At 62.9% G+C, this 48808-nt stretch carries 35 protein-coding genes and 3 pseudogenes (1 of these 38 running past the window's edge); 16 read left to right on the forward strand and 22 right to left on the reverse strand.

Translation table 11 applies throughout. The features are described from left to right. A pseudogene (locus AK81_RS23220) lies at window positions 1-454 on the forward strand (zinc-binding dehydrogenase) (its annotated part extends 350 nt beyond the left edge of the window); the annotation flags it as partial. A gap of 176 nt (window positions 455-630) precedes the next feature. Here the strand turns inward: AK81_RS23220 and AK81_RS28710 are convergent. Continuing rightward, window positions 631-1575 (reverse strand): RHS repeat-associated core domain-containing protein, encoded by a 945-nt coding sequence (locus tag AK81_RS28710; protein ID WP_081042139.1) that lies wholly within the window; start codon window positions 1573-1575, stop codon window positions 631-633. A gap of 174 nt (window positions 1576-1749) precedes the next feature. Between AK81_RS28710 and AK81_RS23225 the strand changes: the two genes are divergently transcribed. Continuing rightward, window positions 1750-2325, forward strand: a complete 576-nt coding sequence (locus tag AK81_RS23225) for a DUF2780 domain-containing protein (RefSeq protein WP_043202895.1) — start codon at window positions 1750-1752, stop codon at window positions 2323-2325. An 11-nt stretch (window positions 2326-2336) separates the two neighbouring features. On the opposite strand, the gene AK81_RS23230 is transcribed toward AK81_RS23225, so the two are convergent. From AK81_RS23230 to AK81_RS23245, 5 genes and pseudogenes are all read right to left on the reverse strand, one after another. Then, entirely contained in the window at window positions 2337-3089 is a 753-nt protein-coding gene (locus tag AK81_RS23230) for an RHS repeat-associated core domain-containing protein (protein WP_343226813.1), read from the reverse strand. A 76-nt stretch (window positions 3090-3165) separates the two neighbouring features. Continuing rightward, window positions 3166-4515, reverse strand: coding sequence for an APC family permease (locus AK81_RS23235; protein WP_043202897.1), 1350 nt, complete (start codon window positions 4513-4515; stop codon window positions 3166-3168). Between the two features lie 189 nt (window positions 4516-4704). Next, window positions 4705-4827 (reverse strand): annotated as a pseudogene (locus AK81_RS30885) (IS481 family transposase); the annotation flags it as partial. 28 nt (window positions 4828-4855) lie between these two features. After that, complete coding sequence (locus AK81_RS23240; protein ID WP_430298495.1) at window positions 4856-6196, reverse strand: DDE-type integrase/transposase/recombinase; 1341 nt, start codon at window positions 6194-6196, stop codon at window positions 4856-4858. A gap of 145 nt (window positions 6197-6341) precedes the next feature. Next, entirely contained in the window at window positions 6342-7229 is an 888-nt protein-coding gene (locus AK81_RS23245; protein ID WP_043202900.1) for an acyltransferase, read from the reverse strand. Window positions 7230-7411: 182 nt separating this feature from the next. Here AK81_RS23245 and AK81_RS23250 point away from each other — a divergent pair, with 182 nt between their 5' ends. From AK81_RS23250 to creD, 4 genes are all read left to right on the forward strand, one after another. Beyond that, complete coding sequence (locus AK81_RS23250; protein ID WP_043202902.1) at window positions 7412-7912, forward strand: ATP-dependent zinc protease family protein; 501 nt, start codon at window positions 7412-7414, stop codon at window positions 7910-7912. 237 nt (window positions 7913-8149) lie between these two features. Further along, entirely contained in the window at window positions 8150-8830 is a 681-nt protein-coding gene (gene creB, locus AK81_RS23255) for a two-component system response regulator CreB (protein ID WP_043202904.1), read from the forward strand. Then, on the forward strand, window positions 8830-10266 hold the full coding sequence (creC, locus tag AK81_RS23260; protein WP_043202905.1) for a two-component system sensor histidine kinase CreC: 1437 nt from the start codon (window positions 8830-8832) through the stop codon (window positions 10264-10266). The genes creB and creC overlap by 1 nt, the downstream gene beginning before the upstream one ends. Window positions 10267-10431: 165 nt before the next feature. Next, a complete protein-coding gene (creD, locus tag AK81_RS23265) occupies window positions 10432-11760 on the forward strand; it encodes a cell envelope integrity protein CreD (protein WP_043202908.1) in 1329 nt (442 codons plus the stop codon). Window positions 11761-11910: 150 nt separating this feature from the next. Here creD and AK81_RS23270 read toward each other — a convergent pair whose 3' ends face one another. From AK81_RS23270 to aceE, 5 genes are all read right to left on the reverse strand, one after another. Next, the gene (locus tag AK81_RS23270) at window positions 11911-12534 is read right to left on the reverse strand and encodes a glutathione S-transferase (RefSeq protein ID WP_043202910.1); all 624 of its coding nucleotides are present in this window, start codon (window positions 12532-12534) and stop codon (window positions 11911-11913) included. Between the two features lie 3 nt (window positions 12535-12537). After that, window positions 12538-13206: a peptide-methionine (S)-S-oxide reductase MsrA gene (gene msrA / locus AK81_RS23275; protein ID WP_043202912.1), complete on the reverse strand. Its 669-nt coding sequence runs from the start codon at window positions 13204-13206 to the stop codon at window positions 12538-12540. A 203-nt stretch (window positions 13207-13409) separates the two neighbouring features. Beyond that, window positions 13410-16097, reverse strand: a complete 2688-nt coding sequence (locus AK81_RS23280) for a putative bifunctional diguanylate cyclase/phosphodiesterase (protein ID WP_043202914.1) — start codon at window positions 16095-16097, stop codon at window positions 13410-13412. A gap of 360 nt (window positions 16098-16457) precedes the next feature. Next, entirely contained in the window at window positions 16458-18092 is a 1635-nt protein-coding gene (gene aceF, locus AK81_RS23285; RefSeq protein WP_043202916.1) for a dihydrolipoyllysine-residue acetyltransferase, read from the reverse strand. A 13-nt stretch (window positions 18093-18105) separates the two neighbouring features. Next, window positions 18106-20751 (reverse strand): pyruvate dehydrogenase (acetyl-transferring), homodimeric type, encoded by a 2646-nt coding sequence (gene aceE / locus AK81_RS23290; RefSeq protein ID WP_043202917.1) that lies wholly within the window; start codon window positions 20749-20751, stop codon window positions 18106-18108. Between the two features lie 383 nt (window positions 20752-21134). Between aceE and glnE the strand changes: the two genes are divergently transcribed. The 8 genes from glnE (at window position 21135) to AK81_RS23330 (ending at window position 31255) form a co-directional block, all read left to right on the forward strand. Beyond that, window positions 21135-24068 carry a bifunctional [glutamate--ammonia ligase]-adenylyl-L-tyrosine phosphorylase/[glutamate--ammonia-ligase] adenylyltransferase gene (glnE, locus tag AK81_RS23295; RefSeq protein WP_043202919.1) on the forward strand — a complete coding sequence of 978 codons (2934 nt, stop codon included), beginning with the start codon at window positions 21135-21137 and terminating at the stop codon, window positions 24066-24068. Between the two features lie 226 nt (window positions 24069-24294). Continuing rightward, window positions 24295-25344, forward strand: a complete 1050-nt coding sequence (waaF, locus tag AK81_RS23300; protein ID WP_043202920.1) for a lipopolysaccharide heptosyltransferase II — start codon at window positions 24295-24297, stop codon at window positions 25342-25344. After that, complete coding sequence (gene waaC / locus AK81_RS23305; protein WP_043202922.1) at window positions 25345-26403, forward strand: lipopolysaccharide heptosyltransferase I; 1059 nt, start codon at window positions 25345-25347, stop codon at window positions 26401-26403. After that, a complete protein-coding gene (locus AK81_RS23310) occupies window positions 26403-27527 on the forward strand; it encodes a glycosyltransferase family 4 protein (protein ID WP_043202925.1) in 1125 nt (374 codons plus the stop codon). Before waaC ends, AK81_RS23310 begins: the two co-directional genes overlap by 1 nt. Then, entirely contained in the window at window positions 27524-28330 is an 807-nt protein-coding gene (rfaP, locus tag AK81_RS23315; RefSeq protein ID WP_043202927.1) for a lipopolysaccharide core heptose(I) kinase RfaP, read from the forward strand. Before AK81_RS23310 ends, rfaP begins: the two co-directional genes overlap by 4 nt. Beyond that, window positions 28330-29064, forward strand: a complete 735-nt coding sequence (locus AK81_RS23320; RefSeq protein WP_043202929.1) for a lipopolysaccharide kinase InaA family protein — start codon at window positions 28330-28332, stop codon at window positions 29062-29064. The genes rfaP and AK81_RS23320 overlap by 1 nt, the downstream gene beginning before the upstream one ends. After that, on the forward strand, window positions 29061-29813 hold the full coding sequence (locus AK81_RS23325) for a lipopolysaccharide kinase InaA family protein (protein WP_043202930.1): 753 nt from the start codon (window positions 29061-29063) through the stop codon (window positions 29811-29813). The genes AK81_RS23320 and AK81_RS23325 overlap by 4 nt, the downstream gene beginning before the upstream one ends. Beyond that, entirely contained in the window at window positions 29813-31255 is a 1443-nt protein-coding gene (locus tag AK81_RS23330) for a lipopolysaccharide kinase InaA family protein (RefSeq protein WP_043202931.1), read from the forward strand. Before AK81_RS23325 ends, AK81_RS23330 begins: the two co-directional genes overlap by 1 nt. 18 nt (window positions 31256-31273) lie before the next feature. Here the strand turns inward: AK81_RS23330 and AK81_RS23335 are convergent, their stop codons facing one another. From AK81_RS23335 to AK81_RS23370, 8 genes are all read right to left on the reverse strand, one after another. Continuing rightward, window positions 31274-34060 carry a dermonecrotic toxin domain-containing protein gene (locus AK81_RS23335; protein ID WP_043202932.1) on the reverse strand — a complete coding sequence of 929 codons (2787 nt, stop codon included), beginning with the start codon at window positions 34058-34060 and terminating at the stop codon, window positions 31274-31276. Window positions 34061-34127: 67 nt separating this feature from the next. Then, the gene (locus AK81_RS23340; protein ID WP_043202933.1) at window positions 34128-34313 is read right to left on the reverse strand and encodes a hypothetical protein; all 186 of its coding nucleotides are present in this window, start codon (window positions 34311-34313) and stop codon (window positions 34128-34130) included. After that, entirely contained in the window at window positions 34310-35422 is a 1113-nt protein-coding gene (locus AK81_RS23345; RefSeq protein ID WP_043202934.1) for a PepSY-associated TM helix domain-containing protein, read from the reverse strand. Before AK81_RS23345 ends, AK81_RS23340 begins: the two co-directional genes overlap by 4 nt. Window positions 35423-35564: 142 nt before the next feature. After that, window positions 35565-37997 carry a TonB-dependent siderophore receptor gene (locus tag AK81_RS23350; RefSeq protein WP_043202936.1) on the reverse strand — a complete coding sequence of 811 codons (2433 nt, stop codon included), beginning with the start codon at window positions 37995-37997 and terminating at the stop codon, window positions 35565-35567. A gap of 220 nt (window positions 37998-38217) precedes the next feature. Continuing rightward, window positions 38218-39174 (reverse strand): FecR domain-containing protein, encoded by a 957-nt coding sequence (locus AK81_RS23355; protein WP_043202938.1) that lies wholly within the window; start codon window positions 39172-39174, stop codon window positions 38218-38220. Next, complete coding sequence (locus tag AK81_RS23360) at window positions 39171-39689, reverse strand: RNA polymerase sigma factor (protein WP_043202939.1); 519 nt, start codon at window positions 39687-39689, stop codon at window positions 39171-39173. Before AK81_RS23360 ends, AK81_RS23355 begins: the two co-directional genes overlap by 4 nt. A gap of 233 nt (window positions 39690-39922) precedes the next feature. Continuing rightward, complete coding sequence (locus AK81_RS23365; RefSeq protein WP_043202942.1) at window positions 39923-40633, reverse strand: 3'-5' exonuclease; 711 nt, start codon at window positions 40631-40633, stop codon at window positions 39923-39925. Further along, a complete protein-coding gene (locus AK81_RS23370; protein WP_043202945.1) occupies window positions 40630-42567 on the reverse strand; it encodes a DUF294 nucleotidyltransferase-like domain-containing protein in 1938 nt (645 codons plus the stop codon). The genes AK81_RS23365 and AK81_RS23370 overlap by 4 nt, the downstream gene beginning before the upstream one ends. A 116-nt stretch (window positions 42568-42683) precedes the next feature. Here AK81_RS23370 and AK81_RS23375 point away from each other — a divergent pair. Further along, window positions 42684-43222, forward strand: a pseudogene (locus AK81_RS23375) (response regulator). A gap of 137 nt (window positions 43223-43359) precedes the next feature. Here AK81_RS23375 and AK81_RS23380 read toward each other — a convergent pair. Beyond that, the gene (locus AK81_RS23380) at window positions 43360-45537 is read right to left on the reverse strand and encodes a malate synthase G (protein WP_043202948.1); all 2178 of its coding nucleotides are present in this window, start codon (window positions 45535-45537) and stop codon (window positions 43360-43362) included. Window positions 45538-45986: 449 nt separating this feature from the next. Here AK81_RS23380 and AK81_RS23385 point away from each other — a divergent pair, with 449 nt between their 5' ends. After that, on the forward strand, window positions 45987-46505 hold the full coding sequence (locus AK81_RS23385) for a glycine cleavage system protein R (RefSeq protein WP_043202951.1): 519 nt from the start codon (window positions 45987-45989) through the stop codon (window positions 46503-46505). Between the two features lie 334 nt (window positions 46506-46839). On the opposite strand, the gene rarD is transcribed toward AK81_RS23385, so the two are convergent. Both rarD and AK81_RS23395 read right to left on the reverse strand, forming a co-directional pair. Next, window positions 46840-47727: an EamA family transporter RarD gene (gene rarD, locus AK81_RS23390; RefSeq protein WP_043202954.1), complete on the reverse strand. Its 888-nt coding sequence runs from the start codon at window positions 47725-47727 to the stop codon at window positions 46840-46842. A gap of 64 nt (window positions 47728-47791) precedes the next feature. Then, window positions 47792-48766 carry a serine/threonine protein kinase gene (locus tag AK81_RS23395; RefSeq protein ID WP_043202956.1) on the reverse strand — a complete coding sequence of 325 codons (975 nt, stop codon included), beginning with the start codon at window positions 48764-48766 and terminating at the stop codon, window positions 47792-47794. Window positions 48767-48808: the final 42 nt, after the last annotated feature.

Below are 48808 nucleotides of genomic sequence, written 5' to 3' on the forward strand. Positions count from 1 at the left end.
CATCCTCGGCGAGCCAGAAGTGGATTGCGCGGTGGATGCAGTTGGTTTCGAGGCCCGCGGCCATGGCCACGAAGGCGCCAAGCATGAAGCCCCGGCCACCGTGCTGAACTCGCTGATGCAGGTTACCCGCGTCGCCGGCAGTATCGGTATCCCGGGCCTGTATGTGACTGAAGATCCGGGCGCCTCCGATGCCGCCGCCAAGATCGGCGCGCTGAGCATCCGCTTCGGCCTGGGCTGGGCGAAGTCGCACAGCTTCCACACCGGCCAGACCCCGACCATGAAGTACAACCGCCAGCTGATGCAGGCGATCATGTGGGACCGCATCAACATTGCCGAAGTGGTTGGCGTGCAGGTGATCAACCTGGATCAGGCGCCGGAAGGGTATGGCGAGTTTGATGCGGGTGTGCCGAAGAAGTTTGTGATTGACCCGCACAAGATGTGGGGTGCGGCGTAATCAGCGCCTGTTAACCAGAGCCCCTCGAAACGAGGGGCTTTTTCGTAGTTGCCAGTACTGATCCCGCAGCCTGCACTGCTCCTGCCTTGAACCGAGTCAGCCTTGATAGTCGGAAAGAGTATGGGAGCGGGCTTGCGTGCCAAGAGACCGGCTCTGTTTAGCACTTCGTGTAGAATTCAGGTGCTCCGTATCATGGGGTTGGCAGTTCTGGGTTCATAGTTATGATCTTTCGGATTGTTCCAAATTGATTCTTTCTGTATCAGGGGTACCCTGATCGGAGTTCCGCTCGCGCCTATGTTTCTCGAGTCAATTCGGGGGGCTTGGGCTGAGACTTTTTCAAGATATCCGTGCGATTTACGGCCGGTCTCGTTGGCCATTCTTTGAATATTTGAAAGGCCGCCATTATTCGGGTTTGCGCCATAGCATAAGATAAAATGGGTGTCGTATCCTGCTGTGTCAAATCCGGATTTTTTTAAATTCTTGTTTAGTGAATATGTATCTATTGCTTCCCCCTGGTTGCCGTGTTGAACAAGTGTTATTGCTTTGGATTTTTTGTTTGTAGGGTGTTGGCTATAATATACAAACATTTCGTCAACTACTTTTGCATTCCCGGAGAATACTTTTAATTTCCTGTTCAGCCGTAGGCCGAAAATTTTGAGGTGGCCAGTTGGATCGGTATTATTGATTGGGTCGTTCCCTACGTAGGCGTAGCTGTTGACGCCTCCAGCTCCGAAGGGGCTGATGTTATCGGGAGAGAAGAATCTCATCAGCCTGGGGCTGTATGTTCGATAACCTAATCCTAATAAGTAGGATTCTGTTTTGGTGTCATATGGTTCGCCGTTGAATCCTAGAAAAGTTGACTGAGAGGGCAGGTTCCATGTTCTACCGTAGGGTGTGTAGTTGAAGAGTTCTGGTTTGCCAGCGCTTTCAGATCGAATCGTTGAATTTTGCCCGTCGGTCAACGCGAGCGTCACCGTGGTATCGTTTGAGACTTTTATTTCTGCAAGGCTGGTCTCTGGAGTGCGCAAAATCTTCCGGACATCCTGACCTACCTTTACGCTGTCGATCTGGTTTTTTTGATAGAAGCGCTGATTTATATTAGGCATCGTTATCTCGGCCATTTTCTAGCATTGTCTGCGGGTGTTTCTGAGTCTCCAGCTAATTTGGTGTTGTGACAACTAGCAGAAATGACAGGTGAGGGCTAAACAAAGCTCGATACCCGTCAGGAACAAACCTCCAAACTACGTGTCAAATCCTCGTTTCCCTGGCCATCCCGGCCCACGAGGTCCCTCCCGATGAAAGCATTCACCCTGGCAACCCTGATGACCCTGGCCGCAAGCCCGGTGTTTGCCTTCAACCTCAGCGACGCCGCCAATGCCGTGTCAGCCATGCAGGCCCAGAAACAGCAAGGCCAGGTGCAGGCACCCGAGGCACAGGCCAACCTGCTCAACACCCTGGGCAGCGAATTGAAGATCACCCCCGAACAGGCCGTTGGCGGCGCAGGAGCAATGCTGGGCTTGGCACGCAACAACCTGAGCAGCGATGACTATGGGCAACTGACCAAGGCGGTACCGGGGCTGGACCTGCTGGCTGGGGCCAATGCGCTGGGTGGCTTGAGTGGGTTGGGTGATTTGCTGGGCAAGAACAGCGAAAGCCAGTCGGCCTTGAGCAATGCGCTGGGCAACAACGTGGAAAACCGCAGCGACCTGGACAGTGCGTTCAAGGCGTTGGGGATGGATACCGGGATGATCGGGCAGTTTGCGCCGTTGATCCTGCAATACCTGGGGCAGCAGGGGATTGCCGGGCCGTTGTTGCAGAATCTGGGTAGTTTGTGGACAACGCCAGCAGCGGTGACCGCACCGTCGGTATGAGTTTGTGTGACCTACCAGCGAATTTCTTGCAGACGATGCTGGATGCGTTCTTTTTCAATCATTACTGCTTGGAGGCTTTGGTTCATTGAAGTAAGGCGGCGCCGATAAGCAGGGAAGAGGTTGATTTCTCTGTAGTTAAGTCGAGTGGCAGGGTTCCAGAGGTGATCGAGGTCGCTATTGAGTAATTCATTAAAAGTGTTCAGGCGATTCAGTTGGTTGAGAAGTGTTTTTCGTTCCTGGAAATGCTTGTAGTGAGCCGAGTAGTTTCTTTCAACGATGGTACTTTCTGCGAAGCTGACGCTCTTTGCCTTTTGATGGACTCTGACCACAGGGGGCTCGGGCTGGGCCGAGTATTTTCTTTCAAAGATGGTGGCTTCTTCAGAGCTGAAGCTCTTCGCCTTTTGGTAGACGTCGACCACAGCGGGCTCGGCCAAGGCCGTTGGAGTGCGCTTCCGCTTTTTGATGGCTGCCTGCAATTGCGCAACCGTCGGGGAGTGCCCTGAGCCGTCTTGATAATTTACGGGATCATTCTTGCAATAGGCATAGGCATTCAGCCCGCCCTCCAGAAATGGGCTGAGATTGTCGGGTCTTTGAAAGCGCATCAAGACCTGGCTATAGCTGCGGTAGCCCTGGCCCAAGGCATATGTGTGGGTGAGCGGGTCACACCGCTCACCATTAAAGCCAAGCATGGCCTGGCTGCCTTTGTGTTCATGTTGCCCATAAGGGCTATAGGCACGCGGAGCGTTCACAGTGTCTGAGCTCACAAGACGGGTATGCCTTAAGTCTTGAGGTTCGCGAGGGTACGTGCAACTAGCAGAATTGTCAGTACTCGTCGCCGTTTCAGGCAGCTTCGGTGAAGTCCACCAGTCTCATCGGACGGCGGAAACCGGCAGTCAGTGTTGCCAGATAGGCCAACCCCAGCGCAAACCAGCACAACCCGATCACCAGCGTTAGCGCCGACAGGCTGGTCCACAGCCACAGTGTCAGCCCCAACCCCACCAGCGGCACCACGCCATAGCTCAACAGCCCCTTGGCGTTACGCTGGCTGGCATCGTCCATCAGGTGCGTCTTCACCACCGCCAGGTTCACCGCCGAGAACGCCACCAGCGCGCCGAAGCTGATCAGCGAGGCGAGGGTGGAGAGGTCGATCACCAGCGCCAGCAGCGAGAACGCCGACACCAGCAAAATGGCGAACACCGGTGTGCCAAAGCGCGGCGACAGGTAACCGAAGCTACGGCGTGGCAGCACGTTGTCACGGCCCATGGTGAACAGGATGCGCGACACCGCCGCCTGCGAGGCCAGCGCCGAACCCAGGCTGCCCGCAACATACGCGGCGGTGAAGAAGTTGGTGAGGAACTGCCCGCCAGCCTTGAACATCACTTCGTTGGCTGCTGCGTCGGCATTGGCGAAGCTGCTGCCCGGCAGCACCAGTTGGCTGACGTAGGCCAGCAGGGTGAACAGCAAACCGGCAAACAGGGTGGTGAGGATGATCGCCCGTGGCACGTCGCGGCGTGCGTCGCGGCATTCTTCGGCCAGGGTCGATACGGCGTCGAAGCCCAGGAACGACAGGCACAGTACCGCAGCACCCGCCATCAGGTGGCCAAAGCCAGGTTTGCTGCCGTCACCGATTAACGGCGACAGCAGGTCGAGCGGCTGGCCAGCCAATGTCTGGCAGGACAGCGCGACAAACACGCCGATGAACACGATCTGCGCGCCCACGATCAGGTTGCTGGTCTTGGCCACCGAGTTGATGCCGACCACGTTCAGCACTGTCACCACGGCGATGCACGCAAGCACGAACGCCCAGGCGGGCACTGCGGGGAAGGCAATGTTGAGAAACAGGCCGATCAGCAGGTAGTTGATCATCGGCAGGAACAGGTAGTCGAGCAGCAGCGACCAGCCGGCGAGGAAGCCGATGTTGGGGCCGAAGGCCATGTTGGTGTAGGAATACGCCGAGCCCGCTACAGGGAAGCGTTTGACCATGAAGCTGTAGGACGCAGCGGTGAACAGCATGGCCACCAGGGTGACCAGGTAGGCGCCGGCGGTGCGGCCACCGGTGAGTTCGGTGACGATGCCGTAGGTGGTGAAGATGGTCAGCGGGACCATGTACACCAGGCCAAAAAACACCAGGGCGGGAAGGCCGAGGACACGGCGGAGCTGGGCGGGGGCGGAGCTAGGTTGGTTGGCCATTGATCGATCCAGGCTTTTTTGTAGTTGTGCTTTGGTCGATTTTTATCCACTTAGGTAGGGTGTGACAAAGAAGTATTACTTATGCTGATTATTAGCCAGATTTCTAATCGGATATCTGCACTGTCTGTTCCGGCCTCTTCGCGGTGTACGACCGGAGACATCGTTTACATCGTAAACCGGGGACATGGTTTACACATTTGAGGCTTGGACGCGGTTTGCACCCCGTTCAAGCCTCCCCAGGAGATGGTCACACAGGAACACATCCCAAACATCATCTTCTACTTCTTTCAGGCCGATTTGTTCGCCAGACAANGTTTACATCGTAAACCGGGGACATGGTTTACACATTTGAGGCTTGGACGCGGTTTGCACCCCGTTCAAGCCTCCCCAGGAGATGGTCACACAGGAACACATCCCAAACATCATCTTCTACTTCTTTCAGGCCGATTTGTTCGCCAGACAATGCCTCGCTGATGAACAGCAGCTTGTTTTTCCATTTGATCGAACCATTTTGCCTAACACTGCGTACAGCCATTCCGGTGGGGTACTCCACAATTGGTAGGCACCCTGGGTAAGACCGATTGGATGGCACATACAGCTCGAATGGGCGTTTCATGCCCAACGCTTCGTGCGGCCGGACATAGTTGAACTCCTGCCGGAAGTGCTCAAGCAGCAGTTGCTGATCAATCAGGTTGTCACCCAGCGGCAGCTCTAGCTTCATGCTGCGGTGCATCCGCTCGTGACGGCCATTCTGATCTGGGCGCGCGGGTGCGGTTCGTTCGGGAAAAATTCCAAGACGGATCAGCCAAACAGCGATTGTGGACATCCTTGCCAAGCCCGTCGACGCAAACGGGCTGCCATTGTCAGAGCGGATGACCTCTGGCATTCCATACTCCTGAAAAAGCCACTCAAGCGTCTGCATGACAGGTTTCGTCATGATGTTCTTGTGGGCTTTGCAGGCCAAGATGAGGCGCGAAGCATGGTCAGTAACTGTTAGCGGGTAGCACCACTGACCGTTGAGCATCTTGAACTGACCTTTGTAATCGATGCACCAGGTCTGGTTCGGCTCGTTGGCCTCTCGCATTTTGGTGGGGCTTTTGCCGTAGCGCCGTTTTAGCCCGCGCTTGTGCACCATACCCATCCGGTCCAACCATTGCCCCGCCGTGCTTGGTGACGGCCAATCAATTGATGGATCTTCAAGGCGCAGCAGCTCAATGAGCTTCTTGGGGCCCCATTTATCGTGCGCCTCTTTCATCGCAAAAATGCGGGCCAACAGCTCGTCACTGGTCTTGTTAGGGCTGTTGCTAGGACGTCGCGATGCGTCGGACAACGCTTCAGCGCCGCCTGCCGTATATCGCGATATCCACTTGTCGACCGTCGGGCGGCTGATGTTGTACCGATGAGCAAGCTGACTCTTGGTGTAATCACCGGAAAGCCATTCGCCGATCAATCTGACTCGTTGATCCATGGGGGACTCTTGATTCCAGGGCATGATCAGATACCTCCTGATCATGCGTATTAGCCTGTAAACCATGTCCCCGGTTTNATGAGCAAGCTGACTCTTGGTGTAATCACCGGAAAGCCATTCGCCGATCAATCTGACTCGTTGATCCATGGGGGACTCTTGATTCCAGGGCATGATCAGATACCTCCTGATCATGCGTATTAGCCTGTAAACCATGTCCCCGGTTTGGAATGTAAACGATGTCTCCGGTTTGTACCGCGGGCAAGCCCGCTCCCACAGGGACCGCACCGCACTCGAAGGTTGTGCAGTCCCTGTGGGAGCGGGCTTGCCCGCGAATAGGCCCGGTCAGACAATAAACATATCAGCCCATTTCGGCCCTAAGCAGCTCGATCCGCTGGTCCTTCTCTACCCACAGCTGGTTCACCCAGGCCTGTACGGTCTGGCGGAAAACCGGGTCATTCTCGTAATCCCCCGCCCACAACGCCGGGTCCAGCTCTCGCACCTGAATGTCGATAATCACCCGGCTAATGCTGCCATTGAGCAGCGCCCAAAACCCCGGTGCCTGGTTGCCGGGGTACACGATGGTCACGTCCAGCAAGGCATCCAGCTGCTCGCCCAATGCCGCCAGCACGAACGCCACGCCGCCCGCCTTGGGCTTGAGCAGGTAGCGATACGGCGACTGCTGTTCCTGGCGCTTGGCTTCGGTAAAGCGGGTGCCCTCCAGGTAGTTCACCACGGTCACCGGCTGGCGCTTGAACAGCTCGCAGGCCGCCTTGGTGATTTCCAGGTCCTTGCCCTTTAACTCCGGGTGTTTCTCCAGAAACGCCTTGCTGTAGCGCTTCATGAACGGGTAATCCAGCCCCCACCAGGCCAGGCCCAGCAGCGGTACCCAGATCAATTCCTTCTTGAGGAAGAACTTGAAGAACGGCGTACGTCGGTTGAGGCTTTCGATCAACGCCGGGATATCGACCCAGGTCTGGTGGTTGCTCACGGCCAGGTAGGAGGTGTCCTTGCGCAGGTTCTCTACGCCGCGGATGTCCCACTTTGTGGGAATGCACAGGGCGAAGATGGCCTTGTCGATTTCCGACCAGGTTTCAGCCACCCACATCACCGCCCACGAGGCATAGTCGCGACCACGGCCCGGCAACACCAGCTTCAGCAGGGCGAAGACCAGCAGTGGGCAGATCAACACCACAGTGTTGAGCAGCAGCAGGAGGGTGGTGAAGATGCCGGTCAGCAGGCGACGCATAAAGAAACTCGTGTTGTGGGAAATAAACAGTGGGCAATGATAAGCAGGGCCGCTGCCTACGCCAAATGTCCAATGGCCGCTGGTGGGGACAAATGTTTCACAACATGTTGGTTACGCTTGTGACAGCGAACCTATCCTGCCCGTGCAGTCTAAGCACTGACCCCTCTCAAGGAAGCCTGCCTGTGAAACCTCTGCTTGCCCTGTTGTCGCTGTTGGCACTGCCGGTAATGGCCGCCGAGCCCACGATCTACGGCCGTTACGAGAACATCGCCCTGCCCGAGCTTGGCGAAACCCTGAAAGCCAAGATGGACACCGGTGCCTTTACCGCGTCGCTGTCGGCCAAGGACATCGAGCTGTTCAACCGCGATGGCGAGGAGTGGGTACGCTTCCGCCTGGCGACCAAGGACTCGGACGGCAAGGTGTACGAGCACAAGGTCTCGCGCATCAGCAAGATCAAGGGCCGTGCCGATGAAGAGGAAGAGGGCGATGCGCCGGAAATCTCCAAGCGCCCGGTGGTGGACCTGGAGTTGTGCCTGGGTGACGTGAAACGCACCGTGGAAGTGAACCTGGTGGACCGCAGCAGCTTCAATTACCCGCTGCTGGTGGGCTCCAAGGCGCTGCGCGAGTTCAAGGCCGCAGTCAACCCGGCCAAGAAGTTTACCGCTGGCAAGCCTGACTGCTGACTCAAGTCGCCTGTTCCGGCCCTTTCGCGGGCACGCCCGCTCCCACAGGGATAGCGCTGCTCTCAAAGGCAGCACAGTACTTGTGGGAGCTGGCTTGCCTGCGATGGGCCGCAAAGCGGCCCCACGATCTCAGCGTTGATGCAGATGTTGCCGGAGCCGCTCTGCGGCCCTTTCGCGACACAAGGCCGCTCCTACACAATAGTGCGTCGCCATCGACATTTGCACAGGCCGCGCATCATGCCCCATATCCTCATCGTCGAAGACGAAGCCGCCATCGCCGACACCCTGGTCTACGCCCTGCAGGCCGACGGCCACAGCACCGAATGGGTGACCCTGGGCAGCGCCGCCCTCGAACAGCAGCGCCAGCGCCCGGCCGACCTGATCATCCTCGACATCGGCCTGCCCGACATCAGTGGCTTCGAAACCTGCCGCCAATTGCGCCGTTTCACCGAAGTACCGGTGATGTTCCTCAGCGCCCGCGACGGTGAAATCGACCGCGTGGTGGGCCTGGAAATCGGTGCCGACGACTACGTGGTCAAACCCTTCAGCCCGCGTGAAGTGGCTGCCCGGGTGCGGGCGATCCTCAAGCGCATGGCCCCCAGGGCTGAGCCTGCTACCGATGCGGCATTGTTCCAGCTCGACACCCTGCGCATGCAGATCACCTACCGCGGCCAGCCACTTACGCTGACCCGCCACGAATTCCGCTTGCTGCAATCCCTGCTGGAGCAACCGCAGCGGGTGTTCAGCCGCGAACAACTGCTAGACGCCCTTGGCGTGGCCTCCGACGTGGGCTACGAGCGCACCATCGACAGCCATATCAAAAGCCTGCGCGCCAAGCTGCGCCTGGTAGCGGGTGAGGCCGAACCGATCCAGACCCACCGCGGCCTTGGCTACAGCTACAGCCCGGACCATGCCTGATGCGCCTGGGCATCCGGATCTTCCTGGTGTACTTCCTGTTCGTCGGCCTGGCGGGCTACTTTCTGCTCAACACGGTACGTGAACAGATCCGCCCGGTGGTGCGCCAGTCTTCCGAAGAAACACTGGTAGACACCGCCAACCTGCTGGCCGAGATCCTGCGCGAGGACGTCAAGGCCGGCACCTTGAACCAGAGCCGCCTGCCGGAGGTACTCAAGGCCTACGGGTCGCGCAGCCCGGGTGCGCAGATCTGGGGCCTGGCCAAGAACCAGGTCAGCCACCGCATCTATGTGACTGATGCCAAGGGCACCGTGCTGCTGGACTCCAGCGGTGAGGCCCTGGGCAAGGATTACTCGCAGTGGAACGACGTGCTGCTGACCCTGCGTGGCCAGTACGGCGCCCGCTCCACCCGCAGCGACCCCAATGATGAAAGCACCTCGGTGATGCACGTTGGCGCACCGATCATCGACGACGGCAAGATCATCGGCGTGGTCACCGTGGCCAAACCCAACAGCTCGCTGCAGCCGTACATCGACCGTTCCGAGCAACGCCTGCTCACGCTGGGCCTGGGGCTGATAGGCCTCGGCTTGCTGATCGGCGCGGCGTTGTCGTGGTGGCTGGCGCGCTCGCTGCGCCGGCTAGCTCGCTATGCCCAGGCGGTCAGCGAGGGCGAGCGTGCCGCGTTGCCGCACTACAAGGGTGGCGAGCTGGCGCACCTGGCCCAGGCGGTGGAGCGCATGCGCACCCAGCTGGAGGGCAAGGCCTATGTCGAGCGCTATGTGCATACCCTGACGCACGAACTGAAAAGCCCGCTGGCGGCCATTCGTGGGGCTTGCGAGCTGCTGCAGGACGAGGGCATGCCCGCCGACCAGCGCGCGCGGTTTGCCGGCAATATCGAGCGCGAGAGCGAGCGCTTGCAGCAGATGGTCGAGCGCCTGCTCAACCTGGCCAGGGTCGAGCAGATGCAGGCGCTGGAGGATGAACAGCAGGTGGCGCTGGCGGCGCTGGTGGACGAGTTGCTGCTGGCCCATGTTGCGCGCATCGAAAGCGCCCGTTTGCATGCGCGTCAGCGGGTACCCGCCGGTTTGCGTTTGTTGTGTGACCCGTTCCTGATGCGCCAAGCGCTGGCCAACCTGCTGGATAACGCACTGGATTTCACCCCCGAGGGTGGCGCGCTGTTGTTTGACCTGGAGCGCGATGGCGAGCGGGTGGCGTTGAGCCTGTTCAACCAGGGGCAGGCGATACCGGCGTATGCCATTGGGCGGGTCAGCGAGCGGTTTTACTCGCTGCCGCGGCCGGGGAGCGGGCGCAAGAGCACCGGGCTGGGGCTGAATTTTGTGGCCGAGGTGATGCAGCTGCATGGCGGGGCGTTGGCGGTGGATAATGTTGATGGCGGGGTGCGGGTGCGGTTGTGGTTGCCGGTGCGGCGTATCAGCTGAGATTGCTGGGGCCGCTGCGCGCCCCATCGCGACACGAGGCCGCTCCTACAGGGGCCGCGCAAGGTTTGAACATCGCGCGGCCGCGAAAACACACAATCTCCACACAAGCTCCCCAAGGCCTCCACGCAAGGCGCAGACACTGCGCCCACTGCCACAGGAGGCCCCATGAACAAGACCCTCGGTTACAAGCTCGGCATGATCGCCGTGCTCATCTTGCTGCTGCTCGTCCCGCTGCTGCTGATCAACGGCCTGATCGATGAACGCCAGGCCCTGCGCGACAACGTACTGCGCGACATCGCCCAGAGTGCCAGCTTCGACCAGCAACTCAGCGGCCCGCTGCTGGTGGTGCCATACCGCAAGTACCAGCGCCGCTGGATCGAAAAGGACGGCGAGCGCACCCAGGAAACCAGCACCATTGCCGGTCACCTGTACTTCTTGCCGGAAACCTTCGACGCCGACCTGGGTGTGGACACCGAACTGCGTGCCCGCGGCATCTACCAGGCCCGGCTGTTCCACGCCAAGGGTCGCGTCAGTGGCCGCTTCAAGCTCCCGGAGCGTTGGGGCATCGACAAGGACTTCGACGACTACCGTTTCGACAAACCCTTCCTGGTGGTGGGCATCAGCGATATCCGCGGCATCGAGAATGGCCTGGAACTGAGCATCGACGAGCAGAAGCTGCCGTTCGAGGCCGGCACCCAGCTCGACTGGATGCGCGGTGGCGTGCATGCCAGCCTGCCGGGGTTGGACGGCCTGCAAGCACGGGAATTCAGCTACGGTTTCGACCTTGCATTGCAAGGCACCGGGCAATTGCACATCGTGCCGGTGGGCCGCACCAGCAGCGTGGCCATGCGCGCCAACTGGCCGCACCCGAGCTTCGTCGGCAGCTACCTGCCCAACCGCCGCGACATTGATGCCCAGGGCTTCAGCGCCCACTGGCAGACGTCGTTCTTCGCCACCAACCTTGAAGATGCCCTGCGCCAATGCGCCACCGCCGGCCAGTGCGAAGACTTCAGCGAGCGCAGCTTTGGCGTGAGCTTTGTCGACCCGGTGGACCAGTACCTGAAGAGTGAGCGGGCGATCAAATACGCGTTGCTGTTCATCGCGCTGACCTTTGCCGGCTTCTTCCTGTTCGAGGTGCTGAAAAACCTGAGTGTGCACCCGGTGCAGTACATCCTGGTCGGCGTGGCGCTGGCGTTCTTCTATCTGTTGTTGCTGTCGTTGTCCGAGCACATCGGCTTTGGCCTGGCGTATGGGCTGTCGGCGTCGGCGTGTGTGCTGCTGATCGGCTTCTACCTCAGCCATGTGTTGCGCAGCCTGGGCCGAGGGGTGGGTTTTGCGGCGGGGTTGGCGGCGCTGTATGCGCTGCTCTACGGGCTGTTGAGTGCCGAAGACTATGCACTGCTGATGGGGTCGCTGCTGTGCTTTGGCTTGCTGGGGGTGTTCATGGTGCTGACCCGGCGGCTGGACTGGGCGCGAGTGGGGAGGTCGGCATGAGGGAGGACAGAGAAATCGGGCGGTGGTTGGCCTTCAGGATTGGGCATCTGTTTCCTGCAATACCGAGGTGAAGCTTTCGCGGGCACGCCCGCTCCCACAGGTACGGCGCACTCTACCTGTGGGAGCGGGCGTGCCCGCGAAGAGGCCCTGTCAGGCCACTGGAGATGTGGCGACCATCGACGGCCGCTTGGCCACCTCGGCGTACCACGCCGCCAACCCAGGCTGGCGCTCACGCCAGCCAAATTCGGGCTGACGCAAATCCAGATACCCCAGCGCACAGGCCACGCCAATCGCCGCCAGGTCGAAGCCGGACATCAGCTCGGGCAGGTGCTCCTGCTCCAGGTTGGCCAGGCTGCGGCGGATCTTGTCGCCCTGCGCCTGCAACCAGCCGTCCCAGCGCTTGTCTTCTGGCCGCAGGAAGCTCTCGTAGCGCGACGACACCGCCGCATCCATGATTGCATCGGCCTGCGACACCAGTGTCAGGCGCCGCCAGCGTGCCGAGCCTTCGCGGGGCAGTAGCGGCAGGCCGACGTGTTGCTGGTCGAGGTATTCGCAGATCACCCGGCTGTCATGCAGCACGGTGCCGTCGTCCAGGCGCAGGGCCGGGATCTTGCCGATCGGGTTGTCCTGGTTGAGCTGCGGGTCGCCGCTCACCGGGCTGATGTTGACCGGTTGCAGCGTCACGCGCTCAAGCTGGGCGGTTTCGTGCAGCACCACCATGACCTTGCGCACGAAAGGCGACAATGGCGAGTGGAACAGGGTCATCGTGGCCATGGTTCAGTTGCCCTGCAGGCTGGGTGGCAGGCATACACCGGTGCCGCCGATGCCGCAGTAGCCTTGCGGGTTCTTGGCCAGGTACTGCTGGTGGTAGGCCTCGGCGAAGTACACGGTCGGTGCCTGGTCGATTTCGGTGGTGATTTCACCGAAGCCGGCCTTGTTCAGTTCGGCCTGGAAGGCGTCGCGGCTGGCCTTGGCCTGCTCCAGCTGTTCAGGGCTGGTGCAGTAGATGGCCGAGCGGTACTGGGTGCCGACGTCGTTCCCCTGGCGCATGCCCTGGGTCGGGTTGTGCAGTTCCCAGAACATCGCCAGCAGCTCGCGGTAGCTGACCTTGTCCTTGTCGAACACTACCAGCACTACTTCGGTGTGGCCGGTCAGGCCCGAGCAGACTTCTTCGTAGGTAGGGTGGGGGGTGATGCCGCCGGCGTAGCCGACCACGGTGCTGACCACACCTTCACGCTGCCAGAAGCGCCGCTCCGCGCCCCAGAAGCAACCCAGGCCGAAGATGGCGAAGTCGATGGCGCCTTCGAAGAAGGGGCCCAGCAGCGGGGTGCCTTCGAACACGTAGTGGAATTCGGGCAGGCTCATTGGCGTTTCGCGGCCAGGCAGGGCCTGTTCCGCGGTTGGCAGGACGTTTTTGTTCACCAGGATTTCCGAACGCAGGACCATGGCCGTTCCTCTGTGTTTATTCAGTTGGATAGGTGTTGGGGCATTCGCGGGCATGCCCGCTCCCACAGGATCACCACAGGGTTTTAATGCTGTGATGGGCTCATGGGAGCCACGGGATTGTCACAGGATCTGAATGTTACAGAATACCTGTGGGAGCGGGCGTGCCCGCGAAAGGGCCCGAATGGTTTCCATAGTGCCCGAGGTCAGGCCACTGGTCCACGCGGATAGCGCTTCAGCCGCTCAGCCAGCTCGCGCCCCGGAATCGGCCGGTCGAACAGGTAGCCCTGCCCAACGTCGCAGCGGTGTCGGCGCAGGAACGCCAGCTGCTCCGGGGTCTCGATACCCTCGGCCACGACCTTGAGCTTGAGGTTGTGGGCCATGGCCACCACCGCCGAGGTGATCTCCATGTCGTCCTGGTTGTCGGGGATTTCGTTGATGAAGCTGCGGTCGATCTTGAGGATGTCGATCGGAAACTTCTTCAGGTAGCTGAGCGACGAATAACCGGTGCCAAAGTCGTCCATGGCCAGGGTCAGGCCCAGGGCCTTCAGCTCGTCCAGCTGGCGGTGGGTGTCTTCGCTGGCTTCCAGCAGCAGGCCTTCGGTCAGCTCCAGCTCCAGCAAGTGCGGGGGCAGGGCTTCTTCCTTGAGGATGCTGCTGATCGACGCCACCAGGTCCGGGTCGGAGAACTGCTTGGGCGACAGGTTGATGGCCACGTGCAGGTTGCCCAGGCCGGCCTCGCGCAGTTCCTGGCTCATGCGGCACGACTGGCGTACCACCCACTTGCCGATGGGGATGATCAGGCCGGTTTCTTCTGCCACGCTGATGAACTGGTCCGGGCGGATCATGCCGCGCTCGGGGTGGTTCCAGCGCAGCAATGCTTCCAGCCCCAGCAGGCGGCCGCTGCGCAGGCAGATCTTGGGCTGGTAGAACACTTCCAGCTCGTTCTGGGTCAGGGCGCGGCGCAGGTTGTTCTCGACGAACAGCTTGTAGCTGGCCTCGGCGTTGAGCACCTCGGTAAACACCTGTACCTGGTGCTTGCCGTTGGCCTTGGCCTTGTGCAGCGCAAGGCCTGCGTTTTTCATCAGGCTGGCCGGGTCGGTGCCATGCAGCGGCGCGCAGGCCAGGCCTACCGAGGCGGTGACATTGATCAGCTGGTTGTCGACGAACATCGGTTTGTCGAGGGTGCGCAGCAATTGCTGGGCAACCCCTTGGCCCTCTTCAAGGCCGGTTTCGTCCAGCAGCACGGCAAACTCGTTGCTGGCGAAGCGCGCCAGGATGCCGCCGGTGTGCAGGCTGTTGCGCAGGCGCCGGGCCAGGCTGATCAGCAGCTTGTCGCCGGTCTGGTGGCCGAGGCTGTCGTTGATGCGTTTGAAGTTGTCGATGTCCACCAGCAGCAGGCACATCGAGCCTTCGCCATCACGGGCGAAGCGCTCGTCCAGGCTGCGGATGAACGCCGGGCGGTTGCCCAGGTTGGTCAGGTTGTCGGTGTAGGCCAGCCGCTCGATGCGCTGCTGGGCCAGCTTGGTCTGGGTGACGTCTTCGTAGATGCCGATGTAATGGGTCAGCTCACGGTTGTCGCCGTACACCTTGGAAATCGACAGCTGGCCCCAGTAGGGCTCCAGGTTCTTGCGCCGGCTCTTGAACTCGCCCTGCCAGCTATTGCCCATGGCCAGGCTGGAGGGCGAGTCGAACAGCAGTTCGCTCAGGTTTTCCAGTGCCGGCAGCTCGCCCAGCTGGCGGCCCTGCACTTCGTCGGTGCTGTACTGGGTGATGGCGGTGAAGCTTGGGTTGACGTACTCCACCCGGCCATCACGGTTTACCAGCAGGAAGGCACTGGCGCTTTGCTCCACCGCACGCTGGAACAGGTGCAGTGCGCTGGCCGCAGCGCGCCGGTTGTGGTTGGTGATGACCTGGGCGAACTGGTCGGCCAGCTCGCCGGCAAAGGCGATCTCGTCCGATTGCCAGGCCCGTGGCTGGCCGCTCTGCTCCAGGCACAGCACGCCGACCACCTGGCCATCGACGCGGATACTGGCATCGAGCATGGCCTTGTTTTCCGGGCGCAGGCTTTGTGTCAGGGCGCGGGTGCGCGGGTCGTGGCCGGCGTTGTGGGCGTCGATGGCGCGGCTGGCGTGCAGCGCCTCCAGGTAGTCGGGGAAGCGGCTGGCATCGATGGCCTCGGGCTGGCGATGCTCCTGCGCGTCGCGGTACCAGGCGGTGATCGGTTCCAGGCGCTGGTCGTCCAGGTGCCAGATGCTGGCGCTGTCGACCTTGTAGATTTCGCAGGCGCTCTGGGTGATCAGCTGGGCGGCTTCCAGCAGGGAGTTCTCGGCGCTGTAGCGCTGGCGGGCCAGGCGCAGGATCAGGTCCTGCTGACCGCGTACCCGCTCCAGGTGTTCCAGTTGTTCCTGCTGGGCGCGCTGGTTCAGTTGCAGGGCCAGTTGCAGGCGGTTGTTGCGCGACTCCAGGTCGCTGGCACTCTCGCCTGCGTCGTCGGGCTGGTCGTCGAGCACGCTCAGGTAACCGCGCAACAGCTGGCGGTTGTGCTGCTTGTAGGCTTCACCGGTTTCCAGCAAGCGCAGCGAGGTGACTGGCGTGTGCAGGGAGTAGCGCACGCGGTAGTAGCCGCGCTGGGCCAGTTGCCGCTGGATCTCGTCGTGCAGCCGGTAGCGGGCCTCGGGCTCCATCAGGCTGGCGTAGGGCGCGTCCACCAGGGCACACAGGTCGGCGGCGTGCAGGCCAAACTGGCGCTCGCAGGCCGGGTCCAGGTAGAGCATGGACCAGGTGGCTTCGTTGAGCCTTTCGAAACGCAGCATACCGAGCCGCGAGGGCACGGGTAACGGCGTGACGACCTCGGCCGCCACACGGCTGGCGGCATCGGGTTGGCTTTTCATCGAAGACTCGCTTGAAGAGGGAACGCAGCCTGGCGGCGACGGTGGATCTGGCAAGGTTGCATCATGTCCCGAGGGCTGGCAAGCGGCCATGCGTGATGCTGTGGAAGGGTTATCGGCTGTTTGGCTGGAATCTGTAGTTCGGCAGGGGAATTTGGGGCCGCTTTGCGGCCCATTCGCGACGCAAGGCCGCTCCCACAGGCGATCGCGGTACCCTGTGGGAGCGGCCTTGTGTCGCGATGGAGGGCGAAGCCCTCCCAAGATATCCAGACAAAAAAAGCCCCGCCAATTGACGGGGTTGAGGTACGAGCGTGGCAGCTCGAAAAGGGTACTGCCCCTCGCAAGGAGGGGCAGCGGGCTGCTTTACAGCAGCATGGTGCGGATATCGCCCAGCACGTCGCCCAGGCGCTTGGTGAAGCGCGCGGCGGCAGCGCCGTTGATCACACGGTGATCGTAGGACAGCGACAGCGGCAGCATCAGCTTCGGCTGGAAGGCCTTGCCATCCCACACGGGCTGCATGGTCGCCTTGGAGACGCCCAGGATAGCCACTTCCGGCGCGTTGACGATCGGCGTGAAGCCGGTGCCGCCAATGTGGCCGAGGCTGGAGATGGTGAAGCAGGCACCTTGCATGTCGTCGGCCGACAGCTTTTTGGTGCGCGCCTTCTCGGCCAGTGCAGCGGCTTCGGCAGCCAGTTGCAGCAGGCTCTTCTGGTCGACGTTCTTGATCACAGGGACCAGCAGGCCGTCCGGGGTGTCCACGGCGAAGCCGATGTTCACGTACTTCTTGCGGATGATGGCCTTGCCGCTTGGCGCCAGCGAGCTGTTGAAGTCCGGCATTTCCTTGAGCAGGAAGGCGCTGGCCTTGAGCAGCAGTGGCAGCACGGTCAGCTTCACGCCGGCTTTCTCGGCCACGGCCTTCTGCGCAACGCGGAAGGCTTCCAGCTCGGTGATGTCGGCGGAGTCGAACTGGGTCACGTGTGGCACGTTCAGCCAGCTGCGGTGCAGGTTGGCGGCACCGACCTGCATCAGGCGGGTCAGGGCCACTTCTTCCACTTCACCGAACTTGCTGAAGTCCACTACCGGGATCGGCGGGATGCCAGCGCCACCGGTTGCACCGGCGGCTGCCGGAGCTTCCTTGGCCTTTTGCATCATCGCCTTGACGTAAACCTGCACGTCTTCCTTCAGGATGCGGCCGTGCGGGCCGGTGGCAGCGACAGCGCCCAGCTCGACACCGAATTCACGGGCCAGCTGACGAACGGCCGGGCCTGCGTGAACCTTGGCGTTGTTGCCTGCAGCCGGTGCGGTAGCAGCCGGAGCAGGGGCAGCAGCCGGGGCGGCAGCGGCAGGTGCGGCTGCCGGGGCAGCTTCAGCCTTGGCCGGTGCAGCAGCGGCCGGAGCCGGAGCAGCAGCCGGGGCAGCGCCCGCCACTTTCAGCTTGAAGATCAGGTCGCCAGTGCCGACTTCGTCTTCCAGCTTGCACAGTACTTCTTCGACCACGCCAGCGGATGGCGACGGGATCTCCATGGAAGCCTTGTCGGACTCCAGGGTGATCAGCGACTGGTCGGCTTCGACGGTGTCGCCGACCTTGACCAGCACTTCGATGATCTTGGCCTTGCCCGACGAGCCGATGTCCGGCACGTGGATGTCCTGCACGCTGGCAGCAGCCGGGGCTGCGGCAGGCGCAGGCGCGGCTTCGGCGGCAGGCGCTGGAGCAGCTGCCGGGGCAGCGGCCGCGGCCGGAGCCTCAGGCGCCGCAGCAGCGGCACCCTCGACTTCCAGCACCAGCAGCTCGTCGCCTTCTTTCAGGCGGTCGCCCAGCTTGACCTTCAGTTCCTTGACGATACCGGCCTTGGGGGCCGGGATCTCCATGGAGGCCTTGTCGGACTCCAGGGTCAGCAGGCTCTGGTCAGCCTCGATACGGTCACCGACCTTGACGAACAGCTCGATGATTTCACCTTCACCGCTGCCGATGTCAGGTACGCGAATGAGTTCGCTCACTTAAAAATACTCCTCAGCAGTCCAGTGGGTTGCGCTTGTCCGGGTCGATACCGAACTTGACGATGGCGTCAGCCACAACCTTGGGTTCGATCTCGCCACGGTCAGCCAGGGCTTCCAGGGCAGCCAGTACCACGAAGTGGCGGTCGACTTCAAAGAAGTGACGCAGCTTCTTGCGGCTGTCGCTGCGACCGTAACCGTCGGTACCCAGGACTTTGAACTCTTTGCTCGGCACCCACTGGCGAATCTGCTCGGCGAACAGCTTCATGTAGTCGGTAGAGGCGATGACCGGGCCCTTGCGGCCGGCCAGGCATTCTTCGACGTAAGTCTGCTGTGGCTTCTGGCCAGGCTTCAGGCGGTTGGCGCGCTCAACGGCCAGGCCGTCGCGACGCAGTTCGTTGAAGCTGGTGACGCTCCACACGTCGGCACCGACGTTGAACTCTTCACGCAAGATCTTCGCGGCTTCGCGGACTTCGCGCAGGATGGTGCCGGAGCCCATCAGCTGTACGTGGTGCGCGGCTTCGCGGGTGTCTTCTTCCAGCAGGTACATGCCCTTGATGATGCCTTCCTCGACACCGGCCGGCATGGCTGGCTGCTGGTAGGATTCGTTCATCACGGTGATGTAGTAGAAGATGTCCTGTTGCTCTTCGGTCATCTTCTTCATGCCGTCCTGGATGATCACCGCCAGCTCGTAGCCGTAGGTAGGATCGAAGGTGCGGCAGTTCGGGATGGTGCCCGCCATCAGGTGGCTGTGACCGTCTTCGTGCTGCAGGCCTTCACCGTTCAGGGTGGTACGGCCGGCGGTACCGCCGATCAGGAAGCCACGGGTGCGGCTGTCGCCAGCGGCCCAGGCCAGGTCGCCAATGCGCTGGAAGCCGAACATCGAGTAGAAGATGTAGAACGGCAGCATCGGCTGGTTGTGGCAGCTGTACGAGGTACCGGCAGCGATGAACGACGACATGGCGCCGGCTTCGTTGATGCCTTCCTCGAGGATCTGGCCCTTCTTGTCTTCGCGGTAGAACATCACCTGGTCTTTATCGACTGGCTCGTAGAGCTGGCCGACCGACGAGTAGATGCCCAGCTGGCGGAACATGCCTTCCATACCGAAGGTACGGGCTTCGTCCGGGATGATCGGAACGATGCGCTGGCCGATTTCCTTGTCCTTGACCAGCTGCGCCAGAATACGCACGAAGGCCATGGTGGTGGAGATTTCGCGGTCGCCCGAGCCGTCCAGGATCGCTTTCAGCGTTTCCAGGGATGGGGTCGGTACGCTGAAGCTCTTGGCACGGCGCTGAGGTACGAAGCCACCCAGGGCTGCGCGGCGCTCGGCCAGGTACTTGGCTTCGGCAGAACCTTCTTCCGGCTTGAAGAACGGCAGGTTCTCCAGGTCGGCATCCTTGACCGGGATGTCGAAGCGGTCACGGAAGTGACGCAGGCTGTCGACGTCGACCTTCTTGGTGTTGTGCGCGGTGTTCTTGGCTTCGCCAGCACCGGTGCCGTAACCCTTGATGGTCTTGGCCAGGATGACGGTAGGCTGCTCTTTGTGGTTCACAGCCTGGTGGTACGCCGCGTAGACCTTGTACGGGTCGTGGCCGCCACGGTTGAGCTTCCAGATCTCGTCGTCGGACAGGTCTTCGACCATGGCCTTGAGTTCTGGAGTGTTGAAGAAGTTCTCACGAACGTACGCGCCGTCTTTGGCTTTGTAGTTCTGGTACTCGCCGTCGATGACTTCGTCCATGCGGCGCTGCAGGGCACCGTTGGTGTCCTTGGCCAGCAGTGGGTCCCAGAAACGGCCCCAGACCACTTTGTTGACGTTCCAGCCACCGCCACGGAACACGCCTTCGAGTTCCTGGATGATCTTGCCGTTGCCGCGAACCGGGCCGTCGAGGCGCTGCAGGTTGCAGTTGATGACGAAGATCAGGTTGTCCAGCTTCTCGCGGCCGGCCAGGGCGATTGCGCCCAGGGATTCCGGCTCGTCGCACTCGCCGTCGCCCATGAAGCACCAGACCTTCTGCTTGCCGGCCGGGATGAAGCCACGGGCTTCCAGGTACTTCATGAAGCGGGCCTGGTAGATAGCCTGGATCGGGCCCAGACCCATCGATACGGTCGGGAACTGCCAGAAGTCAGGCATCAACCATGGGTGCGGGTACGAAGACAGGCCTTTGCCGTCCACTTCCTGACGGAAGTTGTTCATCTGGTCTTCGTTGATGCGGCCTTCCATGAAGGCGCGAGCGTAGACGCCCGGCGAAGCGTGGCCCTGGAAGAAGATCAGGTCGCCACCGTGTTCTTCGGTCGGGGCCTGGAAGAAGTAGTTGAAGCCGATGTCGTACAGGGTGGCGCTGGAGGCGAAGCTGGAGATGTGTCCGCCCAGGTCCGAGTCTTTCAGGTTGGTGCGCATGACCATGGCCAGGGCGTTCCAACGCACCATCGAGCGAATGCGGCGTTCCATGAACAGGTCGCCAGGCATGCGTGCTTCGTGGGTGACAGGGATGGTGTTGCGGTATGGCGTGGTGATCGCATACGGCAGCTGGGAGCCACTGCGGGTGGCCAGCTCGCCCATACGGGTCATCAGGTAATGAGCGCGGTCTTCGCCTTCTTTGTCGAGGACCGACTCCAGGGCATCCAGCCATTCCTGGGTTTCGATTGGATCGAGGTCTTGCATGGCTTGCTCCAGGGCGGAAAGGCAACCAGAATCGATTGCCTGAAGTTGCGACTGGCCTTATGGGCAGACGTCGTGAATTCTTGGATTACCGGGGTGTCTTCCGGCGCCGTGTAGTTTTACTACATTTGCTTGCGCATTTCATGCTTTTACACGACATGAGTAGTAGTAAAACTACATTTCTGCGACGTTTGGTCGCACCTTGGCTTGTGAGGAAAAACGTTCATGGTGGTTGGCATTGTGACGCGAACGGGTGCTTCTTGATGTTTGTTGCCAAGTTTTCGTTTTTTTCAGCTATTTCCAACTTTTGTATGACAGTCCAACCGTGGTCCGGCTTCCCCTTGGCCGCTTTTTCCCTTCTATTTCACGCCGATCAAGGATAGACCATGCGCCTGCCTTTGCCGTCCGATCTGCCCGCCACCCTCCAGCCGCTGGTCGCTCGCAACCAGCAATTCCTCAGCGATGCAGTGGCCACTCACGCCGAACTCGACCTGAATGCCTGGAGCCCGGTGCACCGGCAACAATTCGACCAGGTTGCTGCAGCCAGCGACTTTGTTCTGGGCCTGGCCCAGCGTGAGCCGGCCATGCTGTTCGACCTGCTGGCCAGCGGCGAGTTGGAGCGGCGTTATGCGCCGGGCGAGCTGCGTGGGCAAATTGCTGCGGCCGCCCAGGCGGCGCAGAGCGACGACGAGCTGGCGCGTAACCTGCGCCGCGCGCGCAACCGCCAGCAGCTGCGCATCATCTGGCGCGACATCACCCGTCAGGCGGAGCTTGGCGAAACCTGCCGCGACCTGTCGGACCTTGCCGATGCCGCCATCGACGAAGCCTACCAATGGTTGTACCCGCGCCATTGCCAGCAGTTCGGCACGCCCATCGGCAACCGCAGCGGCCAGCCGCAGCACATGGTGGTGCTGGGCATGGGCAAGCTGGGGGCGGTGGAGCTGAACCTGTCCTCGGACATCGACCTGATCTTCGGCTTCCCCGAGGGTGGCGAAACCGAAGGGGTGAAGCGCTCGCTGGAAAACCAGGAGTTCTTCACCCGCCTTGGCCAGCGCCTGATCAAGGCGCTGGACCCGGTCACCGTCGACGGCTTCGTGTTCCGCGTCGACATGCGCCTGCGCCCTTATGGCTCGGCCGGCGCACTGGTGCTCAGCTTCAATGCCCTGGAGCAGTACTACCAGGACCAGGGCCGCGACTGGGAACGCTACGCCATGATCAAGGCGCGGGTGGTGGCTGGCGACCAGGCCGCCGGGGCGCAGTTGCAGGAGGTGCTGCGGCCGTTCGTGTACCGCCGTTACCTGGACTTTTCTGCGATCGAAGCGCTGCGCACCATGAAGCAGCTGATCCAGCAGGAAGTGCGGCGCAAGGGCATGGCCGACAACATCAAGCTGGGTGCCGGTGGCATCCGCGAGGTGGAGTTCATCGCCCAGGCGTTCCAGCTGATCCACGGCGGGCGCGACCTCAGCCTGCAGCAGCGGCCGTTGCTGAAGGTGCTGGCAACCCTCGAGGGCCAGGGTTATCTGCCGCCAGCGGTGGTCGCCGAGCTGCGCGAGGGCTATGAGTTCCTGCGCTACACCGAGCACGCCATTCAGGCCATCGCCGACCGCCAGACGCAAATGCTGCCGGAAAGCGAGACCGACCAGGCGCGGGTGGCCTATATGCTTGGCTTTGCCGATTGGCAGAGCTTCCACGACCAGTTGATGTACTGGCGTGGCCGTATCGACTGGCACTTCCGCCAGGTGATCGCTGACCCGGATGACGAAGACGGTGAGGGCGAACTGGTGGTGGGCGGCGAATGGTCGCCGCTGTGGGAGCAGGCGCAGGACGAGGAAGCCGCTGGCCGGCAGCTGGAAGAGGCCGGTTTCAAGCAGCCCGTCGAAGCCCTGCGACGGCTGGCCGGGTTGCGCTCCAGCCCACAGCTGCGCTCGATGCAGCGTATCGGCCGTGAGCGCCTGGATGCTTTCATCCCGCGGCTGCTGGCCCAGGCGGTGGAGCATGACAACCCTGACCTGGTACTTGAGCGTGTGTTGCCGCTGGTCGAGGCCGTGGCGCGGCGTTCTGCCTATCTGGTACTGCTGACCGAAAACCCGGGCGCCCTGCGCCGTCTGCTGACGTTGTGCGCCGCCAGCCCGTGGATTGCCGAGCAGATTGCGCTGTACCCGCTGTTGCTCGACGAACTGCTCAATGAAGGCCGCTTGTTCAGCCCGCCACTGGCCCCAGAGCTGGCCAGCGAGTTGCGCGAACGCCTGACGCGCATTCCCGAGGACGACCTGGAGCAGCAGATGGAAGCGCTGCGCCACTTCAAGCTGGCCCACAGCCTGCGTGTGGCCGCATCGGAAATCAGCGGCAACCTGCCGTTGATGAAGGTCAGCGACTACCTGACCTGGCTGGCTGAAGCCATCCTCGACCAGGTGCTGGCCCTGGCCTGGCGCCAGACCGTGGCCCGCCACGGCCAGCCCAAGCGCAGTGACGGCAGCCTGTGCGACCCAGGGTTCATCATCATTGGTTACGGCAAGGTCGGCGGCCTGGAGCTGGGCCATGGCTCGGACCTGGACCTGGTGTTCATCCACGACGGCGACCCGCACGCGGAAACCGACGGCAGCAAGCCCATCGACAGTGCGCAGTTCTTCACCCGCCTGGGCCAGCGCATCATTCACTTGCTGACCGCCCAGACCAACTCGGGCCAGCTGTATGACGTGGACATGCGCCTGCGCCCGTCGGGTGCTTCCGGGTTGCTGGTCAGTTCGCTGGGCGCATTCGAGCGCTACCAGCAGAACGAAGCCTGGACCTGGGAGCATCAGGCCCTGGTGCGGGCCCGCGTGCTGGTGGGTTGCAAGCAGGTGGGCACGGCGTTCGAAGGCGTGCGCGCCAAGGTGCTGGGCCAGGCACGTGACCTGGAAAAACTGCGCACCGAAGTGAGTGAAATGCGCGCCAAGATGCGCGGCAACCTCGGTACCAAGGCCACGGCTGCCGGTACTGCGGCCAACGCCTTCGAGGCCGGTGTGCCGTTCGATATCAAGCAGGATGCCGGCGGTATCGTCGATATCGAATTTATGGTGCAATACGCCGCTTTGGCCTGGTCTCACGACCATCCGGCCATACTCCGATGGACCGATAACATCCGCATTCTGGAAGAGCTGGAGCAGGCGAGCCTGATGCCGGCCAGTGACGCGGTGCTGTTGCGTGAAGTGTACAAGGCGTTCCGCTCGGCCTCGCACCGCCAGGCCCTGCAGAAACAGGCCGGGGTGATCGATGCGACACAGTTTGCCGATGAACGCCGTGAAGTGCGGCGGATCTGGGGTGAATTGGGTTTGACTTGAGATTGCTGGGGCCGCTTTGCGGCCCATTCGCAGCACAAGGCTGCTCCTACAAGGGATCGCGTTCCCCTGTAGGAGCAGCCTTGTGCTGCGAATGGGCTGCAAAGCAGCCCCAAAGGCTCATGCCTCACCACCGGTGGTACACTGTCCGCCACATAGCCTGAATATAAAGAGGGGAGGCCAGGCTGTACCGCAGCCTGTAGCCTCCCCGAGCGTTTCTGGACTAAGCATGAGAATACTGATCATTGGCCCCAGCTGGGTCGGCGACATGGTGATGGCGCAAACCCTGTTCCAGTGCCTGAAACAGCAGCACCCCGACTGCGTGATCGACGTGCTGGCGCCCGAGTGGAGCCGGCCGATCCTGGAGCGTATGCCCGAGGTACGCCAGGCCTTGAGCTTCCCGCTCGGCCACGGCGCACTGGAGCTGGCTACGCGTCGGCGCATCGGCAAATCCCTGGTCGGCCAGTACGACCAGGCCATCCTCCTGCCCAACTCGCTGAAGTCGGCCTTGGTGCCGTTCTTCGCTGGCATCCCCAAGCGTACCGGCTGGCGCGGCGAACTGCGCTTCGGCCTGCTGAACGATGTGCGCAAGCTGGACAAAGCCCGCTACCCGCTGATGATCGAGCGCTTCATGGCCCTGGCCTACGCGCCCGGCACCGAGCTGCCGCAGCCGTACCCGCGCCCCAGCCTGCAGATCGAAGCGCAAAGCCGCGATGCTGCACTGGCCAAGTTCGGCCTGGAGCTGGACCGCCCGGTGCTGGCGCTGTGCCCTGGCGCCGAGTTCGGGGAGGCCAAGCGTTGGCCGGTCGAGCATTACGCTGCCGTGGCCGATGCGATGATCCGCCAGGGCTGGCAGGTGTGGCTGTTCGGCTCGAAGAACGATCACCCGGTCGGTGAGCAGATCCGCGACCGGCTGATCCCGGGTTTCCGTGAAGAATCGTCCAACCTGGCCGGTGAAACCTCGCTGGCCGAGGCCATCGACCTGATGTCCTGTGCCCATGCCGTGGTGTCCAACGACTCCGGCCTGATGCACGTGGCCGCCGCGCTGAACCGCCCGCTGGTGGCGGTGTACGGCTCGACGTCGCCCGGCTTTACCCCGCCGTTGGCCGACCAGGTGGAGGTGGTGCGTACCGGTATCGAGTGCAGCCCATGCTTCGACCGTACCTGCCGCTTCGGCCACTACAATTGCCTGCGCCTGCTGGAACCGGGCAAGGTCATCGCCGCCCTGCACAGCTTGAGCGGGCCGGACCTGATCGATACCGTGGCCGAGGTCGACTAAGTGCGGGTACTGATCATCAAGACCTCGTCGCTGGGTGATGTGATCCACACCCTGCCGGCGCTCACCGATGCCGCCCATGCCATCCCGGGCATCCGTTTCGACTGGGTGGTGGAGGAAGGCTTCGCCGAAATCCCCAGCTGGCACCCTGCGGTCGACCAGGTTATCCCGGTGGCCATCCGCCGCTGGCGCAAGAACCTTTGGCAAACCCTCAAGAGCGGCGAGTGGAAGGCGTTCAAGCAGCGTGTGCGCGAGCGCAAGTACGACCTGGTGATTGACGCCCAGGGCCTGGTCAAGTCGGCTTGGCTGACCCGCTACGTGAAGGCCCCGGTCGCCGGCCTGGACCGCTTCTCGGCCCGCGAAGGCTGGGCCAGCCGCTTCTATGACCGGCGCCTGTCGGTTGCCACCGGCCAGCACGCGGTGGAGCGGGTGCGCCAGCTGTTCGCCATGGCCCTGGCCTACGACTTGCCAGAAGGCATTGGCGACTACGGGCTGGACCTGGAGCGCCTGCAGTTGCCGCCCGCCGCGCCTTACGTGGTGTTTCTGCATGGCACCACCTGGGCGACCAAGCACTGGCCTGAAGCCTACTGGCGCGAGCTGGCCGAGCGCATGGGCCGGCGCAAGCTGGAAGTGCGCCTGCCCTGGGGCAACCCGGCCGAGAAGGCGCGGGCCGAGCGCATTGCACAGGGCTTGAACAACTGCCAGGTGCTCCCCAAATTGAACCTTGCCGGCGTTGCGCGTGTATTGGCGGCGGCAAAGGCCTGTGTGGCGGTCGATACCGGCCTTGGCCACCTGGCAGCGGCACTTGATGTGCCGACCATTTCGCTGTTCGGCCCGACCAACCCGGGCCTGACTGGCGCCTACGGACGGACCCAGATTCACCAGGCCAGTGACTGGCCTTGCGCTCCCTGCCTGCAGAAGAAGTGCACCTACAAACCGAGCGCCGACGACCTGCGCCGGTTCGATCTGAAACGCGAGTGGCCGCTGTGCTTCACTCGCCTGAATCCCGAGCATGTGGCGGGCCGCTTGAGCGCGTTGCTGCTGGCTGAGGATGTCCGTTGATGCAACTGGCTTTCGTGCTTTACAAATATTTCCCCTTCGGCGGGCTGCAGCGCGATTTCATGCGCATTGCCCTGGAATGCCAGAAGCGGGGCCACCAGATTCGTGTGTACACGCTGATCTGGGAGGGTGACATTCCGCCTGGCTTCGAAGTGCTGGTGGCGCCTGTGAAGGCGATTTTCAACCACCGTCGCAACGAGAAACTCAGCGCCTGGATGGCCGCCGACCTGGCCAAGCGCCCGGTCGACCGCCTGATCGGCTTCAACAAGATGCCGGGGCTGGACGTGTACTACGCCGCCGACGGCTGCTTCGAAGACAAGGCGCAGACCCTGCGCGGCGGCTTGTACCGCCGCTGGGGCCGCTACCGGCACTTTGCCGAGTACGAGCGTGCGGTGTTCGCCAAGGACGCCCACACCGAAGTGCTGATGATTTCCGAGGTGCAGCAGCCGCTGTTCATCAAGCATTACGGCACCCCGGTGGAACGCTTCCACCTGCTGCCGCCGGGCATTTCCCAGGATCGCCGTGCGCCGGCCAATGCCGCCGAGATCCGCGCCGAGTTCCGCAAGGAATTCAACCTGAGCGATGACGACCTGTTGCTGGTACAGATTGGCTCGGGCTTCAAGACCAAAGGTGTGGACCGCAGCCTCAAGGCGCTGGCCGCGCTGCCGTCGGCCTTGCGCAAACGCACGAAGCTGATGGTGATCGGCCAGGACGACCCCAAGGTGTTCCAGTTGCAGAGCGCCACCCTCGGCCTGGGTGACCAGGTGCAGTTCCTCAAGGGCCGCAGCGACATCCCGCGCTTCCTGCTGGGTGCCGACCTGCTGATTCACCCGGCGTACAACGAGAACACCGGCACCGTGCTGCTTGAAGCGCTGGTGGCTGGCCTGCCGGTGCTGGTATCCAAGGTGTGCGGTTACGCCCACTACATTGCCGAGGCCGACTGCGGCCTGGTGCTGGACGAGCCATTCGAACAGGACCAGCTCAACGGCTACCTGCAACGCATGCTCGAAGACCCGCAGGCGCGTGCCAGCTGGTCGCGCAACGGCCTGGCGTTTGCTGAAACCGCCGACCTGTACAGCATGCCGCAGCATGCCGCCGATGTGATCCTGGGGCAGGAGCCTGCATGAAGCTGATACTGGCCGAACCGTTCAAGCGCCTGTGGGCTGGGCGCGATGCCTTCGATGCCGTAGAAGCGCTGCAAGGCGAGGTGTATCGCGAGCTGGAAGGGCGTCGCACGCTGCGTACCGTGGTGGAAGGCGAGGGTTTCTTCGTCAAGATCCACCGCGGTATCGGTTGGGGCGAGGTTTTCAAGAACCTGTTCACCGCCAAGCTGCCGGTGCTCGGTGCCGGCCAGGAATGGCGGGCCATCCAGCGTCTGCACGAAGTGGGTGTGCCGACCATGACCGCAGTTGCCTATGGCGAGCGTGGCAGTAACCCGGCCACGCAGCACTCGTTCATCATCACCGAAGAGCTGGCGCCGACCATCAGCCTGGAAGACTTCAGTATCGACTGGGTCAGGCAGCCGCCCGAGCCGCGCCTGAAGCGTGCGCTGATCGCCGAAGTGGCGAAGATGACCGGCGGCATGCACCGCGCCGGGGTCAACCACCGCGACTGCTACATCTGCCATTTCCTGCTGCACACCGACCGCCCGGTGACGGCAGATGACTTCAGGCTGTCGGTCATCGACCTGCACCGCGCCCAGACCCGGGCGACAATCAGCCGCCGCTGGCGTGACAAGGACCTGGCCGCGCTGTACTTCTCGGCGCTGGACATCGGCCTGACCCAGCGCGACAAGCTGCGCTTTTTGCGGGGTTACTTCCAGCGCCCGCTGCGGCAAGTCCTCAAGGACGAAGCGCAGCTGCTCGCCTGGCTGGAGCGCAAGGCGCAGAAACTCTACGACCGCAAGCAACGCTATGGGGATGCGCTCTGATGGCGGGCTGGACACTGGCGCCAGGTTACGAACACCTGGCGGCGGACTTCGGCAGCCTTGATGCGGTCTTCGCCCTGCAAGGCGAACGCCTGACCCGCGACCCGCTCAGCGAGGTGGTGCGCATCGAGCGTGATGGGGTCAACTACTACGTCAAGCGCTACACCGGGGCCGGCAAGCACATGCGCCGCTACCTGGGCCGGCCGCGCATCAAGGCCGAATGGCAGAACCTCAAGCAGTTCGCCAAGTGGGGCATCCCTACCGCCGAAGTGGTGGCCTGGGGCCTGGAGCGCAAGGGCCTGGCCTTTGGTCGCGGTGCCATGATCACCCGCGAGCTGCCGAACACCGAAGACTTGTCGGCGCTGGCCGAGCGCAACGATGCACGCCTGGCCGACCGGGCCTGGGTCGACCACCTCAGCCGTCAGCTGGCGCACCATACCCGGGTCATGCACGAGCACCGCTTTGCGCACAATGACCTGAAGTGGCGCAACCTGCTGGTCGACGACCAGGGCACGCTATTCTTCATCGACTGCCCCACCGGCGACTTCTGGCGCGGCTTCATGTGGCGGCACCGGATGATCAAGGACCTGGCGTGCCTGGACAAAGTGGCCAAATACCACCTGTCGGCCACCCAGCGCCTGCGTTTCTATCTGCAATACCGTGGCCGCGACCGGCTGAATGAGCGCGACAAGAAGCGCATTCGCCAGGTGTTGGGCTTTTTCGAGGGAAGGGAATGACCGATTACCTGGCCAGCGCGGACCTCGCGCTGCTCAAACGCCATGGCCTGGACGACTTCGAGGCGCTGTGGGCACTGCAACTTGAGGCGGTGGATGAACCCAACACCGGCCGTGGCGGCTGGAGCAGCGTGTTCCGCCTGGAACTCGAGGGCAAGGGCTACTACCTCAAGCGCCAGAGCGACTACCTGACCCGCACCTTGCACCGGCCGTTTGGCGAGCCCACCTTCGCCCGCGAATTTCGCAACATCAGCCGCTACCAGAAGCGGCACATTCCGGCCTTGCAGGCGGTGTTCTATGGCGAGCGCAAGGAGGGCGGCAAGCACCGGGCCATCCTGATGACCCGCGCGCTGGACGAGTGGGCCGACCTCGACAGCCTGCTGGCCCAGTGGCCACAGCTGGGCGATGCCGAACGCAATGGCATCCTGCAGGCGTGCGGCCAGCTGGCGCGCACCCTGCACAGCGCCGGCCAGGTGCATGGCTGCTTCTACCCCAAGCACATTTTCCTGCGCCAGCGCCGTGAAGGCTGGGACGCGCAACTGATCGACCTGGAAAAGACCCGGCCATTGCTGTTCGGCATGCGCGACCGCCTCAAGGACCTGGAGCCGCTGCTGCGCCGCGCCCCGGCCTGGAGCGAGGCCGATGTGCGCACCATGCTGGCGACCTACCTGGCGCAGCCGGCTGACAGCACGCTGGTCAACACCTGGTTGCAACGCCTGACGCAACGCCGTCGTGAAAAAGAGGCCCGCTGATGCGTTTGTCTGAACTGAAGGATGCCGGGCGCAGCCCGACGTTGCCCCTGAGCATCACCCTGGCGGATGCCGCCGGCAGCGCCGAGCTGCAACTGCTCAGCCTGCTGCGCGTGTTGCCGGGCCAGCGCTATGTTGGCGCCGGCGTGTGGCGGGGTACCCCGGTGCTGGCCAAGCTGCTGGTGGGCGGTAACGCCGCCCGGCATTTCCAGCGCGAACTGCAAGGTGTGAAGCTGCTGGCCGAGCAAGGCCTGACCACGCCAAAACTGTTGGCCGACGGCCTCAAGGAAGGCGAGGGCGGCTGGCTGCTGTTCGAATTCCTCGACGGCGCCGAAAGCCTGGCCGATGCCTGGGCGGCGGTGGAAAACCTGCCGGTGCTGGCTGACGAACAACACCTGGTGCTGGGCGAAGCGCTGACTGCGGTCGCACACATGCACGCCCAGGGCCTTTGGCAGGAAGACCTGCATCTGGACAACCTGCTGCGCCACGGCGGCAAGCTGTACCTGATCGACGGCGCCGGCATCAAGGCCGAGACGCCCGGCCAACAGCTGTCACGCCCGCGTGTGCTGGAAAACCTCGGGGTGTTCTTCGCCCAGTTGCCAAAGCGGCTGGAGCCGTTCATCGAAGAATTGCTGGTGCATTACCTGCTGGCCAATGCCGAGCACGCACTGCCGCTGGAAGCCTTGCAGAAGCAGGTGGACAAGGTGCGCAACTGGCGGCAAAAGGACTACCTGGAAAAGGCCGGGCGCGAATGCAGCCTGTTCAGCGTGCAGCGCAGCCTCTCGGGCTTGCAGGCGATCCGCCGCAGCGAAGTCGACGCCATGCAGCCGCTGCTGGAGCAGGCCGATGCGCTGATCGACAAGGGCCACCTGTACAAGACCGGTGGCGCCGCCAGTGTGGCGCGCATCGAGGTGAACGGTCGCCAGCTGGTGCTCAAGCGCTACAACATCAAGAACACCGCGCACTGGTTCAAGCGCTTCTGGCGCCCGAGCCGTGCCTGGCATTCGTGGATCGAAGGCCACCGCCTGGAGTTTCTCGACATCGCCACGCCCAAGCCATTGGCGGTGCTGGAGCAACGGGTGATGGGGCTGCGCAGCCGTGCCTACCTGGTGACCGAGTACGTCGATGGCCCGGACCTGACCGCGTGCTTCGCGCCCTTCGTCGAAAACGGCGATGCGCCCGAGGCGCAGGTGGATGCCCTGGTGCATGTGATGCAACAGCTGATTCGCGAACGCATCAGCCATGGCGACTTCAAGGGCCACAACCTGTTCTGGGACAATGGCCAGTGGTCGCTGATCGACCTCGACGCCATGTGCCAGCACGCTACCCAGCTCAGCTTTGCCCCGGCCTACGCCCGTGACCGGGCGCGGCTGTTGCGCAACTGGCCGAGTGGCAGTGCCTTGCACCAGCGGCTGGACCGGTTATTGCCGAAGCTGGGCGACTAGGGCGCCCGGTTCGGGCATTTAGCGGGCCGGCTGTGGCTGATCTGGCAATGCCAGCCAGTCGCTGCTGCGCCCGGCTTGGCGAACGCGTATCAGCCACTGGCTGTTCTCGTGGCGCAGCACCGCCCATGGCACCACACCAGCGTTGCTGGCAACCGCAATCTGCAAGTGATAACGGTCCGGCAGCAAGTGGCCGCGCACAGGTAACTGGCCGCCCTTGAGCGCCAGGTACAGCTGATCGTCAGCCTGGTAGAGCCCCTGTTCGATGTTCAGCGGCGTGCCCGTCAGGGGCGCTTGCAGGTAGCAGTCCTGCAGCAACTGCGTCAGGTCGGGCAGCCCGTCGTACCAATGCACCGGTGAGTCGATTACCCATTGCCCGTCTGCTTTGCGCTTGATCGGCTGCTGCAGGTAGGCATCCGGCTGATCAGGGTCAATGGCCCGCCAGCGGTAGCCGTCGAAGCTGACCTGGTAGTAGCGGTTGTCGTTGTCCTTGACGAAGTACAGCGACAGCCCGCCAAAAGCCATGGTCTGTTCGTACACCCCTTCACCGTAGATCCCGTCTATGCGATAGCGCAGGTTGCTGCTGTCCGGTTGTGCCTGGAAGCGCGCGGGCAACGGCAATGGCGGCTGCTTGGGCATGCCACGCAACGAGCGTCGCAGCAGGCCGGAGCCTACATAACTGATCGCTGCATCATTGAGGTAGCTGAGAGCGTTGTAGGCGTGTCGCATCACCCCTTCGGCATCGTCCTGCCTGAAGGCCTCGGCGCCGTCCCAGATGTCGATGGCCATGCGGCCGATCGACAATGCCATCAGGGCATGGTTGGGCAGCAGCAGGCTGATGAAGTCCACCAGGCGCCAGCTTAGCGCGATGACAGACTGCGCGTTCACTTCCTGGGTGGTCATGCTGTCGGCATCCGCCTGGGCGATCAGCGCCTGGGCCTCGGCCAGGTAGTAGACGAAGAACAGGTCGTCGTCGACCGCAGGGGTTTGCACATGTGTGCCCAGGCGCCCCTTGTCCAGCAGGCGCTGTACCGTGGCAGCGGGAAGCAATGGCAGGCGCTGCGCCACGTACGCTTTCAACCCGGGCCGCTGGCGCAAGGTGCGAAGCAGCTCGCGGGTGGTGCGAAAGCGGCGCCAGGCCCTGCGGTCCGGGGCGTCCGGGGTATACAACACGCATGCCTGGGACTTGTAGGGGGTGCTATTGAGCAGCAGCACGCCCTGCAGGGTATGGCCCATGATGTTCAATTGCCGAACCGTGACCGGGCAGCCCGCTACCGGGGCACGCAAGGCATTGTGCGGCTGGTCCAGCACTGCGCACACCCAGTTGTAGCCATGCTCGAAAGGGTCATCGCCGAAGTGCCCGGCATGGCGCGCCTTGACGGCTTCTGCACGCATGCGCGCCAGGTTTACCCGGCTGTGTGCGGCCTGGCGCCACTTGCCGGCTCTGGAGCTGATGAGCTGGGTATGCAGGTACTTTGCGTAGCTGTCGCCCACGTTCAGTTCGCGGATCATGCTTTTCACATAGTGCGCCGTGAGCCCGGCTGGCATCGCACTCCCCTGGGCATGGACCACGCGCGCGGTAAGCCAGTAGTCGGTGTCGAACCATGGCAGGTTCTTCAGCGCCAGTTGCTCGAGCGTGTTGCGTTCCTCAACCATTTCCACCATCTCATTGCCCACGCGCTGCATGCCGGTATAGGTGACATAGGAGGAGGTGGCGAAGGGATGCATGACAGCGCCGGTACGCCGGGCGCGGACGATACTGACTTCAATGTCGCGAGGGTCTGCGTGGTAGTACAGGTCATGGCTCAGGCGTTCGCGCAGGCGGGCATTGGCCCAGGCCAGCAGGCTGTGGCGTTGCTTGAAATCGTTCAGGCTCAGCACCCCGGGGGCAGCAGCCCGTTCGGCGGTTGCCACCAGCTCCTGCATGGTCTGCATGATATGGCTCAAGCCTTGCGCGGAGGTATTGCGCAGCCAGTTTGGCAGGTTCTTTTCCAGCAACTGCGAGTAGCGTGTTTGCAGAACAGGTTTGGCGCCGACTTCGTGGAGAAGCGCCATGGCCTTGTTCAATCGGGTGTGCTGGTCGGTTGTATCGATGCCCCATAAAGCGGGTTCACTCAACCGCTGGCGCTGGGCTTCGATCACCCAGTCAACCTGAGCCTCCAGCAGGCTGTCGGCATACCAGTCATAGCGCAGGCGTTGTGACCGGCGGGAGCGGTCTGCCTGTTCATCAAGGTACAGGTGCAGCAGTGGCCTGCTCTGGAGAGGGTCTTCCAGGCGTTCGCAGAGCTCTTTGTGCAGTGCGGCAAGGGAATCGAAGGCCTCGATACCCTGTGACAGGCTGCACAGCAAGGCGCTGCCAGCGGAGTCATCAGCGGTGAGCATACGGCCCTCGGCGGTACTGGCAACGATGACCAGTGTGCCTGGCAGGTAACTGCGCCAGTTGGGCCGACTGTCTTCCAGCAGGATGCGGTAGACCTGTGGCCGTTCGGCCAGGGGCAAGTGCCGGCGTTGGGAGGGCAGCGGCTGCTCCAGGCAGGCCCGCAACTGCAGGGCCTGCCCGTTGCCCAAGGTCTGGTCGGCCAGGCGCAACTCGATCTCGGTCAGCATCAACGCCTTGCGCAGTGTCAGCAGCTGCTGCCTGGGTGTGTTGCCTTGCTCATCGGCCGTGGTCCAGAAACTGGCCAGCTCGCCGTGCAGCCAGGTGCGGGTGGCGGGGGTGATGGGCTGTTTGACGTCGAGGGTCGGGAGGCCGGCAAGCAGGTCAGCGATCTGTTGGTCGATCTGTTCCAGCTGTTCGAGGGGGCGCATGGGGCTGATCCTTGGTTGAGGAAAACCCCATGCTTGGCAATACCCGCGGCTGCGGGGTGGTAGCGGGCTAGTTCCGCCGGCGCCAGAACAACCCGCGCAGGCTCAGCAAGGCCGGAAGGCCCAGGCCGGCCCAGGCCAGCACGTCCCAGCCACCGTCACCGAGCAGCGCGGCGAACAGGCCCAGGAAGCCCAGCAGGGCAATCAGCGCTGGCCAGGCGAAGAGGCGCGCAGTGGATTGCGACTTGTGGCTCATGCGCGCGCCTCCCTGGGTTTGCGCTGCTTGCCCCACCACAGGTACAGGCCGCTGCCGAGCACGATGATGGTCAGCACGTCCAGTACGGCCCAGAGGATCTGCATCGGCCGCCCGCCGTAGTCGCCAAAATGCAGCGGCTGCGACAGGCCCATCGCGTCCATGTACCAGGGGCGGTGGCCTACCGCTGTCACTGCCAGGGTGCGGGCGTCGATCAGCACCGGCGTGAACAGGTGCGACGTCAGATGGGTGGAGCCGTTCATGAACACCGCGTAGTGGTGCTCGCTGGAAAAGCGCGTACCGGGGAAGGCGATGAAGTCCGGGCGCATGCCGGGGGCGGCCTGTTCGGCAATGTCCAGCAGGCGCGTGGCTGGCGCGCGCTCGGTGAGCGGCGGGGCATCGCGGTAGGGCGCGACCATGGTTGCCAGGCTGTCATTGCGCCAGGCGGCGATGACCAGGTCGGACAGGGCGCTGATCACACCGGTCACGCCCACCGTCAACGCCCACGCCAGGGTAACCACGCCGAGCAGGTTGTGCAGGTCGAGCCAGCGCAGGCGGCGGGACTTTTCGTGGCGCACGGTGCCGAAGTCCAGGCGGCGCATGAATGGCGCGTAGAGCACGGTGCCGGAGACAATCGCGACGATGAACAGCACGCCCATGAAGGCCAGCAGCAGCTTGCCGGGCAGGCCGGCGAACATGTCCACGTGCAGGCGCAGCATGATCATCATGAAGCCGCCATTGGCAGCCGGCATGGCCACTGCTTCGCCGGTGCGGGCGTCGAGCATGAAGGTGTGCGACAGGTTGGGGTCGGTGCCAGCGGTGGCGGCGGTGATGGCTACAACGCCGTTGGGTTCGTCTTCTTCGTAGCCGAAGTACTGCACCACCTCGCCGGGGCGGTGTTGTTCGGCTTTCAGTACAAGTTGCTGCAGGTCGAGGTGCGGGGTGCCTGCCGGCATTTCGCGCAGTTCGGGGGCGTCGCCGAGCAGGTGTTCGAGTTCGTGGTGGAAGATCAGCGGCAGGCCGGTGAGTGCCAGCAACAACAGGAACAGGGTACAGACCAGGCTGCTCCAGGTGTGGACCACGGACCAGCGGCGGATGGTTAGGCTTTTCATCACGGTACCGATTTTTGTCTGTTGGAACCTGGGGCTGCCTTGCAGCCCATTCGCAGCACAAGGCTGCTCCTACAGGGGTATGCGATCCCTTGTAGGAGCAGCCTTGTGCTGCGAACGGGCCGCAAAGCGGCCCCCAGCTCACTCAGAACTTGTAAGTGGCGCTGGCGACTACGCTGCGTTCATCGCCGTAGTAGCAGTAGTACGAGTCACAGGTAGAGAGGTAGTCCTTGTTCAGCAGGTTGGTGGCATTGACCGCCACCGACGCGCCCTTCAGGCTGCTGTTCAGGCGACCCAGGTCGTAATGCACCGACGCATCGAACACGGTGTAGGCCTTGGCCTTGCCCAGGTAGGTATTGCCCTGGTCACCGTAGGTATTGCCGGTGTAGCGCGCGCCCAGGCCGATGCCGAAGCCGTCGAGCACGCCGGAGTGCCAGGTGTAGTCACTCCATACCGAGGCTTGCTGGTTAGGCATCAATTGCAGGCGGTTACCTTTGTAGATGCCGTCCTGCACTTCAGATTTGGCCAGGGTGTAAGCGGCAATCACTTTCAGGTTTTCGGTAACGTCGGAAACCGCTTCAAGCTCAAGGCCATGGACTTTCACTTCGCCGGTCTGGCTGGTGACGGTTACGCCGCCCACGTTGTTGGTGACCGAGACGTTTTTCTGGGTCAGGTCATACACGGCTGCCGACAGCAGGGTGTTGGAGCCCGGTGGCTGGTACTTGACGCCCAACTCCCACTGCTGGCCTTCGGTCGGCTTGAACGACTCGGTCGCAGAAGCGCTGGCATTGCTGGCAGGCTGGAACGACTCGGCATACGAGAGGTACGGCACGAAGCCCGAATCGAACACGTAGCTGATGGCCGCGTTGCCGCTGAACTTCTTGTCGCGCTGGGTATTGGTGGCATCACCCTGGTTGAGATACTTGGTGCCGGTGTGTACCCAGTCCTCACGACCGCCCAAGGTCAGGCGCCAGTTGCCGAGCGCCATCTGGTCCTGGACATACAGGCCGGTCTGGCGGGATTTCTGGTTGTAGTCGTAGAACGCCGTGGAGCGGTCCGGGCGGGTGATCGGCACCCCGTAGACCGGGTTGTTGACGTTGCTGTCCGGCACGTTGAAGCCGAAGATCGACAGGTAGTTGGTGTTGATGCGCTGATGGTCCAGGCCGAGCAGCAGCGTGTGGCTGATGTCGCCGGTGGCGAAATCGGCCTGGAAGTTGTTGTCCACGGCGAACTGGCTGATGTCTTCGTCCGTGTTGGTGGACATGCGGCTTACAGTGCCATCGTCTTTCACCGGGCCACCGGGCTGGTAGTAGCTGCCTGGCGTGATGGTCTGGAACGCTAGGTCTGTCTTGGTGTAACGCAGGTTCTGACGGAACTGCCACACGTCGTTGATGCGGTGCTCGAAGGCGTAGCCCAGCGCGTAGTAGGTACGGTCGTAGAATTCGTAATCCGGGTCCCCCAGGTTCTTGTGGTGCGAGATCTTGCCGAACGGCATGTCGATCTTGGTGCCCTGGATGGGGCGGAACTGGCTGGTGGCGCCGGTATCGTCGCGGGTGAACTGGGTGAGGAAGGTCAGCGTGGTGTCTTCGTCGATGTTCCAGGTCAGGCTCGGGGCGATGTTGTAGCGCTTGTCGTCGATGTGGTCGATCTGCGTGCCGCCGTCGCGGATCACACCGCTGACGCCGTAAAGGAAGCGGCCTTCATCGTCGATCTTGCCAGTGCTGGCAAAGTTGATCTGGCGGTGGTTGTTGCTGCCGTACTGCACTTCAATCTCGTGCCCGCTTTCGGCTTGTGGGCGGCGGCTGACCATGTCCAGCAGGCCGCCGGGTGGGGTTTGGCCATAGATCGAGGAGGCCGGGCCACGCAGCAGGGCGAGGCGGTCGAGGTTCCAGGTTTCTGCCTTAGGGTTGGCGTACACGCCGCGTGGCAGCGGCAGGCCATCGAGGAACTGGGTGGGCTCGAAGCCGCGCACGCGCATCCAGTCATACCGCGTGTCGCTGCCGAAGCTGGCCGACACGATGCCCGGCATGTAGCGCACGGCGTCATCCAGGCTGTGCACGCCGCGGTCTTTCATCTGCTCGCGGGTGGCGATGGAAATGGAGCGTGGGACTTCGACCAGCGCGGTATCGGTCTTGGTGCCCGCAGCCGTGCGCTTGGCCACATAACCTTCAACCGGGCCCCAGGCGCTTTCGCTGGCGCTGGCGGCATCGATGGTGGTTACCGGCAACGCGAGGCTGCCATCCGGTACGGCCACCAGGCTATAGCTACCGGCGCTGCTTTGCTGCAACTGCAGGCCAGTGCCGCGCAGGGCCGCTTGCAGGGCGCCGAGGCCGTCGTACTGGCCGCTTACCGGGGCCGAGGTGCGGCCGTTGACCAGTGCCGGGTCGATGGCCAGGGCAATGCCGGCCTGGCTGGCGATCTGGTTAAGGGTGGTGGCTAGCGGCGCGCTGGGCAGGTTGTAGGCGCGCGGCGTGGATTGCTCGGCGGCGAACAAGGCAGGGCTGGTCAGCGGGGCAGCCAGGCCGATGGCCAGGGCCATCAGGCTGGGGCGCAGGATACGATCAACGGCACGGGACATGCGGCGGTTCCTCGACGGGTAAGTGCTTGCTGCTTCCTTGCCGAGCGAGATTTGAAAAGTGACAGGGAGAATCTGAAAAAAAGTGAGAATTATTTAAATCCGGTTTTTGCCTGCACCGGCCTCTTCGCGGGCTTGCCCGCTCCCACAGGAACGCCACAGTGCTTGAAACTTGTGGGGTACCTGTGGGAGCGGGCAAGCCCGCGAAGAGGCCAGAGAAGGTCTACTTGGGAGCGACGTTGACCCACCACTGGGTATGCCGCTCGATCTTCACCGGCAGGGCCGGCACCAGCGACTCCAGCGCGAGGTCGGTGTTGGTCAGCGGGAAGCTGCCAGTCACGCGCAAATCGGCGACCTGCTCGTCTACCCCGAGGTGACCGCTGCGGTATTTGCCCAGCGCAGCCAGCAGGTCGCCCAGGCGCACGTTGTCCACCACCAGCATGCCGCGGGTCCAGGCGTCGGCCCCGACCGGTACTGCGCCGACCTGGCCGAGGCCGTTGGCGTTCATCAGCACCTGCTGGCCTTCGCGCAGCACGTGTTCGTCGCCGCTGTTGTGCGGCATGGCGGCGACCGAGGCTTGCAGCACTTCCAGGCGGGTACCGCCGGCTTCGCGGCGCACCAGGAAGCGCGTGCCAAGTGGCCGCAGGCGGCCATCGTCGGTGCGCACCAGCAGCGGGCGCGGGTCCTGGTGGCCGGTTTCGACCGAGATCTCACCCTGGTGCAGCACGATTACCCGCTGCTCGCCGGCGTAGTCGATGTCTACGGCGGTGTGGGTGTTCAGGCTCAGCAGTGTGCCGTCTTCCAGGCGCAGGGTACGCAGCTCGCCGGTAGCGGTACGCTGGTCGGCCAGCCAGTAGCTGGGGGCCAGCGACGGTGCGCCAACCCAGGCCAGCAGTGAACCCAACATGAACATGCCGGCCAGCCCGCCGCCAACCTTGCCGATGCGTCGACGCAGGCTGGCGCGCGATTGCAGCAAAGTCTGGCGTGCCGGGCCGGCCGCCACGCTGACGCGTTGGTCCATGGCACCGAGCTGGCGCCAGGCGCGCGCGTGTTCTTCGCTGGCGGCATGCCAGCGCATGAATTCGCTGCGTTCATCGGGCGTGCCGCTGGCGTCGTCCAGGCTCAGTTTCCAGGCGATGGCGGCTTCCAGGACCCGGGACGAAACCGGTGCATTGCTCACGTGGGCTCCCCGTACAGGGCCACATAGCATTGGCGCATGCCTTGTGCGATGTACTGGCGCACCCGCGACACCGACACGCCCAGGCGTTCGGCAATTTCGGCATGGCCCATGCCGTCCAGGCGGTTGTGCAGGAATGCCGCGCGGGCCTTGCTCGACAACTTGCCGAGCAGGCGGTCGATGGCCTTGAGGTCTTCGAGGATCAGCAACTGCATTTCCGGGGACGGTTGTTCGGCTTCCGGGATCAGTGCCAGCTCGGCCAGGTACGCCTGTTCCAGCGCGGCGCGACGAAAGTGGTCGAACATCAGCCCTTTGGCCACGGCCGCCAGAAACGCGCGGGGTTCGCGGGGCGTGTCCAGCTGCTCACGGCCGAGCAGGCGCACGAAGGTGTCCTGGCTCAGGTCTTCGGCACGTTGGCGGCAGGCCATGCTGCGTTGCAGCCAGGCGAGCAGCCAGCCGCGGTGGTCGCGGTACAGCGTACCGACCAGATCGGCGTGTGGGCTCTGTGCAGAAGACAAGCAGCGTCCCCCCGGAACGAATGCATTAACTAACGATAATTATTCGCGATTGTTGCAGAGGGGAGGGGGTGGGTGCAATGGACGCTTATCGGATTGCCACCATCAGAGAGGTTGCCTTTGACGGCCTCTTCGCGGGCACGCCCGCTCCCACAGGTACTCCACAGTATTCAAGGCTGTGAGATCCCTGTGGGAGCGGGCGTGCCCGCGAAGAGGCCAGCAAGGCCAATACAAATCTAAAGGCCGTGACTCTGGGCTTTGCGCCGCCGCCATCCACGCAACCGCTGCTCCAGCTGCAACGGGCTGTCCAGCTGCTGGCGCCGGGCCTGGCTGAACAAAATCAGCGCCAGTTCAGCAGTCACCTGGGCATCGGCACTGGCATGGTGGCGCTCTTCCACCTGCAAACCAAACCGTGCCACCCAGTCATCCAGCCCGGCCTCGCGCAGCACCGTGTCGGGGTTGAGCATCGGCGCCAGTTCGGCAACGTCGAGGAACAGTGACTGCAGGCGATGCCCAAGGCTCTCCTTCAGCGCACGGGCCAGCATGCGCTGGTCGAAGGGGGCGTGAAACGCCAGCACCGGGCTGTTGCCAATGAAATCGAGCAAGTCGAGCAAGGCCTCGGCCGGGTCGCAACCGGCGGCCAGGGCGCTAGGGCCCAGGCCATGGATCAGCACGCTGGCGTTGGTCTTCTGCAAAGGCCTGTGCAGGGTGCGTTCGAACTGCTGGGCAAAATCGATGGCGCCGTCTTCGATGGCCACTGCGCCAATCGACAACACCTGGTCCCGGTTGGGGTTGAGCCCGCTGGTTTCCAGGTCCAGCACCACCCAGCGCTGTTCACGCAGGGTGCATACCCCCAGCGGCGCGGGCTTGGGCAACCGGGCCAGGCGCTGGCGTGTGGTGTGGTCCAGTTCGGGCGCGCTGGGGCGCAGCCAGGCGAACAGGCTCATAGTTGGTACCGCAGGGCCAGGCTGCTTTGCAGGCGCTGGGCCTGGCGCAGCGCCTCGCGCAGGATGCGCCGGTCCAGGTGGTTGAGGCTGTCCGGGTCTAGGCGGTTGGAGTAAGGCAGGTTGTCGCGGGCCTGGCGCTGGTGCTGCTGCATGCGGGTTTGCTGGATGAAGTGGTAAGCCTCCTCATACGCCGCGCCATCCAGTGGCTCGATCACGCCCTGGGCCACCAGCTGGCGCAGCCGCTCCAGGGTATTGCAGGCACCGACGCCATTGGCCAACGCCAGTAGCCGTGCACCGTCGACGAAGGGCGTCAGGCCCTGGACCTTGAGGTCGAGGGTGGCGGCCTTGTCATTGCCCTGGCGGGTCAGCACGAACTCGCGCAAGCGGCCCACCGGCGGGCGCTGGCGCAAGGCATTATCGGCCAGCATGCGCTGGAAGATGCGGTTGTCGGCCACTTGCTCCAGCAGGCGTTGGCGCAGTTGCTCGCAACTTTGCTCATCGCCCCACACCACGCGCAGGTCGAAGTAGATGCTCGAACCCAGCAGGTTCTCCGGGCTGGCTTCACGCACAAAGCCGGCAAAGCGCCGTGCCCATTCGCTGCGTGACAGGCACAAGTCAGGGTTGCCGGCCATGACGTTGCCCTTGCACAGGGTAAAGCCGCACTGGGCCAGGCACTGGTTGATGTATTGCGCCAGCGGCAGCAGGCGGGCACGGATGGCGTCGGCTTCAGCGCTGTCGGCGGCTTCGAAGAGGATGCCGTTGTCCTGGTCGGTGTGCAGGGTCTGCTCGCGGCGCCCTTCGCTGCCAAAGCACAACCAGCTGAACGGCACGCCCGGGTCGCCGCGCTCGGCCAGCGCCAACTCGATCACCCGGCACACGGTGTGGTCGTTGAGCAGGGTGATGATCTGGGTGATCTGCGTGGACGATGCGCCATGGGCCAGCATGCGTTCCACAAGCTGGCTGATTTCCCCGCGCAGCGAGACCAGGGTGTCCAGCCGAGGCGCATGGCGGATGGTACGCGCCAGGTGCACCAGGTCGACCCGTTGCAGCGAGAACAGGTCACGCTCGGAAACCACCCCGCACAGGCGCCGGTTTTCCACCAGGCACACGTGGGCGATATGCCGCTCGGTCATGGCCATGGCCGCGTCGAAAGCGCTAGCCTGAGGGCTGAGGTAGAACGGTTTGACCGTCATGTGCCGCTCGATGGGGGCGCCCAGGTCGGCATCCGCCGAGGCCACCACCTGGCGCAGGTCGCGCAGGGTGAAAATGCCGGTGGGGTAGCGCTGCGGGTCGACCACCACGATGCTGCCGACCTGCTGCTCGTGCATCAGCCGCACGGCTTCGCGCAGCGGGGTTTGTGCAGTGCACACCACCGGGTGACGCATGGCCAGTTCACCCAAGGGTGTGTTCAGCGAATACTGGGTGCCGAGGGTTTCCACAGCGCGCTGGCGCACCTGCTGGTTGACCTGGTCGAGCAGGCTGCTAACCCCGCGCAGGGCAAAGTCCCTGAACACTTCAGACATCGAGAACACGCGGATGAACGCGGCCTTGTTCAACTGCAGGCAGAAGGTGTCTTCACCGGCCAGGTGCTCGGTGCGGGTTGCCCGCTCGCCCAGCAGGGCGGCCAGCGGGAAGCATTCGCCACTGGTGATTTCGAAGGTGGTCTCCACGCCAGGCCTGACCAGGTGCTGGCGCTCGCCAACCACGCGGCCCTGCTTGACGATATAGAAGTGCTCGACCGGCCCGTCGGCAGGTTTGACAATGCTTTCGCCGCAGGCATAGAAGCGCAGCTGGCACTGCTCGACCAGGTAGGCCAGGTGGCTGTGCTCCATCTGGTTGAACGGCGGAAAGCGCTGCAGGAACTGCAGGGTGCCTTGGATGTTCTGCAGTACTGCTGTCCTGCCCGCCTGGCTGTAGGCGTCCTTTTTGCTCATGAAACTGACCGTATCGCTACGCCGAACTATATATATCTATATATAGGTGCCGGCCTTGTTGTTCTCTGCCTCCATGGTCGGCTTGCGGCGGGGTGGTGCCCATTGGACGTAAGTCTATGAACGCCCCTGTCAAAGACCCGACGAAAGGCGAATCGGGTGACGCAAGTAATGTGGTCCTAATGCTGAAGCGGAATTTTTTGACGAGATGAGCATGCCTGAGCACACCGACATCCTGAGCGACGCCGAGCGCGAGGCATTGGCCGTGGTAAGTGCGCCTGTGGCGCCCAGGCCTTTGGTACTGGTGGTAGATGACAACGCGGTCAACCGCGAGGCGCTGATCCTGTACCTGAAAAGCCGGGGCATCGATGCGGTGGGGGCGGACGGGGCCGAGGAAGCCAGGCTGTACCTGCACTACCAGAAGCGCATCGCGTTGATGATTACGGATTTGCGCATGCAGCCCGAAGATGGCCTGGACCTTATCCGTACGATTCGCGCGTCGGAGCGGGCGGCGTTGTCGATCATCGTGGTGTCGGGCGACACCGATGTGGAAGAGGCGGTGGACGTGATGCACCTGGGGGTGGTGGACTTCCTGCTCAAGCCGGTGGACCTGGGCAAGCTGCTGGAGCTGGTGAAGAAGGAATTGAAGTTGGAGTAAGCACAGGCCTGTTCCGGCCTCATCGCCGGCAAGCCAGCTCCCACAAAGACCGCACAGATTTCAAGGCCTGTGCAGTCCCTGTGGGAGCTGGCTTGCCGGCGATTGGGCCGCAAAGCGGCCCCGTTCGCAGAGGTTGCTTACAACCCGTTACGCGCCTTGAACTCGCGGCGACGGCGGTGCAGCACCGGCTCGGTGTAGCCGTTCGGTTGCTTGCCACCTTCCACCACCAGCTCTACAGCTGCCTGGAACGCGACGTTGTCGTCGAAGTTCGGCGCCATCGGGCGGTACAGGGCGTCACCGGCGTTCTGCTGGTCGACCACCACGGCCATGCGCTTGAGGCTTTCCAGCACCTGATCCTGGCTGACCACGCCATGGCGCAGCCAGTTGGCCAGCAGCTGGGCCGAAATGCGCAGGGTGGCGCGGTCTTCCATCAGGCCGACGTTGTTGATGTCCGGCACCTTCGAGCAACCCACACCCTGGTCGATCCAGCGCACCACGTAGCCGAGGATGCCCTGGGCGTTGTTGTCCAGCTCGTTGCGGATTTCTCCGTCCGACCAGTTGGTGTCTGCGGCCAGCGGGATGGCGAGGATGTCATCCACCGACGCCGGGGTACGCGAAGCCAGTTCACGCTGGCGCGCCTGTACGTCCACCTTGTGGTAGTGCAGGGCGTGCAAGGTAGCAGCAGTCGGCGACGGCACCCAGGCGGTGTTGGCACCGGCCAGTGGGTGGGCGATCTTCTGCTCGAGCATGGCAGCCATCAGGTCGGGCATGGCCCACATGCCTTTGCCGATTTGCGCACGGCCTTGCAGGCCGGTGGCCAGGCCAACGTCGACGTTGTTGTTCTCGTAGGCGCCGATCCACTTCTCGTTTTTCATGGCACCCTTGCGCACCACGGCGCCGGCTTCCATCGAGGTGTGGATTTCATCGCCAGTGCGGTCGAGGAAACCGGTGTTGATGAACGCCACGCGCTCGGCGGCTGCCTTGATGCAGGACTTGAGGTTGACCGTGGTACGGCGCTCCTCGTCCATGATGCCGACCTTGACGGTGTTGCGTGGCATGCCCAGCAGGTCTTCGACCTGGCTGAAGATTTCGGCGGCGAAGGCGACTTCTTCCGGGCCGTGCATCTTCGGCTTGACGATGTACACGCTGCCGCTGCGGGTGTTCTTGCGGCTGGTGTTGCCGTTGAGGTTGTGCAGGGCGATCAGGTTGGTGAACAGCCCGTCCTGGATACCTTCGGGTATTTCGTTGCCCTGGGCATCGAGGATCGCCGGGTTGGTCATCAGGTGGCCAACGTTACGCACGAACAGCAGCGAACGGCCGTGCAGGGTCACGCTGCCGCCATTGGGCGCGGCGTACTCGCGGTCCGGGTTCATGGTGCGGGTGAAGGTTTTGCCACCCTTGCTCACGGTTTCGGCCAGGTCGCCTTTCATCAGGCCCAGCCAGTTGCGGTAGACGACAACCTTGTCGTCGGCGTCGACGGCGGCAACCGAGTCTTCGCAGTCCATGATGGTGCTCAGTGCCGATTCCATCAGGATGTCTTTCACGCTGGCGGCGTCGGTGCTGCCGACCGGGGTACTGCCATCGACCTGGATTTCGAAGTGCAGGCCGTTGTGCTTGAGCAGCACCGCGGTTGGTGCGGCGGCGTCACCGTGGAAGCCGATGAGCTGGGCGTCGTCACGCAGGCCGCTGTTGCTGCCGCCTTTCAGGGCAACAACCAGCTTGCCGCCTTCGATGCGGTAGCCGGTGGAATCGACGTGCGAACCGGCCGCCAGTGGCGCGGCTTCGTCGAGGAAGGCGCGGGCGAAGGCGATGACCTTGTCGCCACGGACCTTGTTGTAACCCTGGCCTTTTTCGGCGCCGCCTTCATCACTGATGGCGTCGGTGCCGTACAGGGCGTCATACAGCGAACCCCAGCGAGCGTTGGCGGCGTTCAGGGCGAAGCGGGCGTTCATTACCGGCACCACCAGCTGCGGGCCGGCCATGTGGGCGATTTCTTCGTCCACGTTCTGGGTGGTGGCCTGGAAATCGTCGGCTTGTGGCAGCAGGTAGCCGATTTCCTGGAGGAATGCTTTGTAGGCTACGGCGTCGTGTGCCTGGCCTTTGCGTGCCTGGTGGTAGGCGTCGATCTTGGCTTGCAGCTCGTCGCGCTTGGCGAGCAGGGCTTTGTTCTTTGGAGCGAGGTCATTGATGATCTTCTCTGCACCCGCCCAGAACTGCTCGGCGACGATGCCGGTCCCGGGGATGGCTTCGTTGTTCACGAAGTCGTACAGGACCTTGGCGACCTGAAGGCCACCGACTTGAACGTATCCAGTCATTGCTTGCCTCACTCTGCTCAGCTATTTCGCTCTTCTGTATTAAGCCTGTAGCGCTTCTCTAAACACGGCACCAGTGCGTGCCCCCGGGTTGTACCGGGCGCGGCTGGGTGCGGCTTGCCAGACAGGCCGGCAGGCAGTGTGCGTATTTTCACAGGCGCCTTGGCAGACATCCAAACGACGTTTTGTAGTCCGCGCCACGGGATACTACATGAAGCAGTAGGCGGGGCAAAATCAGACTAAAAGCGCCGTTATGCGACCCGTTGGTCGCGTATGGTCACGCTGGGAGTGGGTATGTTCGCAAAAAACAGGTGGATTGTTCCAGATAAATCTTGAAACAGTACACGATTCGTTGTGCTGGCCGCCCTGCGGCAGGTTGCCGCGCCTTGCCTATACTGAGTCGATCCCCCGATTTTCTGCCGCCGGGCGCGGCCCGATACGAGGAAGGGCTTGTGGATCATCTTGTACTGACTGTTATTGCCCCTGACAAGGCCGGGCAGGTCGAACGTATTGCCCAGTGCATCGCCGACCACAGTGGCAACTGGCTGGAAAGCCGCATGTCGCGGATGGCCGGGCAGTTTGCCGGCATCCTGCGGGTGGCGGTGCCGGCTGAGCATTACGCTGAACTGGTGGCGTCTTTGCAGGGGTTGGCCCGGTATGACATTCGCGTGCTGATTGCCGAGAGCGGCATCGAGCCGTCGTGCACCTGGAAGCCGATTGCGATGGAGCTGGTGGGTAATGACCGGCCGGGGATCGTGCGGGACATTACCCGGTTGCTGGCGGATCTGGGGGTGAACCTTGAGCGGTTTACCACTGAGGTGCGGCCGGCACCGATGAGCAGCGAGCCGCTGTTTCATGCCGATGCGTTGCTGGCGCTGCCGTTGACCCTTTCGCTGGATGAACTGCAGCAGAAGCTGGAGAGCCTGGCGGATGATTTGATGGTGGAGTTGAAGCTGCGGGCGGAGGATTGATTCGGGATTGCCGGGGCCGCTTCGCGGCCCATTCGCAGCACAAGGCTGCTCCTACAGGTGTTATGCAATCCCCTGTAGGAGCAGCCTTGTGCTGCGAATGGGCTACAAGGCAGCCCCTTGCGGTTATCCCGATATAACGGGGAAGGCCTTGTGGATAACCTGGGGGTGCACCTCTCCAGCCCAGCTATCACGTGCCTTGCAGGTTTTTGATCAAAAAACACCCAAGAATCAGCAGCTTGTGCACAAAGCACGGGGACGAGGGTGTGGATAACCTTTGGAGATGTCTCTGCAGGCCACGAACCGCATGGCCTGCAGACTTTTGGTTGTTTTTTGATCAGCTGCGCTTGCGCAAACTCATCCACGCATCGACGCTGTAGATCGCCAAGCCTGCCCAGATGAACATGAACGCCACCAAGGTGCTCGAGGACAAATGCTCATCGAACAACAGCACTGCCTGCAGCAATACCAGCGTCGGCGCCAGGTACTGCAGGAAGCCCAGGGTGGTATACGGCAGGTGCCGGGCCGCAGCGTTGAAGCACACCAGCGGTATCAGCGTCACTGGCCCCGCAGCCATCAGCCACAGTGCTTCGCTGCTGGTGTAAAACGCCCCCTGGGCACTCATCGCCGATGGGTGCAGCAGCAGCCAGCCAAGGGCCAGCGGTACCAGCATCCAGGTTTCCACCACCAGGCCCGGCAATGCTGCCACTGGCGCCTGTTTGCGAATCAACCCGTAGAAGCCGAAGCTCAGCGCCAGCACCAACGACACCCAGGGCAGGCTACCCACTTGCCACACCTGCTGGGCCACACCCACGGCGGCCATGCCCACTGCCAGCCATTGCAGGCGGCGCAGGCGCTCGCCAAGAATCAGCATGCCCAGCACCACGTTGATCAGCGGGTTGATGTAGTAACCCAGGCTGGCTTCGAGCATGCGGCCGTTGTTCACCGACCACACATAGGTCAGCCAGTTACCCGCAATCAATGCCCCGCTCAGCGCCAGGATGCCCAGCCGGCGAGGGTTGTCGCGCAGTTCGCGCCACCAGCCGGGGTGTTTCCACACCAGGAGCAGCAGCGAGCCGAACAGCGCCGACCAGAGCACCCGGTGGACAATGATCTCCACCGCCGGGACGCTCTGGATTGCTTTGAAGTACAGGGGGAACAGACCCCAGATGATGTAGGCAGTGAGGCCCAAGATGTACCCGCGACGCGGGTTTGCGGCGTGCATGCAGAATCCTTGCTTAGGTAGCTAAATAAAGCGACGCCTATTGTAGACAGAGGCAGGCATGCTTCTAGAACAATTTCAGCGGTGCTTCATCCAGTGCGGCCATCTGCTCGCGCAGGGCGAGAATCTGGTCGCCCCAGTAGCGGGGTTGGCCGAACCACGGGAAGCTGGGCGGGAACGCCGGGTCGCTCCAGCGCCTTGCCAGCCATGCGCTGTAGTGCAACTGGCGCAGGGCGCGCAGGGGTTCGATCAGGGCCAGTTCGCGCGGGTCGAAGTCGTGGAACTCGTTATAGCCGTCGATCAGCTCGGCCAGTTGCCCCAGGCGCTCCTCGCGGCTGCCGGCCAGCATCATCCACAGGTCTTGCACCGCCGGGCCCATGCGGCAGTCGTCGAGGTCGACCACGTGGTACACCTCGTCACGGTGCATCAGGTTGCCGGGGTGCAGGTCGCCATGCAGGCGGATGAGCTGGTGCGGTGTGCGGGCGTAGATATCCTCGACACGTTTTAGCAGGTCGCGGGCCACGGACTCGAAGGCCGGCAACAGTTCGCGGGGGACAAAACCACCTTCCAGCAGGGTGTTCAGCGAGGCATGGCCGAAGTTGTCCACAGCCAGGGCTTCACGGTGCTCGAACGGTTTGGTGGCGCCCACGGCATGCAGGCGGCCGAGCAACTGGCCAAGGCGGTAGAGCTGGTCGAGGTTGCCCGGCTCCGGGGCGTGGCCGCCCCGGCGGGGGAACAGGGTGAAACGGAAGCCCTGGTGTTCGAACAGGGTGCGGCCTTCGTGCTGCATTGGCGCAACCACCGGCACTTCGCAGTCGGCGAGTTCTGCGGTGAAGGCGTGTTCTTCGAGGATGGCCGCATCGCTCCAGCGGCCTGGGCGGTAGAACTTGGCGATCAGCGGCTGAGCGTCTTCGATGCCCACCTGATAGACGCGGTTCTCGTAGCTGTTCAGTGCCAGCACCCGTGCATCGCTGAGAAAGCCGATGCTTTCCACGGCGTCCAGGACCAGGTCGGGGGTGAGGGTGTCGAAGGGGTGGGACATGGTGACTCCGGGGGTAGGCAGCGTGGGGCCATGGTACAGCGT

The organism is Pseudomonas putida W15Oct28 (assembly GCF_000708715.2).
GTDB classification, from domain to species: domain Bacteria; phylum Pseudomonadota; class Gammaproteobacteria; order Pseudomonadales; family Pseudomonadaceae; genus Aquipseudomonas; species Aquipseudomonas putida_R.

Excerpts from the sequence above, each read along its gene's own strand:
- AK81_RS23340 (WP_043202933.1), bottom strand. The coding sequence starts at position 34,313 with ATGAGCCACAAGTCGCAATCCACTGCGCGCCTCTTCGCCTGGCCAGCG.
- AK81_RS23280 (WP_043202914.1), bottom strand. The coding sequence starts at position 16,097 with ATGAAAAGCCAACCCGATGCCGCCAGCCGTGTGGCGGCCGAGGTCGTC.
- AK81_RS23350 (WP_043202936.1), bottom strand. The coding sequence starts at position 37,997 with ATGTCCCGTGCCGTTGATCGTATCCTGCGCCCCAGCCTGATGGCCCTG.
- AK81_RS23245 (WP_043202900.1), bottom strand. The coding sequence starts at position 7,229 with ATGCGTCGCCTGCTGACCGGCATCTTCACCACCCTCCTGCTGCTGCTC.
- AK81_RS23380 (WP_043202948.1), bottom strand. The coding sequence starts at position 45,537 with ATGACTGGATACGTTCAAGTCGGTGGCCTTCAGGTCGCCAAGGTCCTG.
- waaF (WP_043202920.1), top strand. The coding sequence starts at position 24,295 with ATGAGAATACTGATCATTGGCCCCAGCTGGGTCGGCGACATGGTGATG.
- AK81_RS23345 (WP_043202934.1), bottom strand. The coding sequence starts at position 35,422 with ATGAAAAGCCTAACCATCCGCCGCTGGTCCGTGGTCCACACCTGGAGC.
- rarD (WP_043202954.1), bottom strand. The coding sequence starts at position 47,727 with ATGCACGCCGCAAACCCGCGTCGCGGGTACATCTTGGGCCTCACTGCC.
- creC (WP_043202905.1), top strand. The coding sequence starts at position 8,830 with ATGCGCCTGGGCATCCGGATCTTCCTGGTGTACTTCCTGTTCGTCGGC.
- AK81_RS23370 (WP_043202945.1), bottom strand. The coding sequence starts at position 42,567 with ATGAGCAAAAAGGACGCCTACAGCCAGGCGGGCAGGACAGCAGTACTG.
- aceE (WP_043202917.1), bottom strand. The coding sequence starts at position 20,751 with ATGCAAGACCTCGATCCAATCGAAACCCAGGAATGGCTGGATGCCCTG.
- AK81_RS23395 (WP_043202956.1), bottom strand. The coding sequence starts at position 48,766 with ATGTCCCACCCCTTCGACACCCTCACCCCCGACCTGGTCCTGGACGCC.
- AK81_RS23270 (WP_043202910.1), bottom strand. The coding sequence starts at position 12,534 with ATGGCCACGATGACCCTGTTCCACTCGCCATTGTCGCCTTTCGTGCGC.
- AK81_RS23225 (WP_043202895.1), top strand. The coding sequence starts at position 1,750 with ATGAAAGCATTCACCCTGGCAACCCTGATGACCCTGGCCGCAAGCCCG.
- AK81_RS28710 (WP_081042139.1), bottom strand. The coding sequence starts at position 1,575 with ATGGCCGAGATAACGATGCCTAATATAAATCAGCGCTTCTATCAAAAA.
- glnE (WP_043202919.1), top strand. The coding sequence starts at position 21,135 with ATGCGCCTGCCTTTGCCGTCCGATCTGCCCGCCACCCTCCAGCCGCTG.
- creD (WP_043202908.1), top strand. The coding sequence starts at position 10,432 with ATGAACAAGACCCTCGGTTACAAGCTCGGCATGATCGCCGTGCTCATC.
- AK81_RS23235 (WP_043202897.1), bottom strand. The coding sequence starts at position 4,515 with ATGGCCAACCAACCTAGCTCCGCCCCCGCCCAGCTCCGCCGTGTCCTC.
- rfaP (WP_043202927.1), top strand. The coding sequence starts at position 27,524 with ATGAAGCTGATACTGGCCGAACCGTTCAAGCGCCTGTGGGCTGGGCGC.
- AK81_RS23310 (WP_043202925.1), top strand. The coding sequence starts at position 26,403 with ATGCAACTGGCTTTCGTGCTTTACAAATATTTCCCCTTCGGCGGGCTG.
- AK81_RS23365 (WP_043202942.1), bottom strand. The coding sequence starts at position 40,633 with ATGAGCCTGTTCGCCTGGCTGCGCCCCAGCGCGCCCGAACTGGACCAC.
- AK81_RS23320 (WP_043202929.1), top strand. The coding sequence starts at position 28,330 with ATGGCGGGCTGGACACTGGCGCCAGGTTACGAACACCTGGCGGCGGAC.
- AK81_RS23335 (WP_043202932.1), bottom strand. The coding sequence starts at position 34,060 with ATGCGCCCCCTCGAACAGCTGGAACAGATCGACCAACAGATCGCTGAC.
- AK81_RS23325 (WP_043202930.1), top strand. The coding sequence starts at position 29,061 with ATGACCGATTACCTGGCCAGCGCGGACCTCGCGCTGCTCAAACGCCAT.
- creB (WP_043202904.1), top strand. The coding sequence starts at position 8,150 with ATGCCCCATATCCTCATCGTCGAAGACGAAGCCGCCATCGCCGACACC.
- msrA (WP_043202912.1), bottom strand. The coding sequence starts at position 13,206 with ATGGTCCTGCGTTCGGAAATCCTGGTGAACAAAAACGTCCTGCCAACC.
- AK81_RS23330 (WP_043202931.1), top strand. The coding sequence starts at position 29,813 with ATGCGTTTGTCTGAACTGAAGGATGCCGGGCGCAGCCCGACGTTGCCC.